General features: G+C 60.2%; 51 protein-coding genes and 1 tRNA gene (2 of these 52 cut by a window edge). 20 read left to right on the forward strand and 32 right to left on the reverse strand.

Features of this window, described 5'->3' with window-relative positions:
* Nucleotides 1-118, reverse strand: partial view of a helix-turn-helix domain-containing protein gene (locus AADW22_RS09115; RefSeq protein ID WP_260002313.1) — the 5' end (the start) only. It extends 665 nt beyond the left edge of the window; only the first 118 of its 783 coding nucleotides appear in the window; its start codon is at nt 116-118; the stop codon falls past the left edge of the window.
* A gap of 209 nt (nt 119-327) precedes the next feature.
* On the opposite strand from AADW22_RS09115, the gene AADW22_RS09120 reads away from it, so the two are divergent.
* Nucleotides 328-672: a hypothetical protein gene (locus tag AADW22_RS09120; protein ID WP_064215740.1), complete on the forward strand. Its 345-nt coding sequence runs from the start codon at nt 328-330 to the stop codon at nt 670-672.
* Between the two features lie 43 nt (nt 673-715).
* On the opposite strand, the gene ilvN is transcribed toward AADW22_RS09120, so the two are convergent.
* The 4 genes from ilvN to AADW22_RS09140 all read right to left on the reverse strand — a co-directional run bounded on the left by ilvN (nt 716) and on the right by AADW22_RS09140 (nt 5,537).
* Nucleotides 716-1,276: an acetolactate synthase small subunit gene (gene ilvN, locus AADW22_RS09125; protein ID WP_009826946.1), complete on the reverse strand. Its 561-nt coding sequence runs from the start codon at nt 1,274-1,276 to the stop codon at nt 716-718.
* A gap of 76 nt (nt 1,277-1,352) precedes the next feature.
* A complete protein-coding gene (locus tag AADW22_RS09130; protein ID WP_037944177.1) occupies nt 1,353-3,104 on the reverse strand; it encodes an acetolactate synthase 3 large subunit in 1,752 nt (583 codons plus the stop codon).
* A 334-nt stretch (nt 3,105-3,438) separates the two neighbouring features.
* Nucleotides 3,439-4,101 (reverse strand): response regulator transcription factor, encoded by a 663-nt coding sequence (locus tag AADW22_RS09135; RefSeq protein WP_132996665.1) that lies wholly within the window; start codon nt 4,099-4,101, stop codon nt 3,439-3,441.
* A gap of 32 nt (nt 4,102-4,133) precedes the next feature.
* Entirely contained in the window at nt 4,134-5,537 is a 1,404-nt protein-coding gene (locus tag AADW22_RS09140) for a cache domain-containing protein (protein ID WP_037944178.1), read from the reverse strand.
* 260 nt (nt 5,538-5,797) lie between these two features.
* Between AADW22_RS09140 and AADW22_RS09145 the strand changes: the two genes are divergently transcribed.
* The 3 genes from AADW22_RS09145 to AADW22_RS09155 all read left to right on the forward strand — a co-directional run bounded on the left by AADW22_RS09145 (nt 5,798) and on the right by AADW22_RS09155 (nt 10,366).
* Nucleotides 5,798-6,886 (forward strand): TRAP transporter substrate-binding protein, encoded by a 1,089-nt coding sequence (locus tag AADW22_RS09145; protein ID WP_005853304.1) that lies wholly within the window; start codon nt 5,798-5,800, stop codon nt 6,884-6,886.
* A 141-nt stretch (nt 6,887-7,027) separates the two neighbouring features.
* Entirely contained in the window at nt 7,028-7,996 is a 969-nt protein-coding gene (locus AADW22_RS09150) for a TRAP transporter small permease subunit (protein WP_407473556.1), read from the forward strand.
* A gap of 15 nt (nt 7,997-8,011) precedes the next feature.
* Nucleotides 8,012-10,366, forward strand: a complete 2,355-nt coding sequence (locus AADW22_RS09155) for a TRAP transporter large permease subunit (protein ID WP_005853308.1) — start codon at nt 8,012-8,014, stop codon at nt 10,364-10,366.
* A gap of 98 nt (nt 10,367-10,464) precedes the next feature.
* Here the strand turns inward: AADW22_RS09155 and AADW22_RS09160 are convergent, their stop codons facing one another.
* The 3 genes from AADW22_RS09160 to AADW22_RS09170 form a co-directional block, all read right to left on the reverse strand.
* On the reverse strand, nt 10,465-11,286 hold the full coding sequence (locus AADW22_RS09160; RefSeq protein ID WP_005853310.1) for an arginyltransferase: 822 nt from the start codon (nt 11,284-11,286) through the stop codon (nt 10,465-10,467).
* A 67-nt stretch (nt 11,287-11,353) separates the two neighbouring features.
* A complete protein-coding gene (locus AADW22_RS09165) occupies nt 11,354-11,800 on the reverse strand; it encodes an RDD family protein (RefSeq protein WP_005853312.1) in 447 nt (148 codons plus the stop codon).
* 69 nt (nt 11,801-11,869) lie between these two features.
* Nucleotides 11,870-12,277: a DUF2852 domain-containing protein gene (locus AADW22_RS09170; protein ID WP_407473557.1), complete on the reverse strand. Its 408-nt coding sequence runs from the start codon at nt 12,275-12,277 to the stop codon at nt 11,870-11,872.
* Nucleotides 12,278-12,504: 227 nt separating this feature from the next.
* Between AADW22_RS09170 and AADW22_RS09175 the strand changes: the two genes are divergently transcribed.
* From AADW22_RS09175 to AADW22_RS09195, 5 genes are all read left to right on the forward strand, one after another.
* On the forward strand, nt 12,505-15,318 hold the full coding sequence (locus AADW22_RS09175) for a glutamine-synthetase adenylyltransferase (RefSeq protein ID WP_407473558.1): 2,814 nt from the start codon (nt 12,505-12,507) through the stop codon (nt 15,316-15,318).
* Nucleotides 15,315-15,587: a hypothetical protein gene (locus AADW22_RS09180; protein ID WP_243250103.1), complete on the forward strand. Its 273-nt coding sequence runs from the start codon at nt 15,315-15,317 to the stop codon at nt 15,585-15,587. Before AADW22_RS09175 ends, AADW22_RS09180 begins: the two co-directional genes overlap by 4 nt.
* Nucleotides 15,588-15,735: 148 nt before the next feature.
* On the forward strand, nt 15,736-16,353 hold the full coding sequence (locus AADW22_RS09185; protein ID WP_260002322.1) for a DUF6778 family protein: 618 nt from the start codon (nt 15,736-15,738) through the stop codon (nt 16,351-16,353).
* A gap of 57 nt (nt 16,354-16,410) precedes the next feature.
* Complete coding sequence (locus AADW22_RS09190; protein ID WP_407473559.1) at nt 16,411-17,637, forward strand: RSP_2647 family RNA methyltransferase; 1,227 nt, start codon at nt 16,411-16,413, stop codon at nt 17,635-17,637.
* Nucleotides 17,637-18,182: an RSP_2648 family PIN domain-containing protein gene (locus AADW22_RS09195; protein ID WP_407473560.1), complete on the forward strand. Its 546-nt coding sequence runs from the start codon at nt 17,637-17,639 to the stop codon at nt 18,180-18,182. Before AADW22_RS09190 ends, AADW22_RS09195 begins: the two co-directional genes overlap by 1 nt.
* On the opposite strand, the gene AADW22_RS09200 is transcribed toward AADW22_RS09195, so the two are convergent.
* From AADW22_RS09200 to AADW22_RS09225, 6 genes are all read right to left on the reverse strand, one after another.
* Complete coding sequence (locus AADW22_RS09200) at nt 18,179-18,862, reverse strand: M48 family metalloprotease (RefSeq protein ID WP_407473561.1); 684 nt, start codon at nt 18,860-18,862, stop codon at nt 18,179-18,181. The genes AADW22_RS09195 and AADW22_RS09200 overlap by 4 nt on opposite strands.
* Nucleotides 18,863-18,973: 111 nt before the next feature.
* Nucleotides 18,974-19,399, reverse strand: a complete 426-nt coding sequence (locus AADW22_RS09205; protein WP_009826959.1) for an OsmC family protein — start codon at nt 19,397-19,399, stop codon at nt 18,974-18,976.
* A gap of 83 nt (nt 19,400-19,482) precedes the next feature.
* Entirely contained in the window at nt 19,483-20,670 is a 1,188-nt protein-coding gene (locus AADW22_RS09210; RefSeq protein ID WP_009826960.1) for a VWA domain-containing protein, read from the reverse strand.
* Between the two features lie 3 nt (nt 20,671-20,673).
* Nucleotides 20,674-20,847: a hypothetical protein gene (locus AADW22_RS09215; RefSeq protein ID WP_005853331.1), complete on the reverse strand. Its 174-nt coding sequence runs from the start codon at nt 20,845-20,847 to the stop codon at nt 20,674-20,676.
* An 18-nt stretch (nt 20,848-20,865) separates the two neighbouring features.
* A complete protein-coding gene (locus AADW22_RS09220) occupies nt 20,866-22,230 on the reverse strand; it encodes a DUF2927 domain-containing protein (protein ID WP_132996657.1) in 1,365 nt (454 codons plus the stop codon).
* A gap of 335 nt (nt 22,231-22,565) precedes the next feature.
* Nucleotides 22,566-23,405, reverse strand: a complete 840-nt coding sequence (locus AADW22_RS09225) for a MoxR family ATPase (RefSeq protein ID WP_037945011.1) — start codon at nt 23,403-23,405, stop codon at nt 22,566-22,568.
* Nucleotides 23,406-23,568: 163 nt separating this feature from the next.
* Between AADW22_RS09225 and dksA the strand changes: the two genes are divergently transcribed.
* On the forward strand, nt 23,569-23,991 hold the full coding sequence (gene dksA, locus AADW22_RS09230; RefSeq protein ID WP_037945012.1) for an RNA polymerase-binding protein DksA: 423 nt from the start codon (nt 23,569-23,571) through the stop codon (nt 23,989-23,991).
* 112 nt (nt 23,992-24,103) lie between these two features.
* The gene (locus AADW22_RS09235; protein WP_407473562.1) at nt 24,104-25,273 is read left to right on the forward strand and encodes an FAD-dependent monooxygenase; all 1,170 of its coding nucleotides are present in this window, start codon (nt 24,104-24,106) and stop codon (nt 25,271-25,273) included.
* A 13-nt stretch (nt 25,274-25,286) separates the two neighbouring features.
* Here AADW22_RS09235 and AADW22_RS09240 read toward each other — a convergent pair whose 3' ends face one another.
* A complete protein-coding gene (locus AADW22_RS09240) occupies nt 25,287-26,336 on the reverse strand; it encodes an ornithine cyclodeaminase (RefSeq protein WP_407473563.1) in 1,050 nt (349 codons plus the stop codon).
* 21 nt (nt 26,337-26,357) lie between these two features.
* Nucleotides 26,358-27,278, reverse strand: coding sequence for an arginase (gene rocF / locus AADW22_RS09245; protein WP_407473564.1), 921 nt, complete (start codon nt 27,276-27,278; stop codon nt 26,358-26,360).
* Between the two features lie 111 nt (nt 27,279-27,389).
* Between rocF and AADW22_RS09250 the strand changes: the two genes are divergently transcribed.
* Nucleotides 27,390-27,827: an Lrp/AsnC family transcriptional regulator gene (locus AADW22_RS09250; protein WP_407473565.1), complete on the forward strand. Its 438-nt coding sequence runs from the start codon at nt 27,390-27,392 to the stop codon at nt 27,825-27,827.
* A gap of 18 nt (nt 27,828-27,845) precedes the next feature.
* Here AADW22_RS09250 and AADW22_RS09255 read toward each other — a convergent pair whose 3' ends face one another.
* A complete protein-coding gene (locus AADW22_RS09255; RefSeq protein WP_288960319.1) occupies nt 27,846-28,313 on the reverse strand; it encodes a disulfide bond formation protein B in 468 nt (155 codons plus the stop codon).
* Nucleotides 28,313-28,891: a YqaA family protein gene (locus tag AADW22_RS09260; protein ID WP_009826966.1), complete on the reverse strand. Its 579-nt coding sequence runs from the start codon at nt 28,889-28,891 to the stop codon at nt 28,313-28,315. The genes AADW22_RS09255 and AADW22_RS09260 overlap by 1 nt, the downstream gene beginning before the upstream one ends.
* Before the next feature lie 123 nt (nt 28,892-29,014).
* Here AADW22_RS09260 and AADW22_RS09265 point away from each other — a divergent pair.
* Nucleotides 29,015-29,098, forward strand: a tRNA-Leu gene (locus AADW22_RS09265).
* A gap of 172 nt (nt 29,099-29,270) precedes the next feature.
* On the opposite strand, the gene AADW22_RS09270 is transcribed toward AADW22_RS09265, so the two are convergent.
* From AADW22_RS09270 to AADW22_RS09300, 7 genes are all read right to left on the reverse strand, one after another.
* Nucleotides 29,271-30,197, reverse strand: a complete 927-nt coding sequence (locus AADW22_RS09270) for a carbohydrate kinase family protein (protein WP_407473566.1) — start codon at nt 30,195-30,197, stop codon at nt 29,271-29,273.
* Nucleotides 30,194-31,750 (reverse strand): mannitol dehydrogenase family protein, encoded by a 1,557-nt coding sequence (locus AADW22_RS09275; RefSeq protein WP_407473567.1) that lies wholly within the window; start codon nt 31,748-31,750, stop codon nt 30,194-30,196. The genes AADW22_RS09270 and AADW22_RS09275 overlap by 4 nt, the downstream gene beginning before the upstream one ends.
* A 50-nt stretch (nt 31,751-31,800) precedes the next feature.
* A complete protein-coding gene (locus AADW22_RS09280; RefSeq protein WP_037944211.1) occupies nt 31,801-32,805 on the reverse strand; it encodes an ABC transporter ATP-binding protein in 1,005 nt (334 codons plus the stop codon).
* Nucleotides 32,806-32,817: 12 nt separating this feature from the next.
* Nucleotides 32,818-33,648 carry a carbohydrate ABC transporter permease gene (locus AADW22_RS09285; RefSeq protein ID WP_005853358.1) on the reverse strand — a complete coding sequence of 277 codons (831 nt, stop codon included), beginning with the start codon at nt 33,646-33,648 and terminating at the stop codon, nt 32,818-32,820.
* A 10-nt stretch (nt 33,649-33,658) separates the two neighbouring features.
* Nucleotides 33,659-34,525: a carbohydrate ABC transporter permease gene (locus AADW22_RS09290; protein ID WP_407473568.1), complete on the reverse strand. Its 867-nt coding sequence runs from the start codon at nt 34,523-34,525 to the stop codon at nt 33,659-33,661.
* A 117-nt stretch (nt 34,526-34,642) separates the two neighbouring features.
* Nucleotides 34,643-35,944 (reverse strand): sugar ABC transporter substrate-binding protein, encoded by a 1,302-nt coding sequence (locus AADW22_RS09295; RefSeq protein ID WP_037944212.1) that lies wholly within the window; start codon nt 35,942-35,944, stop codon nt 34,643-34,645.
* Nucleotides 35,945-36,058: 114 nt separating this feature from the next.
* On the reverse strand, nt 36,059-37,090 hold the full coding sequence (locus AADW22_RS09300; RefSeq protein WP_037944213.1) for a LacI family DNA-binding transcriptional regulator: 1,032 nt from the start codon (nt 37,088-37,090) through the stop codon (nt 36,059-36,061).
* Between the two features lie 1,262 nt (nt 37,091-38,352).
* On the opposite strand from AADW22_RS09300, the gene AADW22_RS09305 reads away from it, so the two are divergent.
* Nucleotides 38,353-44,043, forward strand: a complete 5,691-nt coding sequence (locus tag AADW22_RS09305; RefSeq protein WP_407473569.1) for a Hint domain-containing protein — start codon at nt 38,353-38,355, stop codon at nt 44,041-44,043.
* Between the two features lie 114 nt (nt 44,044-44,157).
* On the opposite strand, the gene AADW22_RS09310 is transcribed toward AADW22_RS09305, so the two are convergent.
* Nucleotides 44,158-44,760 (reverse strand): nucleotidyltransferase family protein, encoded by a 603-nt coding sequence (locus AADW22_RS09310; RefSeq protein WP_289081139.1) that lies wholly within the window; start codon nt 44,758-44,760, stop codon nt 44,158-44,160.
* Between the two features lie 173 nt (nt 44,761-44,933).
* Between AADW22_RS09310 and AADW22_RS09315 the strand changes: the two genes are divergently transcribed.
* Complete coding sequence (locus AADW22_RS09315; protein ID WP_037944216.1) at nt 44,934-46,295, forward strand: DUF2254 domain-containing protein; 1,362 nt, start codon at nt 44,934-44,936, stop codon at nt 46,293-46,295.
* A 9-nt stretch (nt 46,296-46,304) separates the two neighbouring features.
* Here AADW22_RS09315 and AADW22_RS09320 read toward each other — a convergent pair whose 3' ends face one another.
* Nucleotides 46,305-47,609 (reverse strand): HlyC/CorC family transporter, encoded by a 1,305-nt coding sequence (locus AADW22_RS09320; protein WP_005853373.1) that lies wholly within the window; start codon nt 47,607-47,609, stop codon nt 46,305-46,307.
* Between the two features lie 64 nt (nt 47,610-47,673).
* Here AADW22_RS09320 and AADW22_RS09325 point away from each other — a divergent pair, with 64 nt between their 5' ends.
* Complete coding sequence (locus AADW22_RS09325; protein WP_407473570.1) at nt 47,674-48,501, forward strand: metallophosphoesterase family protein; 828 nt, start codon at nt 47,674-47,676, stop codon at nt 48,499-48,501.
* Here AADW22_RS09325 and AADW22_RS09330 read toward each other — a convergent pair.
* The 3 genes from AADW22_RS09330 to AADW22_RS09340 are packed head-to-tail and all read right to left on the reverse strand — an operon-like array spanning nt 48,438 to nt 51,126.
* Nucleotides 48,438-49,412 carry a site-specific tyrosine recombinase XerD gene (locus AADW22_RS09330; protein ID WP_407473571.1) on the reverse strand — a complete coding sequence of 325 codons (975 nt, stop codon included), beginning with the start codon at nt 49,410-49,412 and terminating at the stop codon, nt 48,438-48,440. The two genes, AADW22_RS09325 and AADW22_RS09330, sit on opposite strands and share 64 nt — an antisense overlap.
* Complete coding sequence (locus AADW22_RS09335) at nt 49,412-50,980, reverse strand: hypothetical protein (protein WP_407473572.1); 1,569 nt, start codon at nt 50,978-50,980, stop codon at nt 49,412-49,414. The genes AADW22_RS09330 and AADW22_RS09335 overlap by 1 nt, the downstream gene beginning before the upstream one ends.
* Nucleotides 50,977-51,126, reverse strand: a complete 150-nt coding sequence (locus AADW22_RS09340) for a hypothetical protein (protein WP_005853380.1) — start codon at nt 51,124-51,126, stop codon at nt 50,977-50,979. Before AADW22_RS09340 ends, AADW22_RS09335 begins: the two co-directional genes overlap by 4 nt.
* 80 nt (nt 51,127-51,206) lie before the next feature.
* Between AADW22_RS09340 and AADW22_RS09345 the strand changes: the two genes are divergently transcribed.
* Nucleotides 51,207-51,797, forward strand: coding sequence for a shikimate kinase (locus AADW22_RS09345; protein WP_407473573.1), 591 nt, complete (start codon nt 51,207-51,209; stop codon nt 51,795-51,797).
* The gene (aroB, locus tag AADW22_RS09350) at nt 51,797-52,912 is read left to right on the forward strand and encodes a 3-dehydroquinate synthase (protein ID WP_407473574.1); all 1,116 of its coding nucleotides are present in this window, start codon (nt 51,797-51,799) and stop codon (nt 52,910-52,912) included. The genes AADW22_RS09345 and aroB overlap by 1 nt, the downstream gene beginning before the upstream one ends.
* An 85-nt stretch (nt 52,913-52,997) precedes the next feature.
* Here the strand turns inward: aroB and AADW22_RS09355 are convergent, their stop codons facing one another.
* The gene (locus AADW22_RS09355; protein WP_005853386.1) at nt 52,998-53,522 is read right to left on the reverse strand and encodes a single-stranded DNA-binding protein; all 525 of its coding nucleotides are present in this window, start codon (nt 53,520-53,522) and stop codon (nt 52,998-53,000) included.
* A gap of 220 nt (nt 53,523-53,742) precedes the next feature.
* Here AADW22_RS09355 and AADW22_RS09360 point away from each other — a divergent pair, with 220 nt between their 5' ends.
* Together AADW22_RS09360 and AADW22_RS09365 are read left to right on the forward strand one after the other, a co-directional pair.
* Nucleotides 53,743-54,327, forward strand: a complete 585-nt coding sequence (locus tag AADW22_RS09360) for a lytic transglycosylase domain-containing protein (protein WP_278376023.1) — start codon at nt 53,743-53,745, stop codon at nt 54,325-54,327.
* 173 nt (nt 54,328-54,500) lie between these two features.
* Entirely contained in the window at nt 54,501-55,028 is a 528-nt protein-coding gene (locus tag AADW22_RS09365) for a hypothetical protein (RefSeq protein WP_180827655.1), read from the forward strand.
* A 74-nt stretch (nt 55,029-55,102) separates the two neighbouring features.
* Here AADW22_RS09365 and AADW22_RS09370 read toward each other — a convergent pair whose 3' ends face one another.
* On the reverse strand, nt 55,103-56,519 hold the 3' portion of the coding sequence (locus AADW22_RS09370; protein WP_407473575.1) for a dipeptide ABC transporter ATP-binding protein. It continues 671 nt past the right edge of the window; 1,417 of the gene's 2,088 nt are visible here — the last part of the coding sequence; its start codon lies beyond the right edge, outside the window; its stop codon occupies nt 55,103-55,105.

Below are 56,519 nucleotides of genomic sequence, written 5' to 3' on the forward strand. Positions count from 1 at the left end.
TGAACTGTGTGCGATTGATCCCCAGTTCCTGCGCGAGGTAGGTGATGGAGGGGTAACCTACTGAAAGTTTTTTTAAATTTGACCCGAAAATTGTCCTGATATCGGCGGGGTTCGTCATGAAATCAGTCCGTTAAAATTAATTGAACTAAACCTCACAACCTTTGAACGAATTTGCAAGGAGATTTGCAATATACGGCTGTTTAATGACGCTATTCAGCGTCAAATTCTGGTGCGCGCGACACAAAATGATTTCGTAAAAAAATCGACAATTTGTAAAAATGACATGATTATCTCTCATGTCTGCAAGCATCTGGAAGGAACAGTTAAATGTACGGTGTGGTACTTTGGAGCGATGCCCGAGCCAACAAAGCTGTGTTCTGGTGCGAGGATCACGGCGACCTTGCGTATTTCCAAGGTGACCCCGCGACAGTGAACCAGACGACGAGCTGTTTCGATGCCGGTGATCTGGTCCAGTTCGAGGTCTACCACGAGGCCAAGTTGCGCAAGGCGCTTAACCCCAAGGTCGTGCGATCCAAGGCGGACGCTGATTTGCCGAACAAACTGCTGCGCCATTCCGCGGGCATTACCCGAAAGCAAACAGGCGGCGAGGTGCTTCCATTCCGCCCAAAAGCCGCCCCGCCGGTAGAGTTCCGCCATCGCGGTCAGGCCTAGTCCGGCCGAAGCCGGCCAGACGTCAACCTGCCACTTCAGCGCATCAGTCGCCGCGCGACAGGGCTGCCACACCCGTCCGTGCCACGGACACCAGCCCCAAGGGGCGCATCAATTCGGCAAATGCGTCAATCTTCTCGGGCGCGCCGGTGATCTCGAACACGAATGTTTCCAAGGTGCTATCGACAACGTTGGCGCGGAAGATATCCGCCAGACGCAGGGCTTCGACACGTTTGTCCCCGGTGCCATTCACCTTGAACATCGCAAGCTCACGCTCGACCACGGGGCCTTCGACCGTCAGGTCATGCACCTCGTGTACTGGCACAATCCGCCCCAGCTGCGCCTTGATCTGCTCGATCACCTGCGGCGTGCCCGAGGTGACGATGGTGATGCGGCTAAGGTGGCCTGTGTGGTCAACCTCTGCCACGGTGAGGCTGTCGATATTGTATCCACGGCCCGAAAATAGACCGATGACGCGCGCCAGCACACCGGGTTCGTTCTCGACCAGTACGGCCAGCGTGTGGCGTTCGATCACATCCGAGAAATTGGGACGTAGGTTATAGGCGGAATGGCTGTTGGAGCCTTTTTTGATCTTTAGGGCTGACATGACACTGTCCTTCTAAGATTTGTTCAATCTCGGCGCGCGACCCCGCGCCGATGTGTTTCCTTGTGCCGTTGGCGGCTTAGACCAAGACCGATCCTTTGGCGTCGATCACACCTTGTGTATCGACACCGGCCAGCATCATGTCGTTATGCGCTTTGCCCGACGGGATCATCGGGAAACAGTTTTCGTGTTTTTCCACCAGACAGTCAAAGATCACCGGACCGTCATAATCGAGCATCTCCATGATCGCGTCGTCCAGATCATCGGGGTCCGAACAGATGATCCCCTTGGCCCCGAAGGCTTCGGCCAGCTTGACGAAATCGGGCAGGGATTCAGACCAGCTTTGGGAATAGCGCTCGCCGTGCAGCAGCTCTTGCCACTGGCGGACCATGCCGAGGCGTTCGTTGTTCAGGATGAACTGTTTCACCGGCAGGCCGTATTGCATCGCGGTGCCCATTTCCTGCATGTTCATTAGCCAGGAGGCTTCGCCCGCAACGTTGATGACCAACGCGTCAGGATGCGCCATCTGAACGCCGATGGACGCAGGGAAACCATAGCCCATCGTCCCCAACCCGCCAGAGGTCATCCAGCGGTTCGGATCCTCGAAACCAAGGTATTGCGCGGCCCACATCTGGTGCTGGCCCACCTCGGTGGTGACATAGCGGTCACGCCCTTTGGTCAGCGCCTCAAGCCGCGAGAGCGCGTATTGCGGTTTGATGATCTTGCCCTTTTGCTCGAACTTGAGGCAGTCAACGTTGCGCCATTCCTCGATCTTCTTCCACCATTTGCCAACGGCTTCGGTGTTTGTCTTGCGGCCGCGCGATTTCCAGACCTTCAGCAGGTCTTCCAGCACATGGCCCACGTCGCCGACGATAGGGATGTCCACGCGGATGATCTTGTTGATCGACGAGGGGTCGATGTCGATATGCGCTTTCTTGGATTTCGGGCTGAACATGTCGACAACGCCGGTGATCCGGTCGTCGAAGCGCGCGCCGATGTTGATCATCAGATCGCAGTCGTGCATCGCCATGTTGGCCTCGTAAAGACCGTGCATCCCGAGCATCCCCAACCATTTGTCACCCGACGCCGGATAGCTGCCAAGCCCCATCAAGGTAGAGGTGATGGGAAAGCCTGTCGCCTCGACCAATTCGCGCAGCAGTTGCGACGCCGCAGGGCCGGAGTTGATGACGCCGCCGCCGGTATAGAAAATCGGGCGCTTGGCGGTCTCGATGGCGGCCACCAGTTCGGTGATCTCGGTCATGTCGCCTTTGACGGGCGGCTGGTAATGCGAGGTGGACGGCTTCTTGGGCGTGTATTCCCCCGTGGCGAATTGCACGTCTTTCGGGATGTCGACCAGAACGGGGCCGGGGCGCCCGCTGGTGGCCACATGGAACGCCTCGTGCAGAACGCCGCCCAGCTTGTCGGTCTCTTTCACCAGCCAGTTGTGCTTGGTGCAGGGGCGGGTGATGCCCACGGTATCGGCCTCTTGAAACGCGTCAGAGCCGATCATGAAGGTCGGCACCTGACCTGTCAGGACCACCAGCGGAATGGAATCGAGCAAGGCATCCGTCAGGCCGGTCACCGCATTGGTGGCACCCGGGCCCGAGGTGACAAGAACAACGCCCGGTTTTCCGGTCGAACGCGCATAGCCTTCGGCAGCATGGACCGCCCCTTGTTCGTGACGCACCAGCACGTGTTTGATGCTGTTTTGTTGGAACACCTCGTCATAGATCGGTAGGACAGCGCCGCCGGGATAGCCAAATACGGTATCGACACCCTGATCAATCAGGGCTTGAACGATCATTTTCGCTCCGGTCATTTTACGTGTCATCTTGGTGCTCCGTCAGGCGGTGGTTTATCAAAAAATACGTTGCGCAAAAAAAAGCCCCCGATTTTGACGGGGGCGCATGGTGACTATTATGGTCTGCCGTTACCGGCCCATGCGCGTGTGTCTTAGAATGACGACGATATCTGTCAAAGCTAGATCTGTCATAGCCAAAGGCCCCTCATTGCGTGCATGGACATTATGAGCGCCACAAAGGGGCGTCAATGCTCTATTGTCGATAAAAGTGTCGCTGGGTGCAAAAAATCTTTTCATTTATTGCGCGAAATCCTGAATTTTCTAATTTTTGCAAAATTGGGGGCATTTCTCGGGCCGATATCAGCTAGAGTCGCACTCCGGTCCCTTGCAGCACGCCGTGTTCCATCGCATAGCGCGTCAGCCCTGCGGTGGAAGAGATGCCAAGCTTGCGTTTGATATTCTTGCGGTGGGTTTCGACGGTGCGCACAGAGATATCCAAGGTCAGCGCGACCTCTTTGTTGGATTTCCCCTGTGCCAGTTGCAACAGGATCGTCTGTTCGCGTTCGGTCAGGGATTCACGCGCGGCATCCTTGGGTTCAAGCGACCCTTGCGCGCCGGTGCACAGATACCGTTCGCCGCGCATCACCGTATCGATCGCCAGCTTGATCTCGTCCGTCGGCACATCCTTGAGGATATACCCCATAGCACCGTGGCTCAGCGCCGAAGAGATATATTCGGGGTTGTCATGCATCGACAGGATCACGATGCGGGTGTCGGGCTGGCGTTCCAGCAAAATCTCGGTCGCGGACAGCCCGCCGATCTCTGGCATGTTGAGGTCCATGAGGATCACATCAGGGTCCAGTTCCGCGACGCTCTCAATCGCGGCGCGGCCATTGGGCAGACAGCCGACCACATTGATATCGTCATAGCTTTCAAGAATGGACTGGATGCCTTCGGCGACCATCGGGTGATCGTCCACGATCATCACTTTGATCAACTCGGGCGGCTGGGTGTCTGAAAGGGTCATGGGGCAGCTTTCGGGAAAGGGCATATCAGGGCTTAGGGCAGGGCGGTCGGCGGCGGACGCAGCATATGGGTCAGCGGGACGGTAGCGGTAATCTCGGTGCCGCCTTGGGCAGAGGTTTGCATGGTCAGCGTACCGTCTAGCTGTTCGATCCGCTCTTGCATATTGCGCAGGCCCAACCCTCCGGCGGTGGAGCGTGTCTTGGCCAGCCCCAGCCCGTTGTCAGAGATCGACAGCGTCGCGCCCTGTCGGTGACCGCGCAGATCGACGATGACTTCGGTAGCGCGAGCGTGACGTTCGATATTGGTCAGCGCCTCTTGCGCGATCCGGTAAAGCGCGATCTTGGCCTCGTCGTCCAGGCGGTTGCGGAATACCACGGTGTCAAAGCGGCACTGAATACCGGTGCGCAGGGCGAATTGTTCGACCAGCGTTTTCAGCGCGGGACCAAGGCCGAGATCATCCAGAATACTGGGGCGCAGGTCACGGCTGATACGGCGCACTTCGGCGATGGCCTGCGCAAGGCTGTCGATCCCCTTTGCCAAAGGCTCTGCCGCGCGGGCGTCGCCCCTTTCAAGCCGGCGTCGCGCATTGTCGAGCGCATAGCGCACCCCCACCAGGATCTGGCTGATGCCGTCATGCAGTTCGCGCGCCACGCGGCCACGCTCTTCCTCTTGGGCGTCAAATACCCGCTGCGTCAGCTTTTTGAGCTTCGCATCCGCAAGCCGCCGTTCCCGCAGGTTGACCAGCATGCCCGTGCCAAACACCAGCAGCAGGGCGGTCACCGTAATAACGCCAATATAGAAGAACGTGCGCTGCACCCGCGCCTGCACGTCGGATCGCGCCGCGGCCCCGCTGGCAAGCACGTCGTCGATGAACACACCCGTCCCCACGGCCCACTGCCAACTGGGGAAAGAGGTGACATAGGTGATCATCTGCGCATCCTCTCCGGTAGAGGGTTTGGGCCACATATAGGTGTGATACCCGCCGCCACTCCGCGCGATGCGGATCAGCTCGTCCACCACGGGCGTGCCGTCGCTGTCCGTTTCGCCGGCAAAGTTGCGGTTGATCCGGTCCGTCTGGCGCGGGCTGACAAGGGCGGTGCCGTCGTAGTCATAGACAAAGAACTGACCTTCCTCGCCATAGATCATCGCCGCGAGGATCTGCGCCACCTGCGATTTCGCCGCCCCGTCATCAGGAGAGGCGGACCCGTAGACGAAGTAAAAGCCGTTGCGCGCCTGTGTCACATAATTGCGCAGCTCTACCTTCTTGGCGTCCAGCAACTGCTGTTCGAGCGTTGAAATCTCTCGGTCGGCCACCGCGCGCGCCTGCAGTGCCACGACAAAGGCAATCGCCGTCACCGCCAGCACCAGCGGCACAGAGGCGATGAGCGTCAGCTTTTGGGCGTAGGTGGGGGCGATCATGAAAGACGGGCGGCGCATGCAGCGCTGATACTGGGAAATCCACGCGAATCAAAGTGCTAGATGCAGTCACAATTCACCCGCTATACGCGTGTATGCACAACATATGGCAGGTGCGGCGGGATATTTGCCGTATATTTTGGCGGTAAATCTGCACCCTCTACGCAGTAGTTGGTATTTTCAACCATTCGCTTTTGCGTAGAGTGAACGACACTTGAAATGACCCGCGCGCATATAATGAAGCGCGGGCACCCTCATATAACTCGGGAGGAGTATCCAATATGGACCGTCGTTCATTTCTGAAGACATCCGCGCTTGGCGGGTCTGCCGCCGCTGCATCGACACTGGCCGCACCGCTGTACGCCCAAGGCAAACGCACGCTGACCATGGTCACCGCATGGCCCCGTGGCTTTGCCGTGCTTGATGACGCCGCGACCTACCTCAACAACATGGTTAACGAGATGTCTGACGGCACGTTGACCATCGAAAAGAAAGCCCCGGGCGAGCTGGTCGGCGCGTTCGAGGTCTTTGACGCCGTTTCCTCCGGTCAGGCGGATATGTATCACGCGGCTGACTACTACTTCATCGGCCAGCACCCCGGTCTGGCGTATTTCACCGCCGTGCCTTTCGGTGCCACAGCACAAGAGCTGACCAACTGGTATCTGCACGGTGGCGGCCATGACCTGCACAACCAGATCGGTGAAATCTTCAACATGAAGATGTTCCTCGCCGGTAACTCCGGTTCGCAGTCCGGTGGCTGGTTCCGCAAGGAAATCAACTCTGCCGCGGACTTCAACGGCCTGAAATTCCGTATGCCCGGTCTGGGTGGCAAGGTGCTGGGTAAACTGGGCGCGTCTGTTCAGAACATCCCCGGTGGCGAACTGTATCAGGCGCTGTCCTCCGGCGCGCTTGACGGGCTGGAGTGGGTTGGCCCCTTCGCGGATGAGCGCGCGGGCTTCCAGGAAGTCGCCAAGATCTACTACACCGCTGGTTTCCACGAGCCAGGGTCGGGCCTGACCGCATCGGTCAACCTTGACGTGTTCAACGACCTGACACCGGCACAGCAGAAGATCATCGAATATGCATCGATGGCGACCACGCACACCGGTCTGGCCGAAACACTCGCCAACAATGGTGCCGCCTTGGCGCGTCTGCAGCAGCAGGGCGTGAAAACCATGCAGTTCCCCGATGATGTCTGGGATGCATTCGGTGCGGCCTCCAAAGAGGTTATGGACGAGAACATGGACGACTCCCTGTTCGCCGACATCCGCAACAGCTTTGAATCCTCGCTGTCCGCATCGGCTGAATGGCTGTCCAAATCCGACGCCTATTATGTCGAACAGCGCCAGCGCGTTCTGGGCAAAATGTAAGCCATCCCCACGGGATGACAGGGGGGCTGCCTTTGGGCGGCCCCGCACGCGACTTTGCGATCCGGAAAACGGGCGCGCAAAGCGAGGATAATTTTCGCACCAAGCCCACACTGAAACCGGGCGGGCGAAGGGGGGATATCAATGGCAGAAGATGCAGTATGCGCTGGATTTTTCCGCGCGGCGGAAGGGGCCAAGATCAGCTGCTTGGACCAGTTCCAGGAAGGCAACCTGATCAGCTTCATTCTGGGCAACCTACTTGAAGCGTTCTACAATTTCTTTGCAGCGGTGCTGAACCCGTCCATGTGGCTGGACTGGTCCAATAGCGAAGCCTTGATGCGCTTCATCTATTACGGTGCCTCGGTCGAGCTGTTCTTTGTCTTGCTCGTCGGGCTGCTGATCGTCACGGCTGTCGGCATCTGGAAACGCAGCGTTATGTGGGGATGTGTGCGCGGGCTTGAAGGCTTCGCCAATGTCACCGGGCGTTTCTTTGCCTGGGCCGGGCTTTTGATGGTGCTGCAACAGATCATCATTGTCTTCATGCAACGTATTTTCACCCGGCCCGATATCTCTATCGGCTTTGGTATTCCGCTGCAGTTCGACATCAGCTGGTTTGCAGAAGAGTTGAAGCTTTTCAATGCGTTGGTCGTCTGTCTTTGTGTGTCCTACACCTTTGTACAAGGCGGGCATGTGCGCGTTGACCTCTTCTATGCCGGCGCAAAATTCCGTACCAAGCGCGTGATCGACATGTTCGGCGCGCTGTTCTTCATGATCCCCTTCGCGATTGTCACATGGCTTTATGGCTGGTTCTTCCTGTGGCGCCATCTGGTGACACCGAACCCATCGGCCTCTGACCGGTTGGAGCTGCTGCTGCGCAAGGCGCGCTTGCTCAAGTGGAACGTGGAAACCATCGGCTTTTCGCCCAATGGGTTCAACGGCTACTTCTTGTTCAAGATCCTGCTGTGTGCCTTCTGCGCAATGGTGATCTTGCAAGCAATATCAGTGTTTTATCGCGCTTTGTTAGAGTTCCGTGAAGGGCCTGAAAGCGAAGATAAATATCTCGACCGCGATACGTTGGGCGAGGGCGAAGAAGCCTATGAGGGCACACATTAATTCAAGGGGCGTCCCATGCTATTTGGTCTCGACGGGGTCGAAATTGGCCTGATCATTGTTTTTGCCTGCCTCTTTGGCGGCATCCTGTCCGGTTTCCCGGTGGCCTTTGCCATCGGCGGTGCTGGCATCATCTCTTTCGGTATCATCGCCGCACTCGATAGTGCGGGTCTGATGGTGCATCAGGCGATTGACCAATCGTCGCAAGCCTATCGCGATCTGGTGAACTCGGGCGTTCCCAATGACGCGGTATCGAAATTCCGCTATCCGGATTTGCCGCTGATCGGTGAATCTGTCTTCCCCCAAGGCTGGGAAGTCGCGCTGGACCGGAACGTCAGCTTTATCGTGAACCGTATGAACGAACGCGTTCTGGCGGGGCAGTCGATCGAGACGCTGCTGGCGGTTCTGATGTTCGTTCTGATGGGCATCACGCTTGAACGGTCGAAGATCGCGAACGACTTGTTGACCACTATGGCGCGCGTCTTCGGCCCGCTGCCCGGCGGTCTGGCGGTGTCGATTGTGGTTGTGGGCGCGTTTCTTGCGGCCTCTACCGGGATCGTGGGCGCGACGGTTGTCACCATGGGGCTGCTGGCGCTGCCGACGATGTTGCGCAACAACTATTCGCCTGAAATCGCGACAGGCGTCATCGCAGCCTCCGGTACTTTGGGGCAGATCATTCCGCCGTCCATCGTTATCGTCCTTCTGGGCACATTGGCGGGCGATCTATACTCCGCCGCCCAGGAAGCGCGTGCCACCGCCGTAGGCTGTACCGATGCGCTGACCTACCTTGGCCAGCCCGCGGTTGTGTCTGTGGGTACGCTGTTCCAGGCCGCGTTGCTGCCGGGGATCATGCTGGCGCTGCTTTATGCGCTTTACGCCTTTGTCTATGCGCTGCTGAACCCGGAAAAAGCCCCCGCAGTGCCAATGGGGGCGACCAATGCGGAACCCATCACGCGGGGCGAAGGCTTTACCTGGTTCCTTGGCATGCCAGCCCTGCTGATCGTGGGCACGATTGTTCTGGGCAACCTTGGCATCGTGGGCAGCCAGTCGACTGTCGTGTCCAGCTTTAGCGACATCGGGCAGGGTGCCAGCCTGCGCACCAACGTAGGCGAGGCCTGTCAGGCCGCGATGATCGAACTGCATGGGCAAAGCGCATGGGATCAAGCGGTAACCGAGCAAGCCGCGATCGAGGCGGCGGGCGGTCAACAGGCCAGCGAAAAACTGACCGAAGAAGCGCTGGCCGCCAAGCAAGCTGAAAAGATTGCCAATGCCGCCCCCATCGGGACCGGTGTTGCGATCATCCTGATCCTGCTGGCGCTGGTCATGACGACCGGTCGCGGTGTCGCACCATCGGCGGACAAACGGCCGCTGATCATCGGTGGCATCGGTCTGGTGCTGACACTGCTGGTCGATATCCTGCTGGTCGGTCCGGCTACGTCCTCGGGCGCGATGGTGCTGCTGATGGCGCTGCCTTTCGTGGCTGTCATGTATGGTGTGGTCTATGCGCTGAAGCTTTGCGCCGGTAACGAGCTGATCCGCGTGGTCTTCCCGCCGCTGGTCCTGATCGTTGCGGTACTGGGGTCGATCCTTGGCGGGATCACCAACCCGACGCCTGCTGCGGCCTTGGGGGCAGGTGGCGCGATCATGCTGGCCGCCTATCGTAAGCTCAAGGATATGGACCGTTCGCCCAAGGTGATCATCTGGTCAACCCTGGCCATCCTGATCGCGATCCTTGTCGGCGTGAACTTTGACCTGCGCATCAACCAAGAGGGCGTGAGCGTCGAAAGCTGGTTTGCCTTCTTCGTCGCCTATGGCGCGTATCTATACGCGGTGTTCGGTCTGCTGTTCTCGTGCTGGATCCTCTATACCTCGGGCGTGCTGAGCCCCGTGGTCCGCGAGACGGCCAAGGTGACCTCGATGGTGTTTACCATCCTGATCGGGTCGCAGTTGCTGAACCTTGTGGTGATCTCCTTTGGTGGCGAACACTACATCCAGCAGTGGTTGAAAAGCTTCGACAACGAGCTGACGGTCTTCCTGATCGTGATGCTGGTGCTCTTTGTGCTGGGCTTCGTGCTCGACTTCCTCGAGATCATCTACATCGTGATCCCGATTGTCGGGCCGGTGATCTACGGCGGCACTTTCGACCCGAAGTGGGTGACGATCATGATTGCGGTGAACCTGCAAACGTCGTTCCTGACACCGCCCTTCGGCTTCGCGCTCTTCTACCTGCGCGGCGTGGCCCCGGCGAGCGTCACCACCTCGCATATCTACCGCGGGATCATTCCTTTCGTCTTGATCCAGGTCGGGGCACTGGCGCTGTTGTGGATGTTCCCGGTCATCGTGACCATCGTGCCGGACCTGATCCCCAACTGATCGGGGGTCAGGCCACCACAAAAACAAAAGGCACCCCCGCGGGGTGCCTTTTTCGTTTCAGCGGATGGCAGCGGTTCAATGTGCCGCAGCGCTCCGGTTTACCCTTTGGTCGGGCTCAGATCGGGGAGGGCGATATTCGCCACCTGTTCGGCAATCGGGTCGGTGTTCAGCGGATGCTGTTCGGGTTCGAAATCATCGGGGTTGCGCATCTTCTGCCACGCGCCGCCCATATAGACCTCAAGCCCAGAGAACTTGGCCTTATAGCCCATCTTGGGGCTGCCGGGCACCCAATAGCCCAGGTATACATAAGGCAGACCCGCCGCACGGGCGATTTCGATGTGGTCAAGGATAATGTAATTACCCAACCCGTCACGGGGCCGGTCAGGGCTGTAGAACGAATAGACCATGCTCACCCCGTCATCGAGCACATCTGTCAGGCAGACGCCAATCAGCTCGCGGGTTTGGGTATCGGTATATTCGATCACACGGCTGCGGATCGGGGTTTCCTCGATCATCGCGGCAAATTCGAAGACATCCATATCGGCCATGCCACCGTCTGCGTGGCGACTGTCAAGATAGGTGCGGAAGAGGTCGTATTGCTCTTCCGTGGCCCAAGGCGAAGTCGCCCGCCGCGTCAGCCCCGCGTTGCGCTTGATTGTGCGCTTCTGGCTTTTGCTGGGGGTGAAGTCGGCTACGTTGATGCGCGCCGACAGACAGGCCGCGCAATCCGTGCAAGACGGGCGATACAGTACATTCTGCGACCGCCGGAAGCCTTGCCCCGACAGGCTGTTATTCAGCTTGGTCGCGGAGTCGCCCTGCAGCGCGGTGAACAGTTTACGTTCCATCCGGCCGTCCAGATACGGGCAGGGCTGGGGCGCAGTCACATAGAACTGCGGAGCGATGGGAAGTGTATGGCGCATGAAAATCCGTTGTTGTTCGGAGGAAATTCTAACAACTGGTCCAAAGCGCGCCAAGCACAAGTTTGGGTCAGTTCACGCTTTCGACACGACGGTTCAGCGGGACTGTGCCGAGGATCACGTCGCTCAGGCTCTGATGGCGCGAGGTGGCGCAGATCAGAATGATCGAAATCACCTGCAAAGGCATCATGGCAACGCTGACCGTATAGCCCGAAGTATGCAAGAACGCCGAGGCCAGATCCAGCGGTTCATCGCGCGCCGTGCGCAATTCCATGCCGAACAGGCGCATGCCCCAAGTGGCCGACCCGCTGGCAAGCGTCGCCACACGGTAGGTAAAGCCCACCATCAGCATCAGCAGCGGGAAAAAGAACAGGCCGGTGAAGGCGGTGAACGGCAGGATCAACACGCTGGCGATCAACACCAGCAGGGCGTCAACAACCCAAGCCATGAACCGCTTGGTCGGAATACCGCTATAGAATTCAGGCTGGTCGAATGGATCGGGGGTGGTGGGGGTCATCATGTCCTGTCCCTTGTGAATAGTGGCCCCCCGCCGTGGCGGAGGGGGTTTTGATTGAAAGCGCAGGCATTAGGCCTTTTGCGCATCATCGTCGTTTTTGGAGCCTTCGGCCATGAACTGGTCGAACTCTGCCTTGTCCTTGGCATCGCGCAGACGGCTCAGGAAGGCTTCAAAATTGGTTTGCTCTTCCTCCAGACGGGCCAGGGTGTCGGCCTTATAGGCATCAAAGGCGGCGTTTCCGGTTGAACGCCCGGTGATAGACCCACGGCGGGCGCGTTTGCTGCAAGACGAAGATTTAAACATGCGTTTGCTCCAGATCATATAGGCAAGAAGGGCAAGGCCAAGCGGCCAGAAAAGAATGAAACCGACAACCATGGCGGCGATCCAGGCCCCTTTGCCCTTGTCGTCAAGAAAGTCCTCGGTACGGCCCAGCCAACTGCGTTGTGCGGCGTAGGTGGGTGCATAGGTCTGTGTCATCAAGTTCCCTTTCGGTCAGAGTGTGGTGGCCCTGAACGCTGCGGGCCGGTGCGGTGGCGGGCAATGTAAATGCCTTTCACATTACATTAGATCGGGGTGCGCCCTGTGGTTTGCAAGGGATAATGTAAATCTTTTTTACATTATTTGGATTTGCACGTGTTTGGTGGGGGTTAGCAGGTGTCACGGCGCCATTGACGACGGGCATAGAACCAGCGAATGCTTGGCGTATGAGAACACTTGCCAGTCAGATCACCCGCTGTCCCCGCATCTTTACGGCCGATCAGGCGCAGGATGCGCGCGCGCTCTTTCCCGATGCGCCGCCCGAAATTGCCGCACTTGTGGCGGGGGCGGGATCGACGTCGCCCTATCTTCTGGGGTTGATGCAAAAGGAAACCGACTGGTGTCGTGCGGCTTTCGATGATCCCGCAGGGGCGGTGCAGCAGGTGATCGACAGCGCGGGCGCGGTGCCTCCGGACCAGTTGTCCAGTCATCTACGGCAGGGCAAGCGGCGCGTGGCGCTGATGACGGGGCTGGCTGATCTGGCGGGGGCTTGGTCGTTGGAGGAGGTGACCGGCGCGCTGACCGATTTCGCCGACGCCGCCGCCCAAGCCGCGCTGACCGCAGGGCTAAAAGCGCAGATCAAACGTGGCAAGCTGCCCGGCATGACGGAAGAGGACGCCGACAGCGGCGCAGGCATGGTCGTGCTGGCTATGGGCAAGATGGGCGCGCGCGAGCTGAATTATTCGTCCGATATCGATCTGATCTGCCTGTTCGACGAAACGCGCTTTGACGCCAGCGATTTTCACGACGCCCGCACCGCCTTTGTCCGCGCTACCCGCGCGATGAGCGGGACGCTCAATGATCTCACGGGCGAGGGCTATGTCTTTCGCACAGACCTGCGGCTGCGACCCGATTCCGGTGTGACGCCCGTGTGCATCGCGATGGAAGCGGCAGAACGGTATTACGAAAGTCTGGGTCGCACATGGGAGCGTGCCGCCTATATCAAGGCACGCCCTGCGGCGGGCGATCTGGCGGCGGGTGATCAGTTCCTTTCGGTGCTGCGACCCTTCGTCTGGCGCAAGCATCTGGATTTTGCCGCGATACAGGACGCCCATGACATGCGCCTTGCGATCCGCGAGCACAAAGGGTTGGGGGGCAGTGTCTCGCTTTCGGGGCACAATATGAAGCTGGGGCGCGGCGGTATCCGCGAGATCGAATTTTTCACCCAGACCCGTCAGCTGATCGCCGGTGGGCGCGACGCAGATCTGCGCGTGCGCGGCACCTGCGACGGCATGGCCGTGCTGGCGGAAAAGGAATGGATCCCCGCAGAAGTGGCCGAGACGCTGTGCGATCACTACCGCGCGCATCGCACCGTGGAGCACCGCGTGCAGATGATCCGTGACGCCCAGACCCATACGTTGCCCCAAACCGAAGAGGGGTTCGACCGGCTGGCCGCGATGATGGATATGGATGTCCCCGCGCTGCGCAGTGACCTTGAACGGCGGCTGGAAGAGGTTCACCAACTGACCGAAGGGTTCTTTGCGGGCTCGACCTCACGCCCTGAAGCGGCTGCCCCGCCCGAGGAACATGTCTTTGACGCTGCGATTGTGGACCGTTGGCTGAACTACCCCGCCCTGCGCAGCGCCCGGGGGGCGGAGCTTTTTGCAGAGCTGAAGCCCGGATTGCTGGCGCGTCTCGCACGGGCCACCAAACCGGATGAGGCATTGCTAGCCTTTGACGGCTTTCTTGGTGGGCTGCCCGCGGGGGTGCAGTTGTTCTCTTTGTTGAAGATCAACCCGCAACTATCTGATTTACTTGTTGATATCGTCAGCGCGTCACCTGCGCTCGCCGCTTATCTGTCGCGCAATGCGCAGGTGTTCGACGCGGTGATAGGTGGGGATTTCTTCAGCGAATGGCCGGCAGAAGACGCTTTGGTCGACAGTCTGACAGAGGTGCTGGAGGCCGAAGAGGATTATGAGGCGCGGCTGGATACCTGTCGTCGATGGGCCAAGGAATGGCATTTCCGGATCGGGGTGCATCACCTGCGCGGGCTGATTGATGCCGCGACGGTGGGGGCGCAATATGCCGATCTGGCGCGGGCGGTGTTGCGCGGGCTCTGGCCGGTGGTGATCGACGAATTCTCGCGCCGTCACGGGCCGCCGCCCGGGCGCGGTGCGGTGTTGGTCGGGATGGGGTCACTTGGCGCGCGCCGCCTGACCGCTGCCTCTGATCTGGATATGATTGTGGTCTACGATTCCGCTGGCGTCGAAAGCTCTGACGGCAAGCGCCCGCTGGCCTCGCGGCTGTATTATGCGCGGCTGACGCAGGCGATGATCACCGCGATGACCGCGCCGATGGCCCAAGGCAAGCTCTACGAAGTGGACATGCGCCTGCGCCCGTCGGGGACGCAGGGGCCGGTCGCGACCAGTTTAGCGAGTTTTGAAAGCTATCAGATGGGGCAGGCCTGGGTGTGGGAGCATCTGGCCCTGACTCGCGCCGATTGTGTGACCGGCCCCGATGATCTGATGCAGGATGTTGCGCGCCTGTGCGACAGGGTGCTCGCCCGTTCGCGCGACCGTGCCGATACCCTGCACGAGGTCGCGGCGATGCGCGCGCGTCTGGCAACGGCCAAGGTGGCGGGCGGGATCTGGGATGCCAAGAACGGGCCGGGGCGCTTGCAGGATATCGAATTGCTGGCGCAGGCCGGGGCCTTGCTGGCGGGCACCACGGCGCGGGATATCACCTCTGCGCTCGGGGATGCGGAGGCGCAGAACGTCATCACCGCCGATCAGGCAGAGGTGCTGCGCCGCGTCTACCGCAGCTGTTGGGCGCTGCAATCCGCGACGCGGTTGCTGTCATCCTCTGTCCTGCGCGAGGATTCTCTGGGGCAGGCGGGTTTGCGGTTTCTATGCCGCTCCCTCGATGTGGACACGCCCGAAGACCTGCACGCTCATCTCGCGAAAAGCTACGATCAGGCCGCGACGATCATCGCCGATGCATTGGCGGCTTATGTGGACAAAGCGGACGGGGGCCAGGCATGAGCAAAGGGGACCCCAACGATCCCAAAGGGCTGATCTTTGAATCCTACCGCATAGAGGGGATCACACAGGCGGAGTGTCGATCAATCTTTCTGGATTGGGCGCTCAGCCTGCCAGCGGAAGCGGATACCAAAGCCGCCCTGCGCGCCTTGTTGGACAGCGTGACAGCAGAGAACCAAGACCATCCCATGACCCAAGTGATGCAAGAGGGGTTGATCGACATGGCCACGCCTCGGCGGCGCGGCGGCTGGCGCACCCGACCGCGCAGCTAGACAGGCCGACATTAAGGCGCAAACGTGCCGAAATACCCTAATGATGCCTTAGGTTTTGAACATTCTTGCCCCATTCCTGCCTTAATTGAGCAGCATTACCGTTACATGGCTGCACAATCCGTATCGTCAGCAGCTTTTGGAGGGGTAAATGAAACATCATAAACTGTTGATCGCTTTGGCCTGTGCCGCTGCCGTGTCCGGTTGTGCACCGGCGGATATTGCCAGCCGGAATGCGATGTATGACACATCCTCGACCCGCATGTCCTTGCTGGACAATCTGAACGCCTACCAGCCCGATACTTTGCTGGATGCGGTACATATCCAGCACACCAACGTCTCTGTGCCCGATCACCTGCGGGTCGCACAAACGCCAAGCCTGCTGCAATCGGCTGACATCGTCTGGCATGGCGAAGCAGACACGGACCGCCGCGATCAGGTGCGCGCGATCTTCGAGGCCGCGATCCGCCAGGGGGCAGTGACCGCCTATGGTCCCGTGCCCGCCGCGCTGGAGGTCGAGGTCCTGCGGTTCTACAACCCCGCCTCTGAAGCCCCGTCGGCAGAGTTTATCCTGACCGTCGTTGATGCGCGCAATGGCAACCCGTTGGCCGAACCCCGTCAGGTCGCGGTAGAGCTGAGCAGCTTTGCGCCCCCCGTCGCAGAGGCGCAGCCGGACAATGCGGTGATGATCCATGATCTGGCCCGTGCGATCGAACAGCAGCTCGCCACGCCGGGCAGCTATAAACGCACGAAACTTGCCGCCTATTAAGGCAGCAATCGAACTCTGCGCTTCCCCAAACGCGCGGAACCGACTAATGGGGGCGGTATGACAACGCCCCTTTCCCCTCCCGCTTCGACCGACCCTTCCGATTTGCCCGTGGTGCGCCTGCTGCCCAAGGCGAATGCCCGCGCCATCCGGCACGGGTTTCCCTGGGTCTATGCCAATGAAATGGTCACCGACCGCCGCACCAAGGCGCTTGCGCCCGGCAGTCTCGCGCTGCTGGAAGACAGTGCCCGTCAGGTGATGGGGGTGGTCGCGGTGAACCCGGCCTCCAAGATCTTCTGCCGGATGCTGGACCAGAACGCCGAAGCCGTGGTGAACCAGAACTGGTTCGAGGCCCATATCAACCGCGCCGTGCAGCTGCGGGACCAGATGTATGACGCGCCCTTTTACCGGTTGATCCACGCCGAAGCCGATGGGTTGCCCGGTGTGGTGATCGACCGCTTTGGCGATACGGCCGTCATTCAGGCCAATGCCGCATGGGCTGATGTACATATCGATGCGCTGACAGCAGCGTTGGTGGAACAAACCGGCGTGCGCCACGTGCTCAAGAACGCGTCGGGCCGGACCCGCAGCCTTGAAGGGCTGGATGACGTAAGTGGTGTGCTGCATGGCGAGGCACCAAGCGCGCCTGTGCAAGTGCCGATGAACGGTGCTATCTATATGGCTGACCTCACCGGCGGCCAGAAAACCGGCCTGTTCTACGACCAACGCCCGAACCACGCCTTCGCGGCGAACCTGTCCAAAGGCAAACGCGTGCTGGATGTCTTCGCCCATGTTGGCGGGTTCTCACTCGCCGCGCTGGCAAATGGCGCGTCTTCTGCGGTTGCGGTCGACGGATCGGCACCCGCGCTTGAGCTGGCGCAGCAGGGCGCAGAGGCTATGGGCGTGTCAGACCGCTTTGCCACGCGCCAAGGCGACGCCTTTGACATCCTGACAGCACTGCGGGCCGAGGGCGAAGAGTTCGACGTGGTGATCTGCGATCCGCCCGCCTTTGCCCCCGGTAAACCCGCGCTTGAAGCCGGTCTGCGCGCCTATGAACGTGTGGCGCGTCTGGCGGCGCAACTGGTGGCCGAAAACGGCGTGCTGGGTCTGTGTTCCTGTTCCCATGCGGCGGATCTGACGCAGTTCCGCACCGCATCTGTGCGCGGTATCGGTCGTGCGGGACGGCGCGCGGCGCTGCTGCATACCGGTTTCGCCGGACCTGACCACCCGCAGCTGCCGCAACTGGCCGAGACGGGATACCTCAAGTCGTTGTTCTTCCGCCTGTAATGGCGCTGCGCATCCTGATTGACGCCTGCGTGCTCTATCCCACCGTCATGCGCGAGATGGTGATGGGCGCGGCGCGGGCGGGGGTGTTTGAACCGCTGTGGTCCGCGCGCCTGATGGAAGAATGGGCGCGCGCCGCGATCAAGCTTGGCGCCGAGGGCGAGGCACAGGCACGCGCAGAGATCGCCTTGCTGCGCGCCGCCTGGCCCAAGGCGGAAGTGCCCCCGAGCCCCGCTGTGGCAGCACGGCTGTACCTGCCGGATGAAAACGACGTGCACGTGCTCGCCGCCGCGATCACCGGCCATGCCGATATTATCATGACACTGAATGCCAAGGATTTCCCCCGTGGCACCTTGGCTGAAGAGGGGTTGGCGCGGGTCGATCCCGACAGCTATCTACACGGCGTCTGGCTGGCGCAGCCGCAGGTGATGGAAGCGGTCGCCGCCCATGTTCTGGAAGAGGCACGCCGCCTGTCAGGCCATCCGTGGGAGATGCGACCGTTGCTAAAGAAAGCACGGCTGCCGCGGCTGGCAAAGGCGCTTGGTTAACGGTCCCAGGCGGTTTGCAGCGCAGTAAGCGCGCCGATCCTGTCAGCGGTCTTCGGGTGGCTCAGCAGCCAGGCGGGGGCAGTGCCGTGGTTGCTTTGGGTCAGCGCCTCCAGCTTCTCGAACAAGGAAATCTGTGGCGCGATGCCGATACCCGCTTTGGTCAGCAGGGCGGCGGCATAGGCGTCCGCCTCGTATTCATCGCTGCGCGACAGGCGCGCGGCCAGGAGCGTCGCCAGCATATTGGCGATCCAGATGCCGACACCGGGGAGGATACGCCCCAAGATCATCCCAAGCGCCGCGCGCATGGCATTCTGGCCAGAAAAATCGATCATCCGTCGCCGTGAATGCCCCAAGGCCACATGGCCGAGCTCATGTGCAATCACACTCGCGAGTTCCTCGGCGGTGACGGCGCCGGATTTGAATTTCTCGTAAAATCCGCGGGTAATGAAGATCCGCCCATCGGGGGCGGCAAGACCATTGACGGGGGCGACTTCGTAGATATGGACCTTGATCCGCGGCAGATCGAGGGCGCTGGCCAGTTTCGAGGTCATCTCGCGCAGGGAAGGGTCGAGCAGTTCAGTCGATTTTTCATCCAGCTCCTTCGCGGTGCGCCAAGCGGAAAAGCGATACATGGCAAGCCCGTAGAGCACGGCGAGAAGTATGGGGAGGATGCGGATCATCCACCCAATATGGACGCAGGTACGCGGGGTGCAAGGGTGGATTGAGTATTTGGGAAAAGGGTGAAGGGGGCGTGGTAGGGGCCGCGAGCGGGTGCGGCCCCTAGGGTAGGGTCAGGACAGTTTTGCGTCCATCGTGATTTCGGCGGTCATCAGTTTGGAGATGGGGCAGTTCTCCTTGGCGGTTTTGGTCGCCTCTTCGAACTGCTCTTGTGTGGCGTTGGGGATGACACATTCCACATCAAGGTGAATCTTCGGCACATGGAAGCCACCGTCTTTTTGTTCAAGGAAGACCGTGGCCTTGGTTTCGATGCTATCGGCGACCAGATCGTAGTCTTCAAGGATCATTGACAGCGCCATCGAAAAACAGGACGCATGGGCCGCGCCGATCAGCTCTTCGGGGTTGGTGCCGTCTTTGCCTTCGAAACGGGTGTTAAATCCGTAGGGTTGGTCGCTGATCACGCCGGTCTGGGTGGAGACATGGCCTTTGCCCTCTTTGAGGTTGCCTGTCCATTTTGCGGAGCCTGATTTCTTGATCATGGGAATTCCTTTCACCATTTGGGTTCATGATGAAAACGCGGGGCGCGGTGGAATGTTCCGATCTGTGGTGGGGTGGCGGCTGATTACCGGGTCAGGGTCTTCATCCCGCGGCTCAGCCCTTCGAGGGTCATGGGCACCATTGCCTCTGCGCCAAAGATTTCCTGCACCATTTTGATGGATTGGGTGTAGGGCCAGTATTTCTCGGGGATCGGGTTGATCCAGAGGTTGCTGTTCCATTGTTCGCGCGCCCGAGAGAGCCAGACCGATCCGGCCTCGGCGTTCCAGTGTTCATTGGCGCCACCGGGGTAGGCGATTTCGTAAGGGGACATGGACGCGTCGCCCACGAAAATGCATTTGTAATCCGGCCCGTAGGTGCGCAGCACTTCCATCGTGTCCAGCTGTTCCGTCCAGCGGCGGCGGTTGTCACGCCAGACGCCTTCATACAGGCAGTTGTGGAAGTAGAAGTGTTCGAGGTGTTTGAATTCGGACTTGGCGGCGCTGAACAGTTCTTCGACGGTTTTGATATGCGGGTCCATAGAGCCACCCACATCCAAGAACAGCAGCACCTTGACCGCGTTGCGCCGCTCGGGGCGGGTTTTGACATCGAGGTAGCCGTGTTCCGCTGTCGCACGGATGGTGCCGCCCAGATCAAGTTCGTCATTCGCGCCGTCACGGGCCCACCGGCGCAGACGTTTCAGCGCGACCTTGATGTTGCGGGTGCCCAGTTCGACCGTGTCGTCGAGGTTTTTGAATTCGCGTTTGTCCCAGACCTTGACTGCGCGCTGGTGGCGCGATTCATTCTGGCCGATGCGGACGCCTTCGGGGTTGTAGCCATAGGCCCCGAAGGGCGAGGTGCCTGCGGTGCCGACCCATTTATTGCCCCCCTGATGGCGGCCTTTCTGTTCCTCGAGCCGTTTGCGCAGCGTCTCCATCAGCTTGTCAAAACCGCCCGCGGCCTCGATCTCGGCCTTTTCCTCGGGGGTGAGGTGCTTTTCGGCCATTTTTTCCAGCCACTCGTGCGGGATGTCCACGGCCTCCATAACATCGTCGAGGCTAATGTTTTCAAGGCCCGAAAAGGCAGCCGCAAAGGCGCGGTCGAATTTATCGATGTTGCGTTCGTCTTTGACCATGCTGGTGCGCGCCAGATAGTAGAAGGCATCGACATCATAGGTCGCGAGCCCGGCTGCCATCCCGTCGAGAAAGGCGAGAAACTCGCGCATGGACACCGGCACCTTGTGTTGGCGCAGTTGGTCGAAGAACGGCAGAAACATGAATTACGCTCCGGTTAGGACTCGGTCCAGAACGACTGTAAGGATCATGCCGACGATGATAAAGGCCATCGCAAACCCGGCCGCGTATTGTGCGATATCCTTGCGGTTGCCGTTGCGTTTACGGGCGGTCAGCCCCCCGATAACAGCGCCGATCACGGCGAGAAGTATGACGATCATTTTAACCCGTTTCGCTAGTTATTTGAGCGGGTTAAGCGACGCGATCTCGCGCATTTTGGCCCGCACAGCCCAGTCAGAGCCAAATCCGTACCGTGCCCAGCCCAAACTGTCCACCCTGACGGCCTGTGCCTCGGCCGCGCGGTTTTCAAGCTCGAGCGCTTCGGCACGCAGCAACAGCAGGGTGCTGAGCAGGGCGGCGTTCTCGCGTCGGCGTGCGGTGTCGATATGCGGCGCGATCAGACGTAGCGCTTCGGCACCCTGACCCTTTGAGACCGAATAGGCCCCAAGCTGCGTCGCCACATAGGCGCGGTGCAGATCGGTGCCGGGGGTGCGGGCGTAGAAGAGGTCGGACATCTTGTATTGTTCGTGCGCGGCTTCGGCATCACCCGATTGCAACGCGCGCCCCATGGCGTAATGGGCAAACGCGCGGCGGTGATCCTGCCAGCCCAGGCTTTGTGCGATCTTGATGGCGCTATAGGCCGCGTCCTGGCGTTGCCCGCTGGAGCGACCGGGCCCGAGTGCGCCCTGAACGGCGGCATTCCAGGCGCGGGGGGTGCGGGTCAGGAAGCGTGCTTTGGTCGATGTGCCGCCCGGATTGATCCGCGCCAGAATACCCGGCAGGGCGTTTGCCACTTGGCCCCGTGTCATGCCCGACCGCAGCGCCGGATCGTAGTATGCGCGCAGGATCATCATATCAAATCCGGTCAGCACTGTATGCACGTTGTCGTCGTTAAAGACAGAATCCGGCAGGCGGTAGAGATCGTTGAGAGGGCCAAGCGCTTGGGCCAGTTCTTCGTGCAGACAATCGCGGACCTCTTGCGGGCTGGCGTCATTCGGGATGAAGATCGACACGCGGCTGCGGGTTTTCAGCAAGGACCAGTTGGTCTGCGCGGTGCGGCGCACCTTCTTGTATTCATCAAGGCTGCTGACATTCGGGGCCACAAAGCATGCGGCCTGGGGTAGCACCTTGCTGATGGTGCGACGGCTGACAGCTTCGACGGTGATATTGGCATTCGGGCCGCTGGTCGGGCTGATGTCGATCCGGGCCTCTTGCCGCAAGCGATTGAGCAGCGCGGTCAGGTCGGGGCCAAGGGTCGGGGGCGGCGCACCGATGACGCGCACGGTGACCGGACCTTCGAAACGGGTAAAAACGGGGAGCTCCTTGCCGCTTTCCATGCGGAACGACAGTTCGATAAAATCGAGGCTGAGGTCGTTGTTGGAGCGCGGTGCCGGGAGCGATTGATGCACGGTGAACCGTTTCATCGCGGGCAAAGAAGAGGTTGAGGCGGGTTCCATCGCGGCGCGGGTCACCACACCGGGATGCGAGGCCGGAACGCAGGCGCTGATCGCCAGCATCAAGGGCAGCAAAAGGTATTTCTTCATGGATGCGACCCCGTTGTGGCAGGTGCAGGGACCGCAAGGACAACTTTAACAGTCTCCAACACGCGGCGCACGAACGGTGCAAAAATCATATCCATCATCTACCTGACTGCCCTTTTGAGCTGATTACAGGTGTTTTTCGCCCGCCATCCAGACCATTCTAGGGAGCAACCATGTCAAAACAGAGAAAAATGTTAACAAATAAGGCAGGCTTATGACCATCGTTGCTTAGACGTCACAAATAGGACAGGCGCGTTAGCAGCCGTGAAATAACGCGCGGGCGGTTGGATATTCGCTTTATGCGGGATCAGGGCGCGGCGCACCGCGCCCCTTTGGGGTCACTTTTGCGCGCGTGCCATGAAAGCAAGCCGTTCGAACAGATGCACGTCCTGTTCGTTTTTCAGCAGCGCCCCGTGCAGCTTTGGCAGGGCGGACTTGCCGTCTTTTTTCAGATCGGCGGCATCCATATCTTCGGCCAGCAACAGCTTAAGCCAATCCAGCACTTCCGACGTGGATGGTTTTTTCTTCAGCCCTTGCTGTTCGCGGATTTCGTAGAATTGGGTCAGCGCCGTGGTCAACAGGGATTCCTTGATGCCGGGGTGGTGGACCTCGACGATCTTGCGCAGCGTGTCCATCTCGGGGAACTGGATGTAGTGGAAGAAGCAGCGGCGCAAAAAGGCGTCGGGCAGCTCTTTTTCGTTGTTCGAGGTAATGATGACGATGGGGCGGTTTTCGGCTTTGATCGTCTCGCCAGTCTCGTAGACGAAGAACTCCATCTTATCGAGCTCTTGCAAAAGGTCGTTGGGGAATTCGATGTCGGCCTTGTCGATCTCGTCGATCAGCAACACGGTTTTGCCTTCGGCCTCAAACGCCTGCCACAGCTTGCCCTTGCGGATGTAGTTTTTCACATCATGCACACGCTCTTCGCCAAGCTGGCTGTCGCGTAGGCGGCTGACGGCGTCATATTCGTATAGACCCTGTTGCGCACGGGTGGTTGATTTGATGTTCCATTCGATCATGGGCAGGCCAAGGGCGGCTGACACCTGTCGGGCTAGTTCCGTTTTGCCTGTGCCGGGCTCACCTTTTACAAGCAGAGGTCGTTCCAGCGTTACAGCCGCATTCACCGCAATCGTGAGGTCATCTGTGGCGACGTAATCTTGAGTACCTTGGAATTTCATCTTGTTTTCAACCTTCTTCAACGCGCTATTCTTGGTCCTTAAACCAACAAACATAAGCATTGTGTAGTGACAATCCGCTAACGCTGCGTTAGATGCACGCCACGGGAGTGATGTCGGGAGACGCGCCTTCATGACAGGATTTAAGACCGCGATGGGGAATGATATGAAGCAGGAAGTTTTTTTGGCGGATGGTTATACACCTGCCGAAGACGAGCCGTTCATGAATGATCGGCAAGTCGAATACTTCAGACGCAAACTATTGAACTGGAAAGCCGAGCTGCTGGCGGGAAGCCGGGACACGATCGAGGGCTTGCAAGACGGGACACGCAACATCCCCGATGTGAACGATCGCGCCTCCGAGGAAACGGACCGCGCGCTGGAACTGCGCACACGGGACCGCGCCCGCAAACTGGTCAGCAAGATCGACGGGGCGCTGCGCCGCATCGATGAGGGTGAATTCGGCTACTGCTCTGTCACCGGAGAGCCGATTTCGCTGAAACGTCTGGATGCGCGTCCAATCGCCACGATGAGCCTTGAGGCGCAAGAGCGTCACGAGCGCCGCGAGAAAGTCCACCGCGACGATTGATCGTCCGGTAACGGGCGCAAATGACGGCATTTGCGCGAGAATGATAATGAAAGCGCCGCGGTGAGAGCCCGGCGCTTTTGTGTATGAAGCTGGCAAGACAGGCGAAGGCGAAATGGGCATCAGCAACGCAATCGTTATTGGTGGGGGTATCGGCGGCTTGGCCGCCGCAGCGGCGTTGTCGCGCCGCGGCATGGCTGTCACGCTGCTGGAGCAGGCTCCAGCGATCACCGAGGTCGGTGCAGGCCTCCAGATCAGCCCTAACGCTATCGCGGTGTTGCGGGCCATGGGGCTTGAGGCGAAGCTGACCGAACGCGCGGCGGTGCGCGGGCAGGCGGTGGTCTTGCAGGATTACAAGGCTGGGGCGCGTGTGGCGCGGTTGGACCTGATGCGCGGGCAGGGCGCATATCCCTATGTGTTCGTGCACCGCGCCGATCTGGTGGACATCCTGTTGGGCGCAGCCAAACGGGGCAATGTCACGATAGAGCTTGGGGCCGAGGTGGCAGAGGTGACCCCCGGTGCCACACCGCAACTGCGCCTGACCGATGGGTCGCGCCGACGGGCAGAGCTGATCGTTGATGCCAGCGGGATCCACAGCCGGGCGCGTGCGGTGTTGAATGGCGCGGATCAGGCAAAGTTCACCGGTCAGGTCGCGTGGCGCGCCGTTGTGCGCAATGACTTCAACCACCCAGACGAGGCCCATGTCACCATGGGGCCGGGTCGGCATCTGGTCAGCTACCCTTTGCGCGGCGGGCGGCTGGTCAATCTGGTCGCGGTGGAAGAGCGTGACAGCTGGGCCGCCGAAGGCTGGAACCATGCGGACGATCCGGCACACCTGCGAAATGCTTTTGCGGGCTTTGGCGGGCGGGCTGCCGCGTTGATCAATGCGGTTGAGGCCTGCACGCTTTGGGGGCTCCACCTACATCCGGTTGCGCAGACGTGGCATCAGGGCGGGGTTGTCTTGCTGGGGGATGCCGCGCATCCGACGCTGCCGTTCCTAGCGCAGGGGGCCAATATGGCGCTTGAAGATGCATGGGTGCTGGCCGACAGCGTGCTGAACCACCAAGGCCCCCAATCGCTCGCCCGCTATCAAAGCCTGCGCCAACCCCGTGTTACCCGTGTCGTCAAAGCGGCGGCAGGCAATGCCGCGCGCTATCACTTGCGCCCCGGGCCTTTGCGGTCGGCCGCGCATTTGGGGCTGAAACTGGGCAGCACCCTTGCACCTTGGGCGATGGTCGGCGCGTTCAACTGGCTGTACCACCATGATGTGACCGCGCCGAAATAGGCTGCCGTCGCCGTTACTTGGCCCGTTGCAACATGCCGAACAGATCCCGCGGGTCTTCGGGGTCGGCCAGCAGGTCAAGCGGGTCGAACAGATCGGTCGCCTTGATCTGGTCGCGCACATAGCGCAGCGCCGAGAAATCCTCGATCGCGAAGCCGACGCTGTCGAACAGGGTGATCTGCTTGTTATCGGTGCGCCCCTGCGCCTGACCGGTCAACACCTGCCAGATTTCGGTCACAGGATGATCCGGTTCAAGCTGCTGTATCTCTCCCTCGATCCGGGTCTGTTCGGGATATTCTACAAAAATCCCTGCGCGGTGCAGGATCGCGGGGGCAAGCTCGGTCTTGCCCGGACAGTCGCCGCCGATGGCGTTGATGTGGATGCCGCTGCCGACCATATTATCTGTCAGGATGGTGGCATATTGCTTGTCCGCTGTGCAGGTGGTGACGATCTGCGCGCCCAGCATCGCTTCTTCCGCGGTGTCGCAGGGCACGACCTTGATGCCCAGACCTTGCAGGTTGGCGGCGCATTTCGCGGTGGCATCTTTGTCGATGTCATACAGCCGCACCTCGTCGATGCCGACAATGGCCTTCATGGCGAGGGTCTGGAATTCGGATTGCGCCCCATTGCCGATCATCGCCATCACATGCGCGCCCTTGGGGGCCAGCAACCGCGCCACCACGGCAGAGGTCGCCGCCGTGCGCAGCGCCGTCAGCATCGTCATCTCGGACAACAACACCGGATAACCGTTGGCCACATTCGCCAGCAGGCCAAAGGCGGTCACGGTCTGCAAACCGTCTGCGGTGTTCGAGGGGTGGCCGTTCACGTATTTGAAGCCGTAGACCTCGCCGTCCGAGGTCGGCATCAGCTCGATCACGCCCTGTTCCGAATGGCTGGCCACGCGCGGGGTCTTGTCAAACAGCTCCCACCGTTTGAAATCCGCCTCGATATACTCCCCAAGTCCGATCAGCATGGGTTCAATCCCGATGTGGTGGATCAGCTTCATCATATTGTCGACGGAAACAAAGGGCACCAGCGCCTTGTCAGAGGGGGTCAGATTGGTCATGGTCGTGGTCCTTTACTCAAATCAATAGGCGCGGGTGGGGCGGTCGAATACGCGGCGGCCAAAGGCAGAGGCGGCCAGATCGACCATCAGCTGCGCGGTACGGCCCCGTTCATCCAGAAAGGGGTTCAACTCTACCAGATCAAGCGAGGTCATCAGCCCGCTGTCATGCAGCATTTCCATCACCAGATGGCCTTCGCGCACGGTCGCACCGCCGGGAACAGTCGTGCCAACCGCGGGGGCAACGGAAGGATCAAGGAAATCCACATCGAGCGAGACATGCAGCATCCCGTTCGCCGCAGCGACCTTTTCGAGGAAGGTGTTCAGCGGCGTGGCGATGCCCGTCTCATCGATCTCGCGCATGTCGACGCGCTGGATGGTGGTTTCCTGCAGGGCTGCACGCTCTGCCGCGTCGACAGAGCGCAGGCCGATGATGGCGATATTATCATGCGGCAGCGGGTAGGGCAGATCGGGGAAGGCATCAAAGCCCTCGCGCCCTGTTACATAGCCTAAAGGGGTGCCGTGCAGGTTGCCGCTGTCAGTGCTTTCGGGTGTGTGGAAATCGCTATGCGCGTCCAGCCACAGCACAAACAGGGGGCGTTCCTGCGCCTGCGCATGGCGCATCGCGCCCAGGACGGTGCCGGAGGCAAGCGCATGATCGCCGCCCATGATGATCGGGGTGCCGGCTTGTAAGGCGGCTTGGGTGGCCTCGGCCAGACTGTGAGTCCAGGCGATGGTTTCCTCAAGCGCGTGCAGTTTCGGGTGCTTTCCGGGGGTAAAGGGCGCAGGCGCGACATTGCCACGGTCTGTGACGCTATGGCCCAGGTCGGTCAGCGCGCCCGCCAATCCTGCGGTGCGATAGGCATCGGGGCCCATCAGACAGCCCAACCGGCGCTTGCCGCTATCCAGCGGGGCCCCAAGAAGAATACAGTTTTGTCCAGACATGGGTGAGATCCTTTCGTCAACGTTTCCGCGACGATATCTAGCTGGTCTGGTCAGAAACAATCATCTAAAGTGACCAAATCGGAGATTATTTGACCAAACTGGACAGTCAAGATGGACATAACGGACGAAGCAATTCTGGCAGCGCTGCGCGACGACGCGCGGGCGTCTCTGTCTGATCTGGCGGCGGCCTTGCGGCTGTCACGTACCACGGTGCGTGCGCGTCTCGCCCGTTTGCAACAAAGTGGAGAGATATTGGGCTTTACCGTCGTGACGCGCTCGGACGTGCGTGCCGATCCGGTGCGCGGATTGATGATGATTGAGATCGAGGGCCGTGGCGCTGACCGCATCGCCCGCACGCTGGCCGGAATGGCGGCGTTGCGTGCCGTGCATTCGACCAATGGCAGATGGGATGTGATCGTCGAGATCGGCACCAAAACGCTTGAGGAGTTCGACGAGGTTCTGGCCCGCATCCGCAAGCTCGACGGGGTGGTCGCGAGCGAGACGAGCCTTTTGCTCAAGACGCGCAAGGCAGGGCAGGCCGCCTCCTAGAGCGGCCTGCGAGATGGTTCAGCGCGGTGCGCGCGCGGCAGAGACCCAGAACGCCAGCAGGATGGCACAAATGACCGCGTTCCAACCCGCCATGGACAGACCGAAAAGCTGCCAAACGATGTCATCACACATAACCAGACCGGACGGCGCGCTGGTAGACAGAAGATCGCTGCCGCTCATCGCGCCAAGATCCATGCCGCCGCCTGTGCAGGACGAGGGACCGGGCCAGAATTTCCATTCCACCCCCGCATGATAAACCCCGATCAGCCCCGTGATCGCCACCGACAGCGCGCCCAGCCAGATCAACGCCCGCGGCGCACCGAAAAGAACGATCACCCCGATCAGGATCGCCGCCGCATGGGGCCACCGCTGCCACAGGCACATTTTGCAAGGCGCATAGCCGCCGATGTGTTGGAACCCAAAGGCCCCCAACAGCAGCGCAGCAGACCCCAGCGTAGCGATCAGGACATAGGTGTTTCGCGTCATCACAGATACCTCAGCAAGAAGAAGCTGCCGAACAGCAGCACGACAAATACCGTAAATACCAAAGGCAGACGGCGTTCAATAAAGTCGCGGATAGGTGCGCCAAATTTCCACAGCAGCGCCGCCACGATGAAGAACCGCAGCGCGCGCGCAAGGATCGAGGTCACGATAAAGGTCGCCAGCGGCATCCCCGTCCACCCCGACATGATCGTGATTACCTTGTAGGGGAAGGGGGTGACGCCTGCGGTCAGCACAGCCCAGAAGCCGACGCCGTTGAACCGGTCCGAGAATGCCGCCATCGCGTCGCCTTTACCAAGGCTGGCAAGGATCGGTTGGCCCAGTTGTTCAAATGCCAGTGCGCCAATGGCGTATCCCAGCAGGCCCCCCAAGACCGACGCGACCAGCGCGATCCCCGCGATCAGCCATGCGCGGTTCGGACGCGCAAGGATCATCGGAATCATCAGCACATCCGGCGGAATGGGAAAAACAGAGCTTTCAAGGAACGCCACAACCGCAAGGGCCCAAAGCGCATGCGGGTGGTTTGCCAGGCCCAGAACCCAGTCATATAGCCGTCGGATCATACTGCGGTCTCCGGTAATGTTTTCTGTTCAATGGCAACACCAGAACAATCGGACGGGGTCAAGCAAAAGCGGTAAAATTGCTCTTGCCGTGGGGCGCGTGGCACGGTAACAGACCCCCATTGTGCCCAAGTGGCGGAATGGTAGACGCAGGGGATTCAAAATCCCCCGCCGCGAGGCGTGCCGGTTCGAGTCCGGCCTTGGGTACCACCTTGTTCTTGCAAGGCTTTCCGTAAAATTCAGTTTTTTATCGTCGATAGGTGTGAAGGTTGCTTTTGCAGCTTTGGCGATGTCGCGTCCTCTTGTCCGTTGCATGTCAAAAGCCGCGCAGGGAATTGCTGCGCGGCTTTGTGAAAGGGTCCGTCTGGGGGTGTGGTCGGCGTTAAAGCTCGTTCGCCCAAGGCGGGTTGGCACCGGCGCGTGACACGGTGATGGCGGCAACGCGGGCACCATAAGTCATCGCGTCGCGCAAAGCGTCGAGATCAAGCGTGCCAAGGGCTTCCGGCGTCAGCAGGTCCAGTTCCGACAGCTTCGCCAGAAATCCCGCATTGAACGTATCACCGGCACCGATTGTATCGACGACGTGGGTCTTTACCGCCGGCACCGTGATGGATGTACCGTCGACAAGCGTTGCGATGGCACCCTCGGCCCCTTGGGTGACAATCACAACCGACGGGCCGGTGTCGAGCATTGCGCTGATCTTTTCGGCCTGCGTCAACGGGGCGGGGTTCAGCCAGTTAAGATCCTCGTCCGAGACCTTGACGATATCCGCCTGCCTAATCATCGCCGCCATCCGGCGGCGGTAGCCCTCTGCGTCAGTGATAAACAGTGGGCGGATGTTGGGGTCGATCATCACCGCCCGCGACCCGCCCTGACGGTCCAGCAAGGCAGCATAGGCGCTGGCACTGGGATCGCTGGCAAGACTGATACCGCCAAAGAACAGCGCGGTGATATCGCTCGGCAGCGCTGGCATATCCTCGGCGCGGATCATCCGACCGGCGGAGTTTTCGTCGAAGAATGAATAGCTTGCCTGCCCATCTTCAAGTTTCACAAAAGCCAATGTGCTAGGACGATCAGAGCGGATGATATGCGTGGTGTCCACGTCACTGGCCTTCAGCGCATCGGCGAGCTGATCGCCGAACATATCGCGCGACAATCCGGTCAGCATGCCCGCGCGGGCCCCCAATCGGCCAAGCGCGATAGCGGTGTTAAAGACCGCGCCGCCCGAATGGGGCACAAACCCGTCAGGCCCGTCGAGCGACGGGGCCGCGACCATATCGATCAATGCCTCCCCGCAACACAGGATCATTGCCCCATCCCCGCGCGGTCACCGGCCAATGCGGCGGCCACATCCGGCTGATCGGTGTAGACCGCAAGCGCGGCCTCGCAGCCTTCTGCCCAGATGAGCGAGAGCCAGTGTTCAAACGCCTCGGCAAAGGCCTGATGCTCGGCCAGATCGCCATAGATATGACGTTGCGCAAGCCAGAGCTGCGGCGCTTCGCGCGCGGCCAGGGCCACAGCGTTGAGGCGCGCCCACTGAGGGTCGTTCGGCTCGATCTCTGTCCCGTCCATGCGGGTGCCTGCACACATACGGGCCCATAGCGCCTCTACCAGGGCCAGACCGGAGCAACTGCCCTTGGCCGCCAAGGCGTCGCGCAGGACCGGCAGGACAAATCCGGGATGCCGTGATGACCCGTCAAAGGCCACGCGCCGTGTGGTGTCGCGGATCGCGGGGTTGGCGAAACGTTTGGCAATCAGTTCGACATAGGCCGCCGGGTCTTGACCGGGCACGGCGGCGACGTAGGGGGCGATTTCTTCGGCCTCGATCTTGCGGAACATGGCAGAGGTCAAGGGGTGCGCCATGCAATCGGCGATGGTTTCCAAGCCCAGCAACTCTCCGGCGTTGGCCAAGACCTGATGTCCTGCGTTGAGGATGCGGATTTTCATCGCCTCGTAGTCATGCACCGCGTCGGTAAAGATCGCCCCCGCCTTATCCCAGTCGGGGCGTCCGGCGCAGAAGTCGTCTTCGATCACCCATTGGCGGTAGTTCTCGTGGGTCACCGGTGCCGCGTCATCGACGCCAAGGCTTTGCGCCAGCGCAATCTCGTCAGGGCCGGTGGCGGGCACGATGCAATCCACCATAGAGTTCGGGAAGCTGCAGTTTTGCTCGATCCACTGGGCAAGCGCCGCGTCACCTTGGCGGGCGAGGGTCACGACGGCCTGGCGCGTGGCGGTGCCATTGCCGCGCAGGTTGTCGCAGCTTTGGACCGTGAACGGACCGTGGCCCGCATCGCGTCGCAGCTTGAGCGCTGCAATGATCGCGCCGAAAACCGTCTTGGGCTGATCGGGCTGCGCGCGGTCATGCTGGATATCGGCGTGGGTCAGATCAAGCCCGCCGGTTTCGGGGGCGATGAAATAGCCGCCCTCGGTCACGGTCAACGACACGATGCGGATCGCGGGATCCGCCATCGCGGCAATTAGCGGCGCGTTGTCTTCGGCGATGGGGGTGTAGCCGATCATCGAGCCGACGACCTCTGCCGTGACACGACCGGGGGCAAGCTCGATCAAGGTGGTCAAATAGTCCTGCGCTATAAGCTTGTCGCGCATCGCGCTGTCATAGGCCCGCACACCGGCGCCGATCAGCGCCCAATCCTGCGCCAGACCCTGTTGCATCAGCTTGTGCAGATACCACGCCTGATGGGCGCGGTGGAAATTGCCCAGACCGATGTGGATGATCCCCGCCGAGAGCGCGGTGCGATCGTAGTTGGGCGTGCCGATACGGGCGGGCAGGTCACCAAGGCGGTCCAGGGACAGCGGCACCGGAGGCGGCGCGTCGGTGTTTGTTATGGTCGGTTCATTCATGAGACCGCTTTCGTAGGAAGCAAAGTTAAAGGGCAGGGGCACGCGGCGCTTCATGCGATGCGTAGGCCGTTGGCGTCGAAGCGGTGAAGCGACTCCTCGCGCGGGGTCAGGAAGACTCGGTCGCCGTGGCGCAAGCCCACTTCGCCGCGGGCACGGACGGTCATCATCTCGGTCAGGCCGGTGTCATAGACGTGGAAGAACGTGTCCGACCCCAAATGCTCCGACACTTTGACGACGCCGCTCCAGGTGCCTTCGGTTGTCGACACGTCGATGTGTTCAGGGCGGATGCCGATGGTATGCGCACCGTGTTTGGCCGCCTCGGGGCCCGAGATCAGGTTCATCTTGGGCGAGCCGATAAAGCCCGCGACAAAGGTGTTGCGGGGTGTGTGGTAAAGCTCAAGCGGGGAGCCGACCTGTTCGATCACACCGGCCTGAAGCACCACGATCTTGTCGGCCATGGTCATCGCTTCGACCTGATCATGGGTCACATAGATCATCGTCGTCTCAAGCCGTTTATGCAGCTCGGAGATTTCAAGCCGCATGCCCACGCGCAAGGCAGCGTCAAGGTTGGACAGCGGTTCGTCGAACAGGAAGGCCGCGGGTTCACGGACAATCGCCCGACCAATCGCGACACGCTGGCGTTGCCCGCCCGACAGCTGGCCGGGTTTGCGGTCCAGATAGGCGGTCAGGTTCAGCGCTTTCGCCGCGGCATCGATGCGGCGGTTCTGTTCGTCCACGGGGATACCCGCCATGCGCATCGGAAAGGCGATGTTCTTGCGCACGGACATATGCGGATACAGCGCGTAGGACTGGAACACCATCGCCAGACCGCGCTTGGCGGGGGGCACATGGGTGGCGTCCTGTTTGTCGATGCGGATTTGCCCGCCAGAGGTATCTTCGAGCCCTGCAATCAGGCGCAGCAGGGTGGATTTACCGCAGCCCGAGGGGCCGACAAAGACGGTGAATTCGCCGTCTTCGATGGTCAGGTCCAGCGGCGGGATGACTTCGACGTCACCGAAGCGCTTGGAAACCTTGTCTAATGTGATGCGTCCCATGGTGTTGTTTCCTTATTTCACTGCGCCAAAGGTCAGGCCGCTGACAAGTTGTTTCTGGCTGAACCAGCCAAGGATGAGGATCGGCGCGATGGCCATGGTCGAGGCCGCGCTGAGCTTGGCGTAGAACAACCCCTCGGGGCTGGAATAGCTGGCGATAAAGGCCGTCAGAGGGGCAGCCTTGGCGGCGGCGAGGTTGAGGGTCCAGAAGGCTTCATTCCAGGCGAGGATCACGTTCAGAAGCAGCGTGGATGCGATGCCGGGGATCGCCATCGGCGTGAGGATATACAGCACCTCTTCGCGCAGGCTGGCACCATCCATACGGGCTGCCTCAAGGATCTCGCCGGGGATTTCCTTGAAGTAGGTGTAAAGCATCCAGATGATGATCGGCAGGTTGATCAGCATCAGCACCACGACCAGCCCCAGCTTGCTGTCCAGCAGACCCATCTTGATAAATATCAGGTAGATCGGATACAGCACCCCGACCGCTGGCAACATCTTTGTGGACAACATCCACAGCAGGATATCTTTGGTCCGGTTGGAGGGGACAAAGGCCATCGACCAGGCGGCGGGAACGGCGATCAGGATGCCCAAAAGGGTAGAGCCCCCCGCGATCACCACCGAATTCCACAAGAACCGGCCGTAGTTCGAACGTTCCTGCACCGCGGCGTAGTTCTCCAGTGTCCAGTCAAAGAACAGGAACACCGGCGGGTCTGCAATCGCCTGTGCTTCGGTCTTGAAGCTGGTCAGGATGGTCCAGAGGATCGGGAAGAAAATCAGCAGCCCGACGCCCCATGCGAGTGCGGTGTTCAGAGCCTTGCGTTGTGTGGTCGTTGCACGTGCCATGACGGGCTCCTTATGCGTCGAGGTTCTTGCCAACCATGCGCATCAGGAAGATGGCAATGATATTGGCGAGGATGATGGCATAGACACCGCCGGCAGAGCCGAGCCCGATGTTCTGGCTTTCCAGCACACGCTGGAAGATCAGATAGGTCAGGGTTTTGGTGCCAAAGGCGCCTTGGGTGGTCACGAAAATTTCGGCGAAGATAGAGAGCAAAAAGATCGTCTGGATCAGCACCACCACCGTGATCGCCCGCGACAGGTGGGGCAAGGTGATGAAACCAAAGCGTTTGACCGGCGATGCGCCGTCCATCTCGGCGGCCTCCAGTTGTTCACTGTCCAGCGACTGGATCGCGGTCAGCAGGATCAGCGTCGCGAAGGGCAGCCACTGCCAGCTGACAATCAGAATGATGGATTGGGTCGAGGCTTCGGTCAGCCACACCAGCGGTTCAGCCCCGAACAGGCCCCACAGGTGGGCGAGCAGCCCGTTGACCGGATCCATGAACATGTTCTTCCAGACCAGCGCCGATACGGTCGGCATAACGAAGAACGGTGCAATCACGAGGATCCGAACGATCCCTTGACCCCACATCGGCTGGTTCAGCAAGACGGCCAGCAACACACCCAGAACGACGGTGATGAACAGGACGCCGCCCACAATCACCAGTGTCGCCTGAACCGACGGCCAGAAGGCGCTGGACGATACAAAGCGGACGTAGTTGTCAAAGCCGACCCACCCCAGATCACCGCCGCGCAGGGGTAGGTATTTGCGAAAGGAAAAATACAGCGTCATCGTCAGGGGGACGAGCATCCATCCCAGAAGCAGCACGACAGCGGGGGCCATCATCAGACGGGCGGCCGATCGTGAGTGTTGCGTTGCCATTGAATATACCTCCTCCGTTGACGGGCTAGGGCCGTCCCGGACGATCATGCACGTGTTGGAAAAAAGGGGCCAGTCAGCAAGGGGGAGCTTTGCTGACTGACCCCGAGGGCGATCAGATCAGTAGCCGGCGGCTTCCATCTCATCGGTGGTCAACGCTTGGGCGTTGGCCAGGGCTTCATCGACGGACTGCTGTCCTGCCAGCGCGGCAGAGAACTCTTGACCGACCTGTGTGGCGATGCCTGCAAACTCCGGGATAGCTGCAAACTGCACACCGACGTAGGGCACCGGATCCACGGTTGGCGCGGTGGGATCAGCCGACAGGATGCTGTCCAGTGTCATCTGCGCGAAAGGCACCTTTTTGTATTCGGCGTTTTCGTACAGCGATGTCCGCGTGCCGGGAGGAACATTTGCCCAACCGTCTTTCTCGGCGACCAGTTCAAGATACTCTTTGGACGTGGCCCATTCGATGAATTCTTTCGCGGCGGCTTCGTTATCGGTGCCAGCAGGGATGCCAAGCGCCCAAGCCCACAGCCAGTTGCCGCGTTTGCCTTTGCCGGTGTCAGGTGCCAACGCAAAGCCGACCTGATCCGCGACGGTGGAATCTGTCGGGTTGGTCACAAAGGACGCCGCAACAGTCGCGTCGATCCACATGCCGCATTTGCCCTGTTGGAACAGCGACAGGTTTTCGTTGAACCCGTTGTTCGCCGCACCCGGAGGGCCTGCGTCGTTCATCAGGTTCACATAGAACTCAAGTGTTTCTTTCCATGCGGGCTGGTCAAACTGCGCAGTCCAGCTTTCGTCGAACCAGCGTGCCCCAAAGGCGTTTGCTGTCGCGGTGAGGAACGCCATGTTCTCGCCCCAACCGGCCTTGCCACGCAGACAGATGCCGTTGATGCCGGCGTCACGGTCGGTCATGGCGCGGGCGGCTTCAGCGACGAATTCCCATGTGGGCGCGTCGGGCATCTCCAGTCCGGCTTTCTCCATCAGGTCCTTGCGGTACATGATCATGGAGCTTTCGCCGTAGAAAGGGGCCGCATAAAGCGTGCCGTCGACGCTCAGACCCCCGCGCATCGCGGGCAGGATGTCGTCGGTGTCATATTCTGCAGACAGATCGTCCAGCGGAACCAGCCAGCCTTGCTTGCCCCAGATCGGGGTCTCGTACATGCCGATGGTCATGATGTCGAACTGCCCACCTTTAGTGGTGATGTCCGTGGTCACACGTTGACGCAGGACGTTCTCCTCCAGCGTGACCCATTCGACTTCGTGGCCGGTTTTGGCAGTAAAATCATCGGTAAAACCCTGCATCCGGATCATGTCGCCGTTGTTGACTGTAGCGATTGTGATCGTATCCGCAGAAGCAGCGGCTGCCGTCAAAAGTGAAATGGCGGTCGCCGTTCGAAACGCGTTCAAAACAAACATCTTCTACCTCCCTGATGAGATGTTAGCGACAAGCTTACGGCTATTGATGAACTCGCGTCAATTTGAATTTTACGCGCGTCTAGTTTTGCGATTTAGGTTCGTGTTTTCAATAATCTAGGCAGAGCCCCTGAGCACAAGCTTGCCGTCAAACAGCGTCTCTGTCCGCGAATCAAGAGAATCATCTGCCTCGATCAGGGCCAGCAGGGTGGTCGCGCTTTTCTCGGCAATGGCTTCGTAGTCTTGGGACACGGTGGTTAGACGCGGGCAGGTGAAGCGCGAGAAAGGATGGTCGTCATGGCCCGCGACGCGGAAGTCGTGGCCTGCTTCGATCCCGACGCTCATCCCCGCCTCGAAAATGGCGGACAACAGCCCGATGGCCAAACGGTCGTTGCTGCACAGTATTGTTTTCGACGGCAGGCTCCGGTCGCGGATCACGCGGGTGCCTTCGCGAAACCCGATCTCTTCGAATTCCCATCCCTCGCCACCGACCTGGATCAGATGCGGCGTTTGGCCCAGACGTTCCATCGCCCTGACATAGGCCGCCCGCCGTTTATATGCGTTGGGGTTCATCGGGTCTTTCATCTCGAAAAAGGCAGGCGGCTCGCCCGTGCGGCACAGATAGTCGACGATCAGATCAACGCTTTGTTCATTGTTGGAGCCTATGAACGCCTTGCCGACCTTATCGATGTTCGCATCGAACAGGACGGTAGGGACCTCTTCGGTAAAGGTCTGGATCTGCGCGTGATCAGAGCTGCGCCCGAAAGCGGCCAGCAATACGCCCGCCGGTTTCAACATGCGCAGGTTTTCGAGGTTCTCCAGCTCCATCTCGGGGCTGCCGTGCGACCCGAGCAGAACGGGCCGGAAGCCCTGCCGCAAGATGTGCTCTTCGATCGTGCGGGCAATCTTGGCAAAGAAAGGGTCGGCCAGATGCGGCACCACGACGCCGATGTTCTTGGTCAAACGGCGGTTCTGGTTCATGGCGTAAAGATTGGGCCGATAGTCATATCGGTCCAGCGCTGCCTCAACCCGTTTGCGGGTGCTGCTACGCACGCTGGTGGGGTCGTTGAAGAACTTGGAAAGCGTCGGACGGGAGATCCCGCTGACGGCGGCAAACTCTTCCATATTCTTGATTTTCCGACTGCTCATCAAACGCTTCTTCTGGTGGTGGCAGAGGCCAAGTGACGACGCCATGTTCCTGTATCTGTTGGATCAGCATACTTGTCGCGCGGTAAATATCACCCCCTAACATCATGAGACAGTGGGATTTTGCTGCGAATTTGACCAAAATACCCTCTTGCGGTTGTAGCGGCAGATGTTCGCTCAAACGCATGTCCTCGTGTCAAACTTGTGGTGTCGGGCCTAAATAATCGGCATATGGCACCCCACCTGAGGTGCCGACGACTATCCTTTAGGTGGTATTGCGATTCGGTTTCGTGCTGGCAAACTGGCGGCGTTTTCGAAAAAATGGGCGCGGTCGCAAGCTATTGGTTCCAAATCGCGAATTTACGCGCCGCCACAGTCCCGCCACGCCGAATTTAATCGCAAAGATGGTTTATTGTGTCTGCCTGCGAAACAGTGCCGAGGGCTGGGTTTGGGAAATCATTAAAATTAAGTGAAAAACCCCGGAAACCATCCGCTCTATCGAAATTCGCGCCCTGAGATGGGAAACAATATGCTACCTATGCGTGCATATTCCGCGCCGCCGTCGAGTCAAAAAAGGCGGAAAAGAGGCGCGTCTGCGAATTCTTGCCATTTTTTCCTTCCAGCAACGTCAACGGGTAGGTAATAAGAACGTGCCCAACTGGGGGGCAAAGTTTTTTAGGTTTCGGGGGCGACCGCATCGAACGCACATGTTGTGCGGGGAAGATGTGTTCGCTTGGCTCTCAAGAGCCGATGAATATACCACTGCCGGTTGCGCGGCAGCGGGCAGCTGTCTGCGGCTGATCCTCCCTTCAGGACGGTAGAGTTCTTTGTGTGTCGCCTGTGACCGCGGAGCTTTGTTAGGGGTATTGTGCGCCGTTTTTTAACGGCCCGCCACGTTGGCGGAAGGAGGAGAAACTGATGGGAAACTGTATCTACAGACCACGAGTGCCGGACCGTTCGGGTATGGGTGATGTTGCAACTCTGCGTTGCTCCGCCGCTGCCGAGACCGTCTTGATTTCTTCCCCGAAGCGCCGTTTTCGGATCACAACAAGAACACAAATGACCCGTATCCAAACGGCTGCAGATTTGGGCGTGTCACGCGATGCACCCGTCCGCGCGCCGTATGTCTCATTGCAGCAGCGTCGCGGGCAGGGCGTTGCTTTGTCCCGCCTTAGTACCCCGGCACAGAATTGGTGCCATGTGAATTAATTAGCTTCGCCCATGACTGGGCACCCTCGTTTTACGGCTGACGGTACAACCGTAGCGTGCCTGACCTGATTTTGGAGACGACCGATATGACCATCTTTTTGAATAAACTGTGGCTCTTTGGAAAAACCTCGACCGCCGAGGCCGAGAAAACCGCGACCGAGGCTCCGGCCGACGGGCCGAACGGGATCGTGGACGGTAACCAGCAGGGCAACAAGATCGACGCCAGCTATAATGATGACCCAAGCGGAGACCGTGTTGACGGTAACGACGCGGTATTCGGCAACGTCGGGTCCAATGATGACATCATCCTCGCACGTGGCGGCAATGATACGGTCAACGCGGGTTTGGGGAATGATACGGTCGTCGCAGGGTCGGGCAATGATTATGTTGACGGGGGCAAGGGCAACGACATCCTGATCGGTGATGGCGCGACCAAGGGCAACTACGGCGACACCCGCGAAAGCTTTGAATGGTCCAAGGCACCCGACCCATCGGGCGACGGTTCCGCGATCGACGACAATGACAACCTCAAGGGCGGGTTCACCCAGAATACCGGCACCGTCAACGTCACATTCGAGCTCAAGAGCTTTTCGCCGAAGAACAATGCGGACCAGGAATTCAGCGATAGCAAACAGTTCACCGGAAATGTCGAGGGCGATGCCCACGGCGTGAACGATAACAGCTCGTTTGAATCGCTGGCCAACTGCACCGGTGAAACAAAGTTCGAACTGCGGTTTGACGAGGCCGTTGGCAATGTGTCGTTCAATGTGAACGACATCGACAACAGAGGCGCGGTGAAAGTGCTGGCCTACGACGCATCCGGCAAGATGATCGACGTCGATATGATCGCCAACAGCAGCTCCAGCAAAGTGAAGCTGACGGACAGTGACGGCAAGTTCGGCGTGGACACGGCCACCAGCGAGGGCGGCGACGATTCCCCCTCGTCGAGCAAGTATTCCGTCAACGTGTCCATCGACGGTCCCGTATCGCGGATCGAGTTCATCCACACCGGTGCCACAAGCGGCAACTCGGGCGTCAATGTAACCGACGTGTTCTTTGACAACCCCGCGGCTTTGCTGGCGGATGACGACGGCACCGTCGGCAACGACACGCTGCACGGCGGCGAAGGCGATGACATCATCTTTGGCGACAGCGCCGGCCTGACCAAAGCGCAGCCCGTCTCGAAGACTGTTGAGCCTGTATCGGGTGCGGATCATACCGTTCTGACGTGGGATCTGGCAAATGTGACGGTGGCTGGCGGTTCAAGCCCCTTCCAGAACAGCGATGTGGGCTCCGGCGATCTGTCGGGCAAATCGTTCACTATCAACGAAAATTCCGCACCTGTTGCGGTTGGCATCAATGATGACGACGATAAGCTGAACGACAACGACAATTCGCAAACCTTGGCGAAAACCACCAAATTGGATGGCAACACCGAATACGCCGGCGACAAGATCATCCCCGAGTATTCCTATATTGTGCGCCCCGAAGGCGCGGTGGATTCCTCGCAGGATGTGACAGTCTACGTCGTGAACTTTGACGGCAACGATGCCGTCGGTTTCGTGACAGACAAACCGCTGGAAGTCGGCAAATCCTACGATTTCGTCAGCCACAACTCTAACCTGCCGTCGATCAAATACGATCATATCGCCAAAACCTATACCGTGAGCGATGACAGCACGTCCCCAACCGATGGCACCGTTGGTGGCGACGATGTGCTGACCGGCGGGAATGGCAACGACACGATCTTTGGTGAAGGCGGCAACGACAGCATCGAAGGCAACGCGGGCCACGATTCGATCGAAGGCAACCACGGCGATGACACCATTTCCGGTGGCACCGGCAATGACACGATCTATGGCGACAACAACACCGGCGGCGCCTCTACGCCCGGTGGCACGACAGAGCGTGAGAGCTTTGAGTGGGACAAGGCACCAGACCCCCACGACAACTCGGCTGTCGATAATAACGACAATCTGGGCGGTGGCTTTGTTCAGGACACGGGCAACGTCAATGTGACCTTCTCGGTCACCGGCAGCAGCAAAACGCCCGAGACGACATTCTCCACTGATCAGCAGAAGGTGCATTCGATCACTGGCGACGGTCAGGCGACCAATGCGAACAGCTCTTTGGCGTCTCTGGCGAACCAGGATGGCGAAAGCGCGACCTATCGCTTGGACTTCTCGAAGGATGTGACCAACATCAGCTTCCGCATCAATGACATTGATAACGCGTCGAAAGTTGTGATCGTGGCCGTTGGCCCCGATGGCGCACGCACGCCGATCAACGTCAGCACAGGCGGCGGCATTCAGGCACAGAACCAGGACGGCGTTGGCGGGAATGAAACGCTGATCAGCCGCGGTGCCGATGGCCCGGATACAGATCCGAGCCACTCTGCGCTGGTGAACATCTCGGGTCCGGTGGACTATCTCGAAATCACCCACACGATGGATCAAAGCCTGTCGCCAGGGAACCACGCGGGCATCAACATCACCGACGTCTATTTTGACGCGCCCGTGGGCGGCGTTGACGGGGGTGCCGGCAATGACCTGCTAATGGGCGACGACGGCGATGATCTGATCGACGGCGGCGCAGGCAATGACACGCTGTTTGGCGGCAATGATGACGATACGCTGATCGGCGGCGACGGTGATGACCAGCTCACTGGCGGCGAAGGCAAAGACAACATTAGCGGCGGCGCGGGCAAGGATACCATCTTTGGCGGCACCGATGGCGATACGGTTGACGGTGGTGCCGGCGGCTTCAATGCCGACCCTGCGCTGAACACCGACGATGACACGCTTGATCTGACTGGCCTCAATTTCCGCTTGCGTGATCTGGAACCAGATAGCAACGGCAATGGTCAGAACGGTACGGTTGATCTGTACAACGACGACGGCACATCCGCGGGCTCGTTCAAATTCACCGAGATCGAAAACATCATCGGCGAAGAGATGGCCGGCCCTGTTGATGGTCTGGACAGTGGCGAGGATATGGCACCGGGGTACACCGACGCCCAAGGCGACCAGATCGACGGCACAGACGGGATCAACGATACGATCTTTGGCAACGGTGGCGACGACACGATCGACAGCGGGTTGGGCGACGATACCGTTGACGGCGGCGCGGGCGACGACACGTTCACACTGACCGATGGCGTCGATAACGACGTTATCATCGGCGGCGAAAGCGGCGAAACCGACGGCGATGTAATCGACAGTACGGCTGTGAACGACGACCTGACAGTCACTTTCACCGACAAAGAGGAAGGGACACTGACCAACGGGTCCGGCACCACCGAATTCTCGGAGATCGAGAGACTCGAACTGGGGGGCGGTGACGATACGGTTACAGGCTCTGGCGGTGACGAGAATGTCATGACCGGTGACGGCAACGACGTGGTGAACGCCGGCGGTGGTGATGATACCATCGATGGCCAGGGCGGCAATGATACCATCGACGGTGGTAAATATGATGACAGCCTGATCGGTGGTGACGGCAACGACTCCCTCGTCGGTGGTGAGGGTGACGACGTACTGATTGGCAACAAGCCCGGTGCGATTGGCGTGCCCGACACGGACGTTCCTTTGGTCTCCACACCCTTTGATCAGGATAGCAACCCCAACGACGACAAAGACACGCTGATCGGCGGCGCAGGGAATGATACGATCGATGGCGGTGATGATGCCGACTATATTGACGGTGGCGACGATGATGATGTCATCGAAGGCGGCATCGACAACGACACCATCTATGGCGGCAGCGGCAACGACACCATCACCGATGTCCAAGGTGCGGACGAAATCTATGGCGGTGACGGTGACGATCTGATCGAAGCGGGTATCGACACCTTCTCTGATTATGCGAATGATCAACCGACCGTCGGTGGACGACCCAACCCATTCTTCAATTCCGGCGATCCGAACAAGGACGATGGTCGTGATTTCGTCGACGGCGGCAGCGGGAACGATACGATCCGCACTGGCGACGACTCTGACACCATCTACGGCGGCACGGGCGACGATTCTATCAACGCGGGTATCGATGACGATGAGGTCTACGGCGACGACGGCGACGACAGCATCATCGGCAGCCACGGGTCCGACAGCCTGTATGGCGGCGAAGGCAATGACACCATCTATGGTGGCTTTGGCAACGAACCGATCGCCGGCTACGAGGGCGAGGAAGTCGACGCCACCGATCCGCAGCCGAACAACGGCAAGGACTATATCGAAGGCGGTGCGGGCAATGACGTGCTGTACGGTGAAGACGACAACGACACCATCCTGGGTGGTGCCGATGACGATTACATCGACGGTGGCATTGACGACGACAGCCTGGATGGCGGTCAGGGCGATGATACGATCTTGGGTGGTCAAGGCAACGACACCATCCGCGGCGCACAGGGCCATGATGAGATTGATGGGGGGGACGGTGACGACTCCATCCTCGCTGGCAATGGCAACGACGACGTTAAAGGCGGTGACGGGAACGACACCATCGACGGTGGTCAGGGCAACGACACCATCGACGGCGGTGACGGCGATGACTCCATCCTTGGGGGCTTTGGCGACGACTCCATCCTCGGGGGTGCCGGAAACGACACGATCATCGCGGCCGGTGACAATGATACCGTAGACGGTGGGACCGGTGACGACTCCATCAGCGGTGTGCGCGGCGACGACATCTTGTTCGGTGGCGAGGGTGACGACACCATCGACGGCGGTGAGGACAACGACGAAATCGACGGCGGCGACGGCGACGACAGCCTGCTGGGTGGCTTTGGCAACGACACCATCGAAGGTGGTGAGGGCGACGATACCATCAGCGCAGGTGGCGGTGACGACATCATCAGCGGTGGCGCGGGCAATGACAGCCTGCAAGGTAATGACGGGCGCGATACCTTCACCAACGTCAACGGTGGCGACACCATCGACGGCGGTGCCGGCACAGATGCCTCTGACTACGACGTCATCGATCTGAGAGGCGCGCTGAGCCCCGGCGGCGGTTATCGTCTTGAAAACGTCACGCCGGATAATGATGCCGGTGACACCATCGACGGCGACAGCCCCAACGATGGCATCGACGGCACGATCGTCTTTACGGATGCGTCCGGCACTGAGACCGGTCGTCTCGACTTCACCAACATCGAAGAGATCATTCCCTGCTTCACACCGGGCACCTTGATCGCTACGCCTAAAGGGGAACGTCGGGTCGAAGATCTGGTGGTGGGCGACCGTGTCATCACACGTGACAACGGTATTCAGGAAATCCGCTGGGTCGGTGCCCGCGAGATGACCGGACAAGAGCTGGCGCATAAAGCGCATCTGCTGCCGGTTCTGATCCGTCAGGGTGCTTTGGGCAACAATCTGCCCGAGCGTGACATGCTGGTCAGCCCCAACCACCGCGTTCTGGTGGCCAACGACAAGACAGCGCTCTACTTTGAAGAGCGCGAGGTTCTGGTCGCGGCGAAACACCTGACCGGTCTGGAAGGCGTTGATATCGTTGAAACCTCTGGCACGACCTACATCCACGTGATGTTCGACCAGCACGAGGTGATCCTGTCTGACGGCACATGGACCGAAAGCTTCCAGCCGGGCGATATGAGCCTTGCAGGCGTCGGCAACGCGCAGCGCAACGAGATCCTGGAGCTTTTCCCGGAACTGGCAACGCGCGAAGGGGTGGACGGCTATGTCGCCGCGCGCCGCACGCTGAAAAAGCACGAGGCGAAGCTTCTGACGAAGTAAGCGCCACATTATATGCAGCAACATGCCTGCATCCCCTAGGGGGTGCGGGGCGAAGAACGGGGCAGGCGACTGTCCCGTTTTTTTCGTGTTGAGGGGTACGTGGTTAGGGGCCGGTCAGCGCACCGCGCGCCATGCGGCCCATGCTTCGGGCGTATCAAGGTCCAGTCGCGCGCGGTTCTCCGGCAGGGGGATCAGCAGCGTCTGGTCCTGGGCCTGAGCGATGATCTCTTTCCCGCCGGTGTCACCTTGCATCCGGGCAAAATGATCGAAATGGCAGGCGGCAAATACCGTCGGGTGACCCGGCTTTCCATCCGCCGTCGCACCGCGCCATATCGTGTAATTTGATTTAATATCAACGGCGTGAAAGACAGAGTTCAAGTCATCTTCAGTCAGCTCTGGCAGGTCGGCAAGCAGCACCATCGCGGCAGGCGTCCCGGCGGGAAGGGCCGCAAACCCAGCGCGAAGCGAGGCGTTCATCCCCTCTGCCGCGTCGGGAACGGGGAGCGCTTCAACCTCCATATCAGCCACAAGCGCATAGCGAGGGTGGGGCGCAGGTGGCAGCGCCACAATGACCGCGCCTCGCGTCGCCGCCCGCGCAATCCGTGCCTGTCGGCGCAGCAGGGGTTCGCCCTCCACGATCTCTTGCAGTTTGTCGCGCCCCCGCATCCGCGAGGATTGCCCCGCGGCCAGCAGGATGATGGGGATGTCATGGCTCATACACCGACCATAGCCAGATTGTTCAACCACCGTAAGAGCATAGCATCAGACCCGCCCGCTGATTTAGCCCGGCATTTTTGAACCATCGGGCGGCATAGGGCGTTGGGCTTGTAAGCCAGGTGATCTCCGCGCAAGCTTGTTGAACATGGCACTTCATGACGCGGACATACCCTATGAACTTTGACTTCCTTCTGCCATCGACACTGCTCCGCAAGGGCCGTGAATACAGCCGCAAGCTTTGGGTGCGTGTGCTGATCATGGGGTTGTTGGCGGTCTTGTCGCTGCTGCTGAGCATGTTGATCGAACGCTGGATCCCGCAATCGCTCGCGACCTATCTGACCGGCAGTGCGGCGGACCGGTTGCTGTCGATCATCGCCAACGCGATGCTTGCGGTCACCACCTTTTCGCTTAGCGTCATGGTCACGGTATATCGCAGCACCTCGACCCAATGGACGCCGCGCATTCACCGCTTGATCGTGCAGGACCGCACCACCCAGAATACGCTGGCCGTCTTCATCGGGGCCTATGTGTATGCGCTGATCGCCATCATCCTGCGCGAGCTTGGGGTGTTCGACGACAAGCGGTCTTTCGTGTTGTTCGTGATGACGGTGATCGTATTGACGGTGATCGTGTTCAGCCTGATCCGCTGGGTGCTGCATTTGCAGACCTTTGGCAGCCTGATCGATACCTCGCGACAGGTGGAGGATCAGACACGCCGCACCTTCAAGGAACGCCTGCATAATCCCTGCCTCGGGGCCAATCCGCTGACCGGAGATATCCCCGACAGTGCAAAGCCGTTCACCGCGGATGAAAACGGCTATATCCAGCATATCTACCCCGAAGCGTTGAATACCGTGGCGGAAAACCACGGGGTGAAGATCTATCTCAAGCGCAACATCGGCAGCTTTGTTTTCGTCAACGAACCTTTGATGATGATCGACCGCGTGGGGCAGCCCAAGGACGATGAACACACCGATGAAACGCTGCATGCAGGGATCAATGCCAGTATCACCATCGGCGATTTGCGAACCTATGACCAAGATCCGCGCTTTGGTCTCATCGTGATGGGAGAGGTTGCGTCAAAGGCGCTGTCGCCGGGGGTCAACGACCCCGGCACCGCGATCGACGTGATCACCCGCATTGGCCGAATCCTGAGCTTTTACGAGGACGAGACCGAAAGGGACCGCGACGAGGTGCTGGACCACATCTATGTCGCACCGCTGGACCCGTCTGACCTGATGCAGGACGCTTTTGGCGCGTTGGCGCGGGACGGGTGTACGGTGGTCGAGGTGCAGCAGCGGCTTCAAGCCACGCTGAACGGCCTGATGCGGCACCCTGACGAGGGGCTGCGCATCGCCGCGCGCAGGGCTGCCGAACGTCACCTCAGACGCGCGCTTGCCAAGATCGACTTTGAACCCGACCGGGCGCAGTTGATGGAAAGCGCCAGCCAAGACGTGCGCGATGCGGTCCGTGATGCGGTAAAGCGCAGCGATACAGAGGATGACGCGCCAAAGATGGACAATGACACCACCTGAGGGCGGCTTTTACAGGGGGCGGATTTTCAGCTGTGTGATCCGGTTGCCATCGCGGGCGATGACCTCGAACCGGAACCCGTGGAAAGAGAACACCTGATTGGGCGTCGGGATCATCTGCGCTTCGTGGATCACCAGACCGGCGACGGTATTAGCCTCTTCATCCGGCAAATCCCATTCCGTAGCGCGGTTGAGGTCGCGGATCGTCATGGCCCCATCGACGAAATACTGCCCGTCCTCGGCCTTGGTCACGCCGTGGTCCGCATCTGGGTCGAATTCATCGGTGATCTCGCCGACGATTTCTTCAAGGATATCCTCGAGCGTGATCAGCCCCTGAAGCGAGCCATATTCATCCACCACCAGCGCAAAATGGGTGCGGCGCCGCAGGAACTGGCGCATCTGTTCGTCAAGCGTAGATGTCTCGGGCACGAAATAGGGTTTCATCGCGATATCGGCGATTTTGAACGTCTTGAACGGTTTGTCATCCTCGGCACCGCTGATGTGCTTGTACATGGCACGCAGCAGGTCTTTGGCATGGATCACACCGATGATGTTCTCGGGATCATCGCGGTAGACGGGCAGGCGGGTGTGGTTGCTTTCCAGGATCTGTTCAAGAATCTGCGAAGGGTCATTGGCGGCATCGATCATCTCGATCCCTGACCGGTGGAGCATGACCTCTTCCACCATACGTTCGCGCAGGTCGAGCGCGCCTAGAATGCGGTCGCGGTCTTCCTTCTCTACCACGCCTTCAGAGCGGCCGATTTGTAGCGCCCCCGCGATTTCCTCGCGTACGGCAAGGATGTTGCTGTCAGGGTCGATGGTTACGCCGAAAAGGCGAAGGATGCCGCGGACCAGAAACCGCACGGCTGACACCACGGGGCTGAAGATCAGCACCACCAGCGCAATGGGCCGCGACACGGCTGCGGCGGCGGTTTCAGCATTGGTGATCGCATAGGTCTTGGGCAGAACCTCGGCAAAGATCAAAACCAGCAGCGTCATCACCAGCGTCGCCAGCGCCACACCGGATTCGCCAAAGACCCGCGTGAACAGCGCCGTCGCAAGCGAGGCTGCAAGAATGTTCACAAGATTGTTGCCCAGCAGGACAGAGCCGATCAGCCGCTCGTTATCCTCGGTGATCTTGAGCGCACGTTCCGCCCCCTTGGACCCTTTATCCGCCTGACCCCGCAGCTTGCCCCGCGATGCCGCCGTCAGCGCCGTTTCAGACCCCGAGAAGAAGCCGGAGAGCACCAGAAGAAACAGGATGATACCGCTGCTGATCCAAAATGCGCCGTCTAGGATTGCGGGGGCCGTGTCCATTTGTGAGTATACCTTATCCGTTTGCTCATAGGGTTATGGGCGTGTGTGCGGTTTCATTCAAGGGATGAGCAGGGTGAACCATCAAGATTTGGGACAATTGAACGGACCAATTGTGCTGTTCGGCGGTCCTTATTCCAACCTGCAGGCGCTTGACGCGCTGTTTGACCGTGCGCGGGCCTTGGGGGTGGGGCCGGACCGGATGATCTGCACCGGCGACGTCGTGGCCTATTGCGCCGATGCCCATGCCGTCAGCGACAGGATGCAGGACAGTGGCATCGCGGTGGTGGCGGGGAATTGTGAAAAGCAGCTTGCCGCAGGTGCGATGGATTGCGGCTGCGGGTTCGAGGATGGCAGCGCCTGCGATCTGCTGTCGGTCGGCTGGTACGGCTACGCCAGCGCACAGATCACCCAAGCGCAGCGCGACTGGATGGGGCAGGTGCCGGATATCCTCAGCTTTCACCACGCCGGAAAGCGCTATGCCGTGATCCACGGGGGGCACCATGATATCGCCCGCTTCATCTGGCCCGTCTCGCCCAAGGCCGTTTTCGACGCGGAATGGCAGGCGGTGGAGCGGAGCATCGGTCCGGTGGACGGGATCATCGCAGGGCACTGCGGGGTGGCGTTTGAACGGCAGACAGCGCGGGGGATGTGGATCAACGCCGGTGTCATCGGCATGCCGCCCAACGACGGTGCACCGCAGACCCGTTTTGCGGTGCTTGATGCGGGGCAGGTGTCGTTTCACAGGCTTGACTATGACCATGCCGCCGCCGCCCGCGCGATGGTGCAGGCGGGGCTGACCCAAGGCTACCATAAAGCGCTAGAGACCGGTCACTGGCCGTCAGAGGATGTCTTGCCGCCGGAACTGCGCCGCCCCGCCTTGGCCAGCGGATGATTTTCCAGCACCAGCTCGGACAAACGTGCCTCTAGCACATGGGTGTAGATTTCGGTCGTGGCGACATCGGCGTGCCCCAACATCGTCTGGATCGCCCGCAGATCGGCCCCATTGGCCAGCAGGTGCGTGGCAAAGGCGTGGCGTAGGGTGTGGGGGGTAACCTTGGACGGATCAACACCGGCGGTCAGGGCGAATTCCTTGATCAGCAGATAGAAACGGTGGCGCGTCAGATATCCGGCGCTGCCGCGGCTGGGGAACAGGTAAATCGACGCGGGTTTGCCCTTGGCCTGTGCGGCCTCGTCGGTTCTATCGCGCTGCACCAGCCATGCCGCCAGCGCCTCGCGCGCGGGGTCAGACAGGGGCACCAGACGTTCCTTGCCGCCTTTGCCCATGATCAAAAGCAAACGCGGATCGCCGCGGGCCGCGCTGACCCTAAGGCTCACCAGCTCGCTCACCCGCATGCCGGTGGCGTAGAGCAGCTCCATCAAACAGGTGTTGCGCAGCTGGTCCGAGGTGTTGCGCCCCGAGTGGCGCGCCGCGTCGAGCAGCTGGTCGACCTCGTCTTCTGACAGCACCTTGGGCAGACGCTTGTCCTGCCCCGGACCGGCAATCTGGATCGCGGGGTTATCGGTGCGCCACCCTTCTTCAAAGGCGAAACGGTACAGCTGTTTGATCGCCGACAGCCGCCGTGCGCGGGTGGATTTGGCAAGCCCCTGCGCGTCGCACCAGACCAGATAGGCTTCGATATCCTTGCGACCGACCGTGACGAAATCCAATGCGCGGCGGGCGAGAAAACTGTCAAAATCCTTCAGGTCGCGCCCATAGGCGAGTTGTGTGTTCGTGGCCGCGCCCAGTTCCGCCGCCTGCGCCTCTAGGAAGGTCGAAATCCAGTGCAGCAACTCGGTCTGCATCAGTCACGCTCCAGCAAAGACGTCTGCAGGGCAGCCCGCCGCGCGGCATCTTCCAGCCCCAAGGCCCGCAGGGTAGAGATCGCATCGCGCAGGGCAGCCGTGTCGCCGCGGGCGCCGTCCTCTAGCAGGGCAATTGTATGCAGGATGGCGCTGCCCAGCTGACCGTTTTGCGCCATTTCAACCAGCCCCTCACGTGGTGTTGGCGTCGTGAACGCGCTGGCAATCCCCTGTGCGTGGGGGATGTCGGGCGTGGTTTTCGGGGCCTCCCCGCGCGCGATCTGCGACAGGAATGTAATCTCTGCCGGTGTCGTATCGGTGCTGGTAACCTGCTCGTAGAGCGGTGACAGCAGCAGGATACGGTCACGCAGGGCGGCGCTGGCACCGGTAAGGTCGGTGCTCTGCAAATCCTCGGCATAGAGGGTGGCGAAGGTCACTTCGGTCTCGGCCTGCTGCATGGCGCGCCACGCGGGGCGCAGGGCTTTGGCGATTGCCTCTGTATTGCCGCTGGACATGGCCGTGTCGAACCGCTGGAGCGCTTCGACACGGTCCCACACCCCGCCAGAGGCCGCAGGCTCACGGTCGGTATAAATGCCCAGAAACCGGTTGTCGGGCAGGGCACCGATACGGGTCAGACGCTCCGCCGCATCGAGCTGTGCCTTCCAGCCCGCGATATCGCGCAGATCGGCCACAGCATAGGCGGCGGGCAGGTTCCGCGTGGGCTGCGGCTCTCCGATCGCCTCGAGAAGCCGGAACTTGAGCGGCGTCATCTCGCGCGGGCCGGGCAGGGGCGCGGCCCCTTCGTAGAGGTCAGGGTTGAGGAACCGGTCCAGCAGCGACAGATCGCTTTCGGGCAGCAGCGCCAGCGCTTGGGCAGACCCCAGCGTCAGCGCCGCCGTGTCCCATTCCCCCGACCGCGCAGCGCACAGGATGCGCACGCCGTAATCCGTTGTCAGGAAGGGTTTGTCCTTCAGCCGCAGGCAGGCACGATCTTCTGTGCCCAAAAGCAGGCTCACCTGCATCCATAGGCCAAAGTGATCCGGCGAAGTCTCGACACCCGCCTGTTCGATCAGCGACATCGCAGGGTCAAGCGCCGCAGCCTCCATCAAGGTGCGCACACGGGCGAGGGCAAGCGCATCGCCCTGGTTCGCGTCCCCCTGCGGCGCGGTTGCCTGCGCCAGCAGCAGGGTAAACAGCAGCGAATGGGCTACGGGCAGGTGAAGCTCTGGCAGACGGTCAAGCTGATGCGCGATGTCTTCCGCGGTGCTGCCCGTCCATAGATCCTGCGGCAGTCCTGTCACCTTGGTTGGCACCAACCCGATGGCGCGCGGCCCGCCTTTGCCCAAGGGGGCCACGGTCACGGCAGGCGGCAGCGCGGTCCGCGCCACGGGGGCCTCGTCCGGCTTTACGGGGGCCTTGCGCGTCGGTTGCGGCGTCTTGGGACGTTCGCCGAGCCAGTCGATCACCGACAAAGGCGCGTTGCGGTCATTTTGCGCTGCGGTTTGCGCGGCGACACCAAGGGGGAGGGCAATCAGGCAAAAAACGCTTAGCTGCCTGACAAATCGGATCATTGCTGCTCCAACGTCACGGATTCGCGGATTTCGACTTGGGGTGGTGCAAAGTCCGCCCCGAAGAACGGCCCCACATAGGCATAGACCGCAAGGCCGATGAACCCGATAATTGCGAGGTAAATCAGAAACTTGATCAGCTTGCCCATGGAATCCGCCTGCTTTCTTCTGCATCTTTTGACTATTCTATATATGGCCTTTTGGGCAAGATCACGTCATTCACACAAGAATGAGCGAAATTCAGCAATCCCCAGCCGATACGGCCCAAAACACCCCTCGGTACCATCTTAAGAAGACGGTTGTCATGGTGGGTATGATGGGCGCAGGTAAAACCGCCGTAGGCCGCGCTTTGGCCGCGAAACTCGGCGTGCCCTTTGTGGACAGCGACCACGAGATTGAGGCCGCTGCCAATCTGACCGTGCCCGAAATCTTTGAGCGCGACGGCGAGCCCTTCTTTCGCAAGCGCGAGACCGAAGTGATCTCGCGTCTGCTGGATAAACAGCCCGGCATCCTGTCGACCGGCGGCGGTGCCTTTCTGGCGGAAGCCAACCGCGAGAATATCTCGGCCCGCGGGGTGTCGGTGTGGCTGGATGCGGATCTTGACCTGCTGTGGAACCGTGTGCGGTACAAGACCTCGCGCCCGTTGCTGCGCACTGCTGACCCACGCGGGACCCTGACCGAACTTTACGAAAAACGTGTGCCGATCTACCGGCTTGCGGATATGACGGTTGCCAGCACGCCGGCGCTGTCGATTGACGCGATGGCGCAGCGCGTGGTGGATGCGCTGGCGGATCGCCCAGATGTACTTGAGGTGCTGTGATGCGAGAAACGGTTCATGTCGGTCTTGAGGGCCGCGCCTATGATGTGGTGATCGGCCCCGATCTGCTAGCGCAAGCAGGCGCGTTGATTGCCCCGCTGTTGCGCCGCAAACGTGTTGTGGTGGTCAGTGATGAGACGGTTGCGGCGCACCATCTGGACAGTTTACGCGCCGGACTGGACGCCGCTGACATCAACGTCGAGGCGCTGGCATTGCCGCCGGGCGAGGCGACGAAATGCTGGGCAGAGCTGACCCGCACGGTCGATTGGCTGATGGATCAGAAGGTCGAACGCAACGATGTCGTGATTGCTCTTGGCGGCGGTGTCATCGGTGATCTGGTGGGCTTTGCCGCCGCGATCCTACGCCGTGGCGTGCGCTTTGTGCAAATCCCGACCTCGCTTCTGGCACAGGTCGACAGCTCGGTCGGGGGCAAGACGGGGATCAACGTATCACAGGGCAAAAACCTTGTCGGCGCGTTTCATCAGCCGTCCCTTGTATTGGCCGATACGGCCGTGCTTGGCACATTGCAGGCGCGCGATTTCCTCGCCGGATATGGCGAGGTCGTCAAATACGGGCTGCTGGGGGATGCGGCCTTCTTTGACTGGCTCGAGGTTAACGCCCCCGCGATGGCCGCCGGCGATATGGCGCTGCGCGTAGAGGCGGTGCGCCGGTCTGTCCAGATGAAGGCCGATATCGTGCTACGCGACGAAAAAGAACACGGTGACCGCGCGCTGTTGAACCTTGGCCATACCTTCTGCCACGCGCTTGAGGCGGCGACGGGCTATTCCGACCGGTTGCTGCACGGCGAAGGTGTGGCGATCGGCTGTGCGATGGCGTTTGAATTGTCCGCCCGTTTGGGGCTTTGCGCGCAAGAGGACCCCAGCCGCGTCCGTGCGCATCTGCGGGCCATGGGGATGAAAACCGACCTGCGCGACATCGACGGAGATCTGCCGGACGCCGCCTATCTGCTTGATCTGATGGGGCAGGATAAAAAGGTCATCGACGGCAAGCTGCGCTTTATTCTGGCCCGCAGCATTGGCGATGCTTTTGTCACCGCCGATGTCCCCAAGGACGCGGTGCTGCAGCTGCTGGACGACGCGCTGGCCGAACGCCACTAGGGCGCGACGCCCCCCCGTCTTAAGTCACGACAAAGAAAAAGGCGGGGAATTCCCCGCCTTAGCTACGTTTGGTATCCGATTGATATCAGAATGGAATTTCATCATCCAGATCGCGCGAGGAGCCACGACCACCGTCGTTGCCGCCGCCCGAGGGGCCACTGTCATATCCGCCACCGTAGCCGCCCTGATCCGACGGGCCGCTGTCGTAGCCGCCACCGCCGCCGCCGTAGTTGCCACCACCACCGGAACCACCACCGTCGCGGCCATCGAGCATGGTCAGCGTGCCGCCAAAGCCCTGCAGGACAACTTCGGTGCTGTATTTATCTTGACCGGATTGATCTTGCCATTTGCGGGTTTGCAACTGGCCTTCGATATATACTTTGGAACCCTTCTTCAGGTACTGCTCTGCAATGCGCACAAGCCCTTCCTGAAAGATCGCCACCGAATGCCATTCGGTCTTTTCGCGGCGCTCGCCGGTGTTGCGGTCTTTCCATGTCTCGGATGTCGCGATGCGCAGGTTGCACACTTTGCCGCCGTTCTGGAACGAACGCACTTCGGGATCGCGCCCCAGATTCCCGATTAGGATCACTTTATTCACTGAGCCGGCCATGATGCCCCCATTTGCTGCAAGTTTACGGGCCACGCGCGAATCCCGCACGCACCTTGGATTGGCCGACGTTATACCCAGCAGGGTTTGCGATAAACAGGGGGGAGGCGGTATTATCGCCGTTGCGACCCACGCAGATGTGACAGGGGGCAATAAACGGTGGCACCAGCGGGTCAGTTTGATATGGTCTGCGGGAATTGAGACTGCGTGGGGCAGGGACAATATGCGAATTTTACTAACGGCGGCGCTGTGCTGCCTTTCTGTGGGCGCAGCACCGGTTGCCGCCGATGTGTTTTCATCCAAGAGCCGGACCAAGCTTTTTGCGTCCCAGACCAAGATTTTGGACACACGGGCGTCAAAACAATATGCGGCCTCTGTCCGGCTGCAGCCACAACGCGTGGTCACCCCGACAAAATGGGACACCCCCAAATATCGCGGCAAGTACAAGGGCGTCTACCTTGGCATGGCGCGCGAAGCCGCGATGCGCCACGGCATTCCGGCGGATCTCTTCTTGCGCCTCGTGCAGCAGGAAAGCGGCTGGAACCCTGCGGCGCGGTCGCATAAAGGCGCGCTTGGTCTGGCGCAGCTTATGCCGGAAACGGCGCGGATCCTGCGCGTGGACCCGACCGACCCCTACGAGAACCTTGATGGCGGTGCACGCTACCTTAAACGTCAATATCAGGCGTTCGGCTCATGGAACCTCGCGCTTGCGGCCTATAACGCGGGGCCGGGGGCGGTGAAGAAATACGGTGGCATCCCGCCCTACGCCGAAACCAAGAACTATGTGAAGGTGATCGCGGGTCTGTGATGCACCCCGATAAGTGGCTGCAAATACTATGTATTTCGCCGCTTGATGCTGATTTCCGCTTGCCGTTTTTCGCGGCGATGGAACCATATCGCCACGGCTGATGTTCCCTCTCCACAGCGTCAGCAGGTCGTCTTCTACGGTCTGCGCGCATCAGAAAGATAAGGAGCATTCGCATGTTCAACTCAGTTAAATCGATCGCCTTGGCCACGGGTGTCAGCTTGGCCGCATTGTCCTCTGCCGCATTTGCGGACGACAGCGTTGCCTTCTCCGCGATTGACGTAAGCTCGTCGATCAACGCCGCGCAGGACGCTAACGCGATGGAATACTACCCCCAGATCACCGAGGATCTGAAAGCCGCCGTGGCCGCCCGCGTCTTGGGCAGCGATGATGCCAGCGATCCGACGATCAACATCGACATCCGCAAAATCTCGCTGGATGGGGATACGATGCTGAGCGACAGTCAGGAATTTAACGAGATCGAAGGTGTGGTGGACATCACATCGCCCAATGAATCGATCGGCGCACGCAGCTTCCCTGTGAACGTCGCCGCCTATTCGGTCGATCAGGTCGTGCCCGAGGGCTATGTCGCCGTGGCCCCGACCGAGGGTGTTTTTTACGAAGTCATGATCAACGGTTTTGCCGATGAGGTGGCCGAACAGGTCGGCAATCTGAACACCGCAGGTAGCGGCGTCAGCAAATAAGCCACCCTGCCTCGATCAGGCAGAAGCGGCCATCGCACATGCGGTGGCCGTTTTTTTGATGCGTAGCGAAGGGTTCAGCGCGCCGTAACGTCCATCTCGATCACCGGCTCCATCGCCGCAAGCTGCGCGTCATCCAGATGACATTTCACCGTATGCCCCGCCGCCAGCGCCCGCAGCTCTGGTACCTGCGTCTCGCACAGATTTCCCGGCACCCGAGATTTCCATCGGCAGCGCGTCTGAAAGGGGCAGCCGGGCGGCGGATTCATCGCCGAGGGGACATCGCCTTCCAGCACGATATGTTTTTTCTTCACCCGCGTGTCGGCAATCGGCACTGCCGAAAGCAGCGCTTCGGTATAGGGGTGATAGGGCGGAGAGAACACCTGATCCGTGGTGCCCAATTCGACCACATGTCCCAGATACATCACCATCACCCGGTCGCTAAGGTATCGCACGATGCTCAGGTCATGGCTGATGAACAACAGACAGGTCTGTTGCGCCTGCTGGATCTCCATCAACAGATCCGTCACCGCCGCCTGAACCGAGACATCAAGCGCCGAGACGGGTTCATCCGCCACCACGATCCGCGCGTCTCCGGCAAAGGCACGCGCAATCCCCACGCGCTGTTTCTGCCCGCCCGACAGTTGGCGCGGCATGCGGCTGGCGAATTCCCGCGGCAGTTTGACCAGATCCATCAGCTCCAGCATGCGCGCCTTACGGTCACGCGCGGAGGTGCCCACGCCAAACACTTCAAGCGCGCGGATGATCTGGCGGCCCACGGTCATTGACGGGTTCAATGTGTCGAAAGGGTTCTGGAACACCATCTGGATATCAGCGACGGTCTGTGTCCCCCGATCCTCGATTGCGGTGGTCCCGATATCACGGCCATCCAGCAGCAGATGACCGGTTGTGGCCGTCTCTAGCCCCATAAGAACCTTGGCAAAAGTGGACTTGCCGCAACCGGATTCCCCAACGATGGCAAGGGTTTCACCCGCCCGCGCTTCAAAGCTCAGCTCTTCGTTTGCTTTAACCACTTTGGTCCCAGTGCCGCCAAACATGGAATGCGCCGCCACCTGATAGTATTTCTTGAGCTTGTCCATTTTCAGAACGACGTCGCCAACCTCGCCCTTCGACTTGGTCGCCGCATGCGCCATCGGCGCGGCCCAGTCGATTTCATCGTGCCGGATACAGCGGGTCGCGTGTCGCATGTTTTCGGGCACATCCAGCATCGGAATGGCACCCTGATCGCAGCGCTCTGCGACAAAGTAATCGCAGCGCGGGCCAAAGTTGCAGCCCTCGGGGCGTTCATGGGGCAGGGGGAAATTGCCGGGGATAGCGACCAGCGGGCGCGCGGTCTTGTCGGCACCGGGCAGCGGAATCGACCGGAACAGAGCCTGTGTATAGGGATGGCGCATGCCGTCGAACACATCCGCAATCGACCCGCGCTCGACCGCCTCGCCTGAGTACATGACACAGATGCGATCGCAGGTGTCC

The organism is Sulfitobacter sp. PM12, assembly GCF_045586035.1.
Classification (GTDB): Bacteria; Pseudomonadota; Alphaproteobacteria; order Rhodobacterales; family Rhodobacteraceae; genus Sulfitobacter; species Sulfitobacter pontiacus.

Bases quoted from the DNA above. Each gene is read 5' to 3' on its own strand.
- AADW22_RS09255 (WP_288960319.1), bottom strand. From the start codon at position 28,313: ATGACGCGAAACACCTATGTCCTGATCGCTACGCTGGGGTCTGCTGCG.
- AADW22_RS09175 (WP_407473558.1), top strand. From the start codon at position 12,505: ATGAGAACACTTGCCAGTCAGATCACCCGCTGTCCCCGCATCTTTACG.
- AADW22_RS09300 (WP_037944213.1), bottom strand. From the start codon at position 37,090: ATGAGCAGTCGGAAAATCAAGAATATGGAAGAGTTTGCCGCCGTCAGC.
- AADW22_RS09355 (WP_005853386.1), bottom strand. From the start codon at position 53,522: ATGGCCGGCTCAGTGAATAAAGTGATCCTAATCGGGAATCTGGGGCGC.
- AADW22_RS09345 (WP_407473573.1), top strand. From the start codon at position 51,207: ATGAGCGAAATTCAGCAATCCCCAGCCGATACGGCCCAAAACACCCCT.
- AADW22_RS09165 (WP_005853312.1), bottom strand. From the start codon at position 11,800: ATGACCCCCACCACCCCCGATCCATTCGACCAGCCTGAATTCTATAGC.
- AADW22_RS09130 (WP_037944177.1), bottom strand. From the start codon at position 3,104: ATGACACGTAAAATGACCGGAGCGAAAATGATCGTTCAAGCCCTGATT.
- AADW22_RS09195 (WP_407473560.1), top strand. From the start codon at position 17,637: ATGGCGCTGCGCATCCTGATTGACGCCTGCGTGCTCTATCCCACCGTC.
- AADW22_RS09185 (WP_260002322.1), top strand. From the start codon at position 15,736: ATGAAACATCATAAACTGTTGATCGCTTTGGCCTGTGCCGCTGCCGTG.
- AADW22_RS09270 (WP_407473566.1), bottom strand. From the start codon at position 30,197: ATGATCCTGTGTTGCGGGGAGGCATTGATCGATATGGTCGCGGCCCCG.
- AADW22_RS09220 (WP_132996657.1), bottom strand. From the start codon at position 22,230: ATGAAGAAATACCTTTTGCTGCCCTTGATGCTGGCGATCAGCGCCTGC.
- AADW22_RS09315 (WP_037944216.1), top strand. From the start codon at position 44,934: ATGAACTTTGACTTCCTTCTGCCATCGACACTGCTCCGCAAGGGCCGT.
- AADW22_RS09145 (WP_005853304.1), top strand. From the start codon at position 5,798: ATGGACCGTCGTTCATTTCTGAAGACATCCGCGCTTGGCGGGTCTGCC.
- AADW22_RS09225 (WP_037945011.1), bottom strand. From the start codon at position 23,405: ATGAAATTCCAAGGTACTCAAGATTACGTCGCCACAGATGACCTCACG.
- AADW22_RS09310 (WP_289081139.1), bottom strand. From the start codon at position 44,760: ATGAGCCATGACATCCCCATCATCCTGCTGGCCGCGGGGCAATCCTCG.
- AADW22_RS09140 (WP_037944178.1), bottom strand. From the start codon at position 5,537: ATGCGCCGCCCGTCTTTCATGATCGCCCCCACCTACGCCCAAAAGCTG.
- AADW22_RS09120 (WP_064215740.1), top strand. From the start codon at position 328: ATGTACGGTGTGGTACTTTGGAGCGATGCCCGAGCCAACAAAGCTGTG.
- AADW22_RS09290 (WP_407473568.1), bottom strand. From the start codon at position 34,525: ATGGCAACGCAACACTCACGATCGGCCGCCCGTCTGATGATGGCCCCC.
- rocF (WP_407473564.1), bottom strand. From the start codon at position 27,278: ATGTCTGGACAAAACTGTATTCTTCTTGGGGCCCCGCTGGATAGCGGC.
- AADW22_RS09340 (WP_005853380.1), bottom strand. From the start codon at position 51,126: ATGGGCAAGCTGATCAAGTTTCTGATTTACCTCGCAATTATCGGGTTC.
- AADW22_RS09215 (WP_005853331.1), bottom strand. From the start codon at position 20,847: ATGATCGTCATACTTCTCGCCGTGATCGGCGCTGTTATCGGGGGGCTG.
- dksA (WP_037945012.1), top strand. From the start codon at position 23,569: ATGAAGCAGGAAGTTTTTTTGGCGGATGGTTATACACCTGCCGAAGAC.
- AADW22_RS09275 (WP_407473567.1), bottom strand. From the start codon at position 31,750: ATGAATGAACCGACCATAACAAACACCGACGCGCCGCCTCCGGTGCCG.
- AADW22_RS09365 (WP_180827655.1), top strand. From the start codon at position 54,501: ATGTTCAACTCAGTTAAATCGATCGCCTTGGCCACGGGTGTCAGCTTG.
- AADW22_RS09325 (WP_407473570.1), top strand. From the start codon at position 47,674: ATGAGCAGGGTGAACCATCAAGATTTGGGACAATTGAACGGACCAATT.
- ilvN (WP_009826946.1), bottom strand. From the start codon at position 1,276: ATGTCAGCCCTAAAGATCAAAAAAGGCTCCAACAGCCATTCCGCCTAT.
- AADW22_RS09295 (WP_037944212.1), bottom strand. From the start codon at position 35,944: ATGTTTGTTTTGAACGCGTTTCGAACGGCGACCGCCATTTCACTTTTG.
- AADW22_RS09200 (WP_407473561.1), bottom strand. From the start codon at position 18,862: ATGATCCGCATCCTCCCCATACTTCTCGCCGTGCTCTACGGGCTTGCC.
- AADW22_RS09330 (WP_407473571.1), bottom strand. From the start codon at position 49,412: ATGCAGACCGAGTTGCTGCACTGGATTTCGACCTTCCTAGAGGCGCAG.
- AADW22_RS09135 (WP_132996665.1), bottom strand. From the start codon at position 4,101: ATGACCCTTTCAGACACCCAGCCGCCCGAGTTGATCAAAGTGATGATC.
- AADW22_RS09280 (WP_037944211.1), bottom strand. From the start codon at position 32,805: ATGGGACGCATCACATTAGACAAGGTTTCCAAGCGCTTCGGTGACGTC.
- AADW22_RS09170 (WP_407473557.1), bottom strand. From the start codon at position 12,277: ATGACACAGACCTATGCACCCACCTACGCCGCACAACGCAGTTGGCTG.
- AADW22_RS09335 (WP_407473572.1), bottom strand. From the start codon at position 50,980: ATGATCCGATTTGTCAGGCAGCTAAGCGTTTTTTGCCTGATTGCCCTC.
- AADW22_RS09285 (WP_005853358.1), bottom strand. From the start codon at position 33,648: ATGGCACGTGCAACGACCACACAACGCAAGGCTCTGAACACCGCACTC.
- AADW22_RS09150 (WP_407473556.1), top strand. From the start codon at position 7,028: ATGGCAGAAGATGCAGTATGCGCTGGATTTTTCCGCGCGGCGGAAGGG.
- AADW22_RS09320 (WP_005853373.1), bottom strand. From the start codon at position 47,609: ATGGACACGGCCCCCGCAATCCTAGACGGCGCATTTTGGATCAGCAGC.
- AADW22_RS09155 (WP_005853308.1), top strand. From the start codon at position 8,012: ATGCTATTTGGTCTCGACGGGGTCGAAATTGGCCTGATCATTGTTTTT.
- AADW22_RS09235 (WP_407473562.1), top strand. From the start codon at position 24,104: ATGGGCATCAGCAACGCAATCGTTATTGGTGGGGGTATCGGCGGCTTG.
- AADW22_RS09160 (WP_005853310.1), bottom strand. From the start codon at position 11,286: ATGCGCCATACACTTCCCATCGCTCCGCAGTTCTATGTGACTGCGCCC.
- AADW22_RS09260 (WP_009826966.1), bottom strand. From the start codon at position 28,891: ATGATCCGACGGCTATATGACTGGGTTCTGGGCCTGGCAAACCACCCG.
- aroB (WP_407473574.1), top strand. From the start codon at position 51,797: ATGCGAGAAACGGTTCATGTCGGTCTTGAGGGCCGCGCCTATGATGTG.
- AADW22_RS09205 (WP_009826959.1), bottom strand. From the start codon at position 19,399: ATGATCAAGAAATCAGGCTCCGCAAAATGGACAGGCAACCTCAAAGAG.
- AADW22_RS09190 (WP_407473559.1), top strand. From the start codon at position 16,411: ATGACAACGCCCCTTTCCCCTCCCGCTTCGACCGACCCTTCCGATTTG.
- AADW22_RS09240 (WP_407473563.1), bottom strand. From the start codon at position 26,336: ATGACCAATCTGACCCCCTCTGACAAGGCGCTGGTGCCCTTTGTTTCC.
- AADW22_RS09210 (WP_009826960.1), bottom strand. From the start codon at position 20,670: ATGTTTCTGCCGTTCTTCGACCAACTGCGCCAACACAAGGTGCCGGTG.
- AADW22_RS09250 (WP_407473565.1), top strand. From the start codon at position 27,390: ATGGACATAACGGACGAAGCAATTCTGGCAGCGCTGCGCGACGACGCG.
- AADW22_RS09180 (WP_243250103.1), top strand. From the start codon at position 15,315: ATGAGCAAAGGGGACCCCAACGATCCCAAAGGGCTGATCTTTGAATCC.
- AADW22_RS09360 (WP_278376023.1), top strand. From the start codon at position 53,743: ATGCGAATTTTACTAACGGCGGCGCTGTGCTGCCTTTCTGTGGGCGCA.